This is a genomic window from Methanosarcina sp. 2.H.T.1A.6, from assembly GCF_000979455.1.
Classification (GTDB): Archaea; Halobacteriota; Methanosarcinia; order Methanosarcinales; family Methanosarcinaceae; genus Methanosarcina.
On record NZ_JJOY01000026.1, the window covers coordinates 1 to 57,671 of the forward strand.

The window sequence follows — 57,671 nt, forward strand, 5'->3', positions numbered from 1 at the left end:
GAAAACTAATAAAGAAAATTAATAAAGAAAACTAATAAAGAAAATTAATAAAGAAAACTAATAAAGAAAATTAATAAAGAAAACTAATAAAATAAACGGGAAACCTGGATTCTGTTTCCCGGCTGTTGTTAAACTGCTTTTTCAATTTGCAGGCCCTTCGCGCCAGAGCCTTATAAGTTTCATGAGTCTGTCGTCCGTGAGTTCTGCCCCTGAATATGGGATCGGAAGACTGTTCTTATAGATATGTATCGCTTCCTGAAGCTCTCCTGTGCTTATGTTTGTTCCTTCCTGAGAGGTCGAATTGTCCCAGGGGTTCCAGTCGCGGACTGTCCAGTTCCAGGTGCTTACAACCGTTTCGCTTCCTGTTACAGCGCGGGCGGCAACAGTATAAATTCCGGGGGAGGGAGCACTGTTGGAATAGGAACTGCTTTTAACACCGGATTCAGAATGCTTTACCACTCCGTTAAGGTACCAGTTTACAGTACTGTTATGGTTTGTGCTGATACTGAACTCTTGCTGATCTCCTTCATAGGTCGTGATATTTCCCCCCGGGTTTGCAGAGAGAATTGAGAGCTGGGTCACTGTTATGTAATTGCTCTTTGTCTCAGAGTCGAGTCCTTTCCTGTTGCTGACATTCAGAGATACAGTATAATTTCCGTATGAGGTATAGGTGTAGACCGGGTTACGGGCTGTTGAGTCCATAATTCCGTCCCCGTTAAAGTCCCATTCCCAGGAAAAGGCATTTTTCGAGAGGTCAGTGAACTGGACTGTGAGAGGAGAAACCCAGCTGGTGACATTTGAAGAGAATTCGGCTTCTGGGAGCGCGTCAACAGTTGTGAAAGCTTTTATGCAAAGGTTTGTTTCTGAAAATTTGGATATTGATATTAGGTCTTGCCAGCTGTTTCCATCCTGACTTATATAGCTTTCTCCGGGGTTTGCCTGTGCTTTACTGCTGTAACTGTCAAGAGGTATCTCAATTGCAAGAAGGTATGGATCGGAAGGATTGCTGAACTTTATAACCACTGAAAATTTTTCCCCGGAAGTCAGGCTTACTGGCGAATTCAGCAGGTGGGTATGATATCCAGGCATCGGGCATACACCGTTTTCTTTTACAACAAAATTCTTTTCCGAATTAACGGGGCCAGTTGTCGGGTTTTTATAAACGTATATCTCATAAGCCGTATCAAGATCCTTAGTATAGAATCCTATAGCCTCCAGTTTTTCGTCCCCTCCCGAAGAAAATACATTGCCCCCCCAGGCAGTTGAATAATCAGGATACCCCAGTGAGTTTATCCATCCGAGTGGGTCATACTGGTAAATGCAGTCAAAGTTGTCCTTTTCTGCAGCTGTAAACACTGCGTTTTCGTTGTATCCGAGCCTGGTGTCATAATAGGAAATATAGAAGTATCCTTCTTCCCCAAAGGTTTCTCCCCAGCTGTTCTTTATAATAAAAGCCCCGTCCCCGGGAGGGACCTGTTTGAACATATTCCTGTCAAAAGAATCGTTCCAGCCTACGATAGTTATTGCATGGTTGACTTTACTTGAATCTGTGTATAGATATGCATGGTTATTTTCCTGGTAATAGGCCGAGCTCCAGCACATTGTGGAGTACACGGCTCCGTAATCCATAAGTGCCTTTTTGATCCACTCATTGTCCAGAGGCTCCTTTCTATTGGGAAGTAAAAGCACTTCCTGGATATGTTTTTGCACGGGAAGTCCTGTAGGGGAGTAGATAGAAGTTTCACTAAAAGGATCTGCAGATTCGTTTATGGGTCCGCTCCATCGGGTAAGATACGCCATAGATATGAGTGCATTTCCGCCGTTAGCAGAAGTAAGGTCAAAACCGTCGGAATAATATTTTGTAACAAGGTTTTTCATGTTATTTTCGGAAAAGTCTCGAGTTTTTCCTTCTGTCACCAGGATGTAAGATTCAAGGGACGCAATGCTCGAAAAGGCCCAGCAGCTTCCGGTATTTCCCTGGTTCTTCACAGAGGTGACCTTTCCTTCCTCCCGCAGGTCATATGTTGCAGGAAGTTCCGGGCCTGATACTCTAAACAAAAGCTTTTCCACAGGCCTTGAGTGCCCTGAGATGTTTACCGGAGAGGGTATATATCCAGTACCTGAAATGTGGCCGTAATCAGAAGACGAGATGGGTTCAACCGGATCTGACCGCCCGGGCTCCAGAAACTCGGGGTTCAGAGGAGCCATTTCAATCGCAGGTTCTGAAATGGATTTATTGTTCAGGGGCAGATCTAAGTTTTCGACACTTCCGGCGGCAAAGTTCGGGATGCCGGATAAGCACGAAAATAAGATTGTAAATGTAAGCAGGAGGGAATTTATTTTCTTCAAGAATTCTCGGCCTCGGGTAGGATCAATTTTTGGTTAACTGACAAGATAGTACAGAGTAACTGGTACGCTGGGATTTTTCTGGATTCAAATCTCCGGACTATATACAAATCGTAAGCGGATCTTCAACGATCATCAGTGTAATTAATATTCATCAGTAAATCACTCTTTAATAAAATTCCAGGGGGTTAATTTATGAAATTTAGATATAAGTTCGTTCCTAACTTTGTATATTTATTACTTGACTACTCAAGTTATTTGCGTAGGTAATATCCCCTTAACATGAATGTGTATCTTAAAATTAGGTTCTAAAGGCTGGGTATTTTCTCTTTTGTTCAAAGTAAATAAGTTTGCAGACGTATAAATATTTATTGAAAGTGAAAATAAAACTTTTAAAAAAAACTGAAATTTGTTATTGTCATAGTTTTTATTCTTTAAAAAATATATTTTCTCTGTGTAGGGGTGGAAATAAGTTAATTTGTCGATATTGTTGCCGTCTTTCTTCTTATTATTTAACACTCAATACGGATCTGTTTCGAATCTGTTTCTAATGAGTGGGTCCCAATAGAAAGAAACATTAAGTTTGCTTTTCCATATCTTTACAGGGCATACTTACAGGGGGTAAAATCCTGCTTTCGGAAACACTTGCAGACCTTAAGAATACCAGCCAGAAAGACATTGATAAGGAAATCCTGAGAGCCGCAATGATCGCAGAACTGGATGCTGTCAACGTCTACGAACAGATGGCAAACCTGACAAAAAACGAGGAGATTAGAAAAGTTCTTTTAGACATCGCCAGGGAAGAAAAGATCCATGTAGCCATGTTTGAGACCGTACTGCTGCAAACTGACGAGGAGTTTTTGCAAGTCTATGTAGACTACGCTCTGGCGAAAAGGTGAATGGGAGTCTGAATTCCATCTGGGAATTCATTTTTATTTTTATTTTCTGTTTCCAGTTTTCCCACATTAATCCTTCCACGTATTTTTTCCCCAATGTTCTTTCCAGTATATTTTCCTGAATCAATTCTTCCCACATTAATCCTTTATACTCCTCAACACCATATTTTCTATTGATCTTCCATGCTTGAGGAATATGCGAAGAAGAGAGATTTTGAAAAGACCTCCGAACCTCCAGCTAATGGTTTAGAAAAAAGTTTCGATAAACCTGTTTTTGTGGTCCAGCGCCATGATGCAACCAACCTTCATTATGATTTTCGCCTGGAGATGGATGGGGTCTTGAAAAGCTGGGCAGTCCCTAAGGAGCCGCCTAAAAATGCCGGTACCAAAAGACTTGCTATCCAGACTGAAGACCATCCGCTCGAATACGCCAATTTTGAGGGAGAAATCCCTGAAGGAGAGTACGGAGCTGGCAAGGTTGAGATCTGGGATAAGGGTACTTTTGAGCTTCTGAAGCGTAACGAGAAAGAAATTGTTGTAATGCTTCATGGGGAAGAGCTAGAAGGGGATTATGTACTGATAAGGACAAAGTACGGAAAAGAGGACAAAGGATGGCTTTTTTTCAAGAAAAAAGCTGATTGAAGAGTTATTGGCAGCAGGATTTTTTGGTCAACTGAAAGGTAAACCGACAAAGTTATTGAAGGGTAACAGGAAAAAGTGTTAAAGAATAATTGGTAAAAGGTATTGAAGGAAAGAAAAATTGTAAAACTTTTTGAAGGGAAACTGGTAAAAGGGGTGAAGGTTTTTGTCGCCAGGTGCCCTGCTCAAAATTATGCTTCTAATTGTGCCTTTTGATACACAATGAGGGAGTGATTTTATGGGAACGGTTACGGAAGAGAGGGTGAAAGTAAGAATTATTGAGACTGCAGGAAGCAATTGCTGTGTTGCAGCCTGTGATGGGCAGAAGGTGCATGACAGGATTGCAGATGATTTCCGCAAAAACCGGAAGGTTGAGCTCTCTTTTGCAGAGACTGACGAACTTACGCCTGCCTTTCTGAATGCGGCTGTGGGGCAGCTTTACGGGACTTTTCCGGCTGACCTGATCGAAAAAGCCCTTTATTTTACGGATCTTGACCCTGAAGATGAGGCTATCCTCAAGAGGGTCATGGAAAGGGCAAAAAGCTATTTTGAACATGCATATTCCTGCAGAAAGGCGCTCAGGGATGTGATCGGAGGTGAAGATGCATAAGAGTGTCCACCGCGCAGTAGTTTATCCGTTAAGGCGCAGTGTGAAGCTTCGCCCTTTAAAAGCCCTGCCTGTAAAGCCCAGCCCGGCTCCTGTCCATTCCACAGTGACTTATGATTATCCTGCAGAACAGAGTTATTTCTTTGACACCAACATCTGGCTCTATATTTATGGCCCTATAGGCTGGCCTGACCAGAAGTCAGCCAGATATTCCAGAGTTTTAAAAGAAATCCGGGATTCAAACGGCACGATCTATATAAACTGCATGATAATCTCGGAATTTATCAATGCCTTCTCAAGAATCGAGTTCAAACAGCAGACCGATTATTCGAGGTTCAAGGAGTTTAGAAACTCGCTCAGCTTCCGTCCCATTGCCGAAGACATTGCTTCAAATGTCCGAAAAATCCTCCGAAATACCCTCGCCTGCGACCCTGACTTAAAAGTCATAGACCTGCCTGAAATCATGCACTTCTTTGAACAGGGAAAATACGACTTCAATGACCTCATCTTTGCAGAAATCTGCCGCACAAAGGGCATGGTTTTTGTAACCCATGACAAGGACTTCAGCGACATGGGAGTTGAGGTCCTGACCGCAAACGAGAAGCTGCTTCACAGGTGAGCAATTCTTCGATTTAGCTCATCAAGCGTCTTTGCCTGGTTAGAGATCCACTTCTATAATCTCGAGCCCTGGTGCTGGCTAAATATATTTTTCAAGCCATGGGCCTCCCTTTTTCAACGCCCGGCAGTAGCCTCCGATGACGAAGTAAACGGCTTTTCTCATGAAATCAAAAAAGAATATAAATCATTCATCAGATCCTTCAAGTTCCTTCAATAATGACTGCGGAATAAGGAATCATGTGGACTGTTAACAGATCGACTCTCTAATTTTAGTCAACGTTCCACCAAGATTTCTAATATATTTAATTATAATTATATTATCTGTCGCAAAGGTTTACACTTAATTTTTAGAACGAATCAAAAGCACACTGTCTTAGAAGATGTTGAAGAGATCCTCTCTTTTCGAAGTGTAATTCTTTGCGAGAATAATTACAGCTTACGGGGGATATGGTATATGAAAACTTATATGCTACTTATACTACTTGGCGTTTCGTTCATAATGTTAACGGGAACTGGCCTCGCACAGAATGAAACGTATGACGCGGAGGCTTTTCGACAGGCTTTAGAGCAGGACGGATTCACTGTACAGGACGGTGAGCTGGGATACTTTGATCTAATCAGATTATTAGAGGAAGGAGTATTGCCTTCTGCATATGGAAACAATCCCACAACTAAATATGTGGCATATTTTGTTCCAGCGGCATCTGGTCATGAAGTAGATGAACGGATTTCTAAATTAACAAGTACACTCGGGATGAGCGGGAATTCAACTCCATTCTGGAACCTTGGTCCTGATGAAGCTGTTGTTTTCGTGGGAAGAACACCGCCCGAATGCAGATACTTCAGCTTTGATCATTACGTAATGCACAGGACAGTTGGGAACGAGAGGATGTGGCTCTTTTCCAACATAGCAGATACGGTGAACAACCTGGTTATCAAAACCGAAGGGACTCCAAATGGGTCGGACGGGAATCCTTTCAATCAAACCACAATAATAATCATTACGGCTGACAGAGGTATTGATCAGCGCATCAGGGATGTTGCCCAGTCTGCAGGATATTCGGACGATATAATTAATACCCAGGTTCTTCCTTCAGTCATGTTGAACATGGGTCTGGAGAATACCTCCGATACATTTGCCGCATTTGTCCGCCCAGCCTTATTCAATGACACACAGGCAGGTGATGATTACATTAATAATACACCTGCAGCTGTTTTCCGGATTACTCCCAACAACACTACGGAACTGGATCCGTATGATTATCCGGAGTTAAGAGTCCGTGGAACCGGGCAAACAGAGTTTGACCTTATGGATGATCTCGAAGAGCTAAAGCTTGCGATTCTTGACAAATATAATGAGTCGAATGCAACAGAGCTTCCGACAAGTCAGGCAGTTCCTTTTGGGAGTGATGCCATTCAGAGAGGAATCAACGGCGTAGGTCCTAACAACGATGCAGCCTACCTGTGGACAGCAAACCAGACTGCCTCTTCACCAACACCTCCTTTCTTTAACACTTCTGAGTACTATCCTTTCCTGCGAGACCCGGCAATTACTCTGGGTAATGACACCAATGAGTTCATAATTGTCTATGGAGTTAACCACGTAGCCACAGGAAAGGCGACGTACTCGAACTTCGCAATATACGGAGCTGATGTGTGGAACGGTGTTAGAGCAATCACAGACGCAGATTTCAGCGGGTCTGCTGAGGAATATCTCCCTGACAATCCCAATGCGAAATACCTTTATGTCTATAAACTCGCAAGGAACTGCAGCGAAGGTGATCAATACTGCTATGAGGTTCCCTCCGGTGTGGGAGTTCACGGCATAGAGCCGGATCAACCTCTTTTTGTTGCCTGGAGGGCCTACATGGAAAACTCTACAAAAACCGGGCCAGCCTACTCAGAGATCGTGTACGACCGGGCTATAAAGTTCGACCCAATGAGTTAAGGTAAAATTAGACAAAGAGAATGGGACGTTAAGGTAAATTCAAGCTCTGGCTGATATGTGTTACCTGCAAACACATATCTTCATTTTTTAGATCTACAAAGCCGGAGCCGTACTTTATTTTTGTCTATTACGGTTTTGCCTCCCGAATAAAGAGAGGTGGGGCTGGAACGATAGTCTTTGTTGCTTACTGGGCGAGGGCTACCAGATCCACAAAACTCCTCCAATATCTTTTTGGTATTGGGGACGTTGCAAAATAAATTTTGTTATTTAGAATGGTTCTAATGAAAAATTTTCAAGTTCTAGCTTTTTTCAGGGTTACATTTGCTAAAATTCAGAATTTTCAGCTTCTTCGCATATTTTTCAGCTTCTTGCACACCTTTCAGCTTCTTCGTATTTTTTCAGCTTCTTTGCAGACTTCACGGGAAAGGCCGCTCTCCTGCGTCGAGCGGGAAGCTACCCGGGATCTTTGAAAGCAGTATAGTACAGCCGGCTGTTGGGAGTATAACATGAAAAATGAGTTTTAAAGTTTTGTTATACGTTTTGGGTATTTCTGTGATATTATTTTTACAAAGTGTGGTTAGTCAAAACAGGATGGAGTAAGGGATTATGCAGACTGTTAACAGATCAACTATCCAAGTTTAGTTAATGTCCTGACAAGGTTTCTAATATATTTAATGAAAAATTAACCTGGGGGTTATATATGAAAAAATATATAATGGCTATAATACTTGGCATTGCTTTTATACTGTTAACAGGAACCAGCCTCGCAGCGAATGAAACTGCACAGAATGAAACGTATGATGCGGGAGCTTTTCAACAGGCTCTGGAGCAGGACGGATTCACTGTACAGGAAGGAGAGCTGGGGTACTTTGATTTAATCAGGTTATTAGAGGCAGGAGTATTACCTTCTGCGTATGGAAATAATCCCAGCACAAAATACTTGGCGTATTTTGTTCCAACGGCTCCTGGTTATGGGGTAGAAGAACGGATTTCTAAATTAACAAGTACTCTTGGAATGAGCGGGAATCTAACTCCGTTCTGGAACCTTGGTCCTGATGAAGCTGTTGTTTTCGTGGGAAGAACCCCGCCTGAATGCAGGTACTTCAGCTATGATAATTACATAATGCACAGGACAATTGGGGATGAGAAGAGATGGATCTTTGCCAACATAGCAGACACAGTGAACAACCTGGTTATTAGAACCGAAGGGACTCAAAACGGGTCGGATGGGAATCCTTTCAACCAAACCACGATAATAATCATTACGGCTGACAAAAGCATTGATGAACGCATCCGGGCTGCTGCCCAATCTACAGGATATTCGGACGATATAATTAATACCCAGGTACTGCCCTCAGTCATGCTGAATATGGGCCTGGAGAACGACTCCGATACATTTGCCTCATTTATCCGTCCAGCCCTGTTCAATGACACGCAGGCTGGTGACGATTACATAAATAATACACCTGCTGCTGTTTTCAGGATTACTCCCAACGAAACTGTTGAACTTGACCCATATGATTATCCGGAGCTGAGAGTCCGTGGAACCGGACAAACAGAGTTTGACCTGATGGATGATCTCGAAGAGCTAAGGATTGCGATTCTTGACAAGTATAATGTGTCAAATGCCACAGAGCTTCCGACCAGTCAGATAGTTCCTGCAGGAAGTGATGCTATCCAGAGAGGAATTAACGCCATAGGTCCTGATAACGATGCAGTCTATCTCTGGACAGCAAACCAGAGTGTCTCTTCTCCTACACCTCCTTTCTTTGACACTTCGCAGTACTATCCATTCCTGAGAGACCCGGCAATTACTCTGGGCAACGATACAGATGAGTTCATAATTGTCTATGGGGTCAACCATGTAGCTACAGGAAAGGCAACGTACTCGAGTTTCACCGTATACGGAGCTGATGTATGGAATGGCGTTGGAGCAATCACAGACGCAGATTTCAGCGGGTCTGCTGAGGAATACCTCCCTGACAATCCCAATGCGAAATACCTGTATGTCTACAAGCTCGCCAGGAACTGCAGCGAAGGTGGTCAATACTGCTACGAGGTTCCCTATGGTAGGGGAGCTCATGGCTTAGAGCTGGATCAACCACTTTACATTGGATGGAGAGCCTACTTGGAGAAGTCTACAAAAACCGGGCCTTCCTATTCAGAGATAGTGTACGACAGGGCTATAAAATTCGATCCAAAGGATTCTGGAAACACGAGCTCCGGATATTAAGAACAGTTTAAGCTCTGGCTGATATGTGTTATCTATGAACACATATCTTCATTTTTTATTATCTATAACGCCAGAGCCGTATTTTATAATAGCTTTTTGTTGTTTAAAGCGAAAATGAATAATTTTCAGGTTTCAGCTTTTTTAGCTTCCTTTGATTAAATTCGAGGATTCCATCTTTTTTGTAGGCTTCACGGAAAAGTCGCTCTCCTGCGTCGAGCGTGGAGTTGCTCCGGATCCTAAATACAGTATTTACAACAGGCTGTTGGACTATAAGTGAAAAATAGCTTTAAAGTTTTGTTATACTTTTTTGTTATTTCTGTGGCATTATTTTTACAAAGGAGGGATAAGTCAAAACAGGATGGGAGTAAGGAATCATTTGAACAATCAACAGATCAACTATCCAAGTTTAATTAACATCCCACCAAGGTTTCTAATATAATAAATGAAAAATTAAGCTGGGGGTTATATATGAAAAAATATATAATGGCTATAATACTTGGCATTGCTTTTATACTGTTAACAGGAACAAGCCTCGCAGCGAATGAAACTGCACAGAATGAAACGTATGATGCGGGGGCTTTTCAACAGGCTTTAGAACAGAATGGATTTACCGTACAGGAAGGCGAAGTGGGTTACTTTGATTTTCTCAAGCTATTTAATGAAGGAGTACTGCCTTCTGCATACGGAAATAATCCCACCACAAAATATCTGATATATTTTGTTCCACCGGCTCCTGGTTATGAAGTAGATGAACAAATTAGGCAAATAACCAGTACGCTTGGAGTAAAAGAGAATACAACTCCGTTCTGGAACCTTGGTCCTGATGAAGCTGTTGTTTTCGTGGGAAGAACGGCGCCTGAATGCAGGTACTTCAGCTACGACAGTTTCATTATGCACAGGACAATTGAGGGCGAGAGGAGATGGCTCTTCGCTAACATAGCAGATACGATTAATAACCTTGTTATCAAAACCGAAGGAACTCCAAACGGGTCGTCCGGGAATCCTTTCAATCAAACTACAATAATAATCCTTACTGCTGACAAAGACATTGATCAACGCATCCGGGACGCTGCCCAGTCTGCAGGATATTCGGACAATATAATTAATACCCAGGTGATGGCCTCAGTCATGCTGAACATGGGCCTGGAGAATGATTCCGATACATTTGCCTTATTTTTCCGCCCAGCTCTATTTAATGATACGCAGGCTGGCGACGATTATATAACTAATCCACCAGCTACTGTTTTCCGGATTACTCCCAACAACACTACAGAGCTTGACCCGTTTGATTATCCGGAACTGAGGGTCCGTGGAACCGGACAAACAGAGTTTGACCTGATGGACGATCTCGAAGAGCTAAGGATTGCGATTCTTGATAAGTATAATGAGTCAAATGCCACAGAGCTTGCGACCAGTCAGGGAGTTCCTATAGGGAGTGATGCTATTCAGAGAGGAATCAATGGCGTAGGTCCTACCAACGATGCAGTTTATCTATGGTCAGCAAACCAGACAGCTTCTTCGCCGACACCTCCTTTCTTTGACACCTCGCAGTACTATCCATTCCTGAAAGATCCAGAAATTACTCTTGGAAACAATAGTAGTGAGTTCATAATCGTCTATGGGGTTAATCATGCAGCCACAGGAAAGGCGACGTACTCGAACTTCTGCATATACGGAGCAGATGCATGGAACGGCGTTAAAGCAATCACAGACGCAGATTTCAGCGGGTCTGCTGAGGAATATCTTCCTGACAATCCTAATGCTAAATACCTGTATGTCTACAAGCTAGCCAGGAACTGCAGCGAAGATGATCAATACTGCTACGAGGTTCCCTCCGGTGTGGGAGCTTATGGTATAGAACCTGATCAACCGCTTTTCATTGCCTGGAGACTCTATATGGAAAACACAACAAAAACCGGACCAGCCTACTCAGAGATCGTGTACGATAGGGCTATAAAGTTTGATCCGATGAGCTCTGGTAACATGAGCTCCTAATATTAAGCAAGTTCAAGCTCTGGCTGAATGTGTTACTTCAACACATTCATTATCTTTTTGGCTATAACACCAGAGCGTGTTTTATTATACTTTCTTGCTATTTAGAAAGGTTAAATTGAGTAATTTTCAGGTTTTAACTGGTTTTTAGTGCTCTCCTAATAAAATTCAGGAAATCCATCTTTTTTGCGGCTTTTACGGAAAGGCCGCTCTCCTGCGTCGAGCGTGGAGTTGCTTTGGGCACTAAAAGCAGTATTTGCAACAGGCTGTTGGACTATAAGTGAAAAATAGCTTTAAAGTTTTGTTATACTTTTTGGGTATTTCTGTGGATTACTTTTACGAAATAGGGATAAGTCAAAACAGGACGGAAGTTAAAACAGGATGGGATAAGGGATTATGCAGACTGTTAACAGATCAACTATCCAAGTTTAGTTAATGGCCTGACAAGGTTTCTAATATATTGAATGAAAAATTAACCTGGGGGTTATATATGAAAAAATATATAATGGCTATAATACTTGGCATTGCTTTTATACTGTTAACTGGAACTGGCCTCGCAGCGAATGAAACCTACGACGCGGGGGATTTTCAACAGGCTTTAGAAAAGGATGGATTCACCGTACAGGAAGGTGAATTGGGGTACTTTGATTTTCTCAGGCTATATGAGGAAGGAGTACTGCCTTCTGCATACGGAAACAATCCCACCACAAAATATCTGATATTTTATGTTCCACTGTCGCCTGGTTATGAAGTAGATGAACAAATTAAGCAAATAACCAGTACGCTTGGAGTAAAAGAGAATACAACTCCTTTCTGGAGCCTTCGTCCTGATGAAGCTGTTGTTTTCGTGGGAAGAACACCGCCTGAATGCAGGTACTTCAGCTACGAAAATTTTATGCTACACAGGACAATTGGGAACGAGAGGAGATGGATCTTTGCTACCTTAGCAGACACGGTAAACAACCTGGTTATTAAAACTGAAGGGACTCCAAATGGGTCGTCAGGGAATCCTTACAATCAAACCACGGTAATAATCATTACTGCTGATAGAGGCATTGATCAACGCATCCGGGCCGCTGCCCAATCAGCGGGGTATTCAGACGATATAATTAACACCCAGGTGCTGCCCTCGGTCATGCTGAACATGGGCGTGGAGAATAACTCCGATACATTTGCCTCATTTGTCCGCCCGGCTCTATATAATGACACCCAGGCTGGTGAGAATTACATAAATAATACATCTGCGACTGTTTTCAGGATTACTCCCAACGAAACTGTGGAACTTGACCCGTATGATTATCCGGAGTTAAGGGTCCGTGGAACCGGGAAAACAGAGTTTGACCTGATGGATGATCTCGAAGAGCTAAGGGTTGCGATTCTTGACAAGTATAATGAGTCAAATGCCACAGAGCTTCCGATCAGTCAGACAGTTACGACAGGGAGTGATGCTATCCAGAGAGGTATTAATGTCCTGGGTCCCGCTAACGACGCGTGCTATCTCTGGACAGCAAATCAGACTATCTCTTCGCCGACACCTCCTTTCTTTAACACCTCGCTGTACTATCCTTTCCTGAGAGACCCTGGAATTACTCTGGGCAACGATACCGATGAGTTCATAATTGTCTATGGGGTTAATCATGCAGCCACAGGAAAGGCGACGTACTCGAACTTCGTAATATACGGAGCTGCTGGGTGGAACGGTGTCAGAGCAATAACAGACGCAGATTTCAGTGGATCTGCTGAGGAATACCTCCCTGACAATCCTAATGCTAAATACCTGTATGTTTACAAGCTCGCCAGGAACTGCAGCGAAGACGATCAATACTGCTACGAAGTTCCTTATGGTCGGGGAGCTTATGGTATAGAACTGGATCAACCGCTTTTCATTGCCTGGAGGGCCTACATGGAAAACTCTACAAAAACCGGGCCAGCCTACTCAGAGATCGTGTACGACCGGGCTATAAAGTTCGACCCAATGAGTTGAGGTAAGAGGAACGGGATATTAAGGCAAATTCAAGCTCTGGCTGATATGTGTTACCTGCAAACACATATCTTCATTTTTAATATCTACAATGCCAGAGCTGTATTTTATAATACCTTTTTGTTGCTTAGAATGGTTGAAATGAAAAAATTTTAGGTTTCAGCTTTTTTCAGAGCTTCCTTTGATAAAATTCGAGGATTCCATCTTTTTTGCAGACTTCACGGAAAGGCCGCTCTCCTGCGTCGAGCGGGAGGTTGCCCAGGGTTCTAATTAGCAGTACTCAAAACCAGTTGCTGTTTGAAAAAAATAGATCTAAATTTGGTTTAACGGACGCAAAAAAGAGTTAAAGAAAATCAGGGAATAAAAACTCCCTGATTATTTAAGTTACTAAACAATAATTTAAAGCTTCAGGTGGCTCAGATCTGCGGCCTTCTGTCGATGATCCTCTTTGCCTTTCCTGTGGTCCTTTCGATGCTGCCTTTCTCAAGGAGTTCGACGTTTGTGCGGATGTTGAGGACGGATTTGAGTTCCCGCTGGACGTGGTCCTGGATAGCTTTGAGGTCTTTGAGGTCGCCGGTGAAGGCGTTTTCTTCGAGTTCGACTTCTACTGTGAGTTCATCGAGCATGTGTCTGTTCCGGTCAAGGATTAACTGGAAATGTTCGCTTACCTGAGGGATTCGGGAGATGACATCTTGGATCTGGGAGGGGAAGACGTTGATTCCGCGGACGATCATCATGTCGTCTACTCTGCCGAGCAGGCGGGAGATCCTGGTTGTTGTCCGGCCGCAGTCGCATTCGGACTCAAGAAGGCGGGTCATGTCACCTGTGCGGTATCTTATGTTGCAGAAGCCTTCTTTGTTGAGGGAGGTTAAGACCAGTTCGCCTTTTTCGCCTTCGGATACCTGTTCTCCGTTTTTATCCAGGACTTCGACGAGGAAGTTGTCGTTCCAGATGTGCAGGCCATTCTGTTCCTGGCACTCGAAGCCGACGCCGGGACCCATCATTTCTGAGAGGCCGTAACAGTCATAGGCTTTGAGGTTCAGGCGCTTTTCAAGCTGTTTTCTGGTGTTTTCCGACCAGGGCTCGCCTCCGAAAATGGCTGCTTTTAAGGAGAGTTTGTCTATGAGGCCGAGATCTTCTGCAGTTTCTGCGAGGTAGAAAGCATAGGAAGGGGTGCAGTGGACTGCGGTTACCCCAAAGTCGATCATCATCTCAAGCTGCCGGGCGGTGTTGCCTGTTGCTGCCGGCACGACCATGGCTCCCATCCTCTCTACGCCGTAGTGGAAGCCCATGCCTCCGGTAAAAAGGCCGTAGTTCATGGAGTTCTGGATCACATCGCCTTTTGTAAGCCCTATCATTGTAAGGCTCCGGGCGATCAGGTCCGACCATGTCTCAATATCCTTTGCAGTATATCCGACAACCGTGGGCTTCCCGCTGGTCCCTGAGGAGGCGTGAATGCGCACGATGTCCTCTTTCTTTGCAGCAAAAAGGCCGAATGGATAGTTGTCCCGAAGGTCTGTTTTGCGTGTGAAAGGCAGTTTCCGGACGTCCTCAAGGGTTTTGATATCCTCGGGAGCGACTCCAGCCTCTTTGAACTTCTGCCTGTAGAAAGGAACATTGTCATAGACCAGCTTTGCACTGTGCTGCAGGCGTTTCAGCTGTAGTCTCTTCATTTCTTCGGGATCCATTGTTTCATATTTCGGCTGCCAGTATTTCATTAAAAGGACCTTCTTTGGATTTGTAAAACCGTTTTCAGATTGTGAATATTGCTATGAACATAAACCCTATTCCGAACATAAACCCTATTCGTGCCATGTCTCTGCATGTCACAATATATTCCATAAATTCCTGTTTCGTAAATAAAGATCAGGAAAAAAACAATCAGTACTGTAATTCTTTCCCACATATAAATATTGTTGAAGCAAACAGGACTGAAGAAAATCCTTCGGTATATGAAAAAACAATAACAGATTGAAAAAAATAACAGATTATTTGATAATTAATTATCTGATAACTGACCATTTATTTTGATGAACTTTTTAGATATGTGTCTTAACTCTTCATCTATAACTTTTCATCTGTACCTCTTCATCTGTAACTCTTCATCTGCATTTTTTCATCTATTCTGCAAGTAAAATGCAATCGGAAAGCCGATTAATGTGGGGATCCAGAACGAAAAAATCCTGTAGCTGAGGACGGCCACAACTGCTATCGGACCCGGCACTCCCAGGCCTGTGTACAGGGCCGCCATTGTACTTTCCACAATCCCAATCCCACCGGGGAGGAGAAAAGCCAATCTCCCGAAAAGCAGGGGCAGTCCATATCCTACAAGCAGGACGCTCGGACCTATTGGGTTTCCGGCAGCTATGAAGAAAAAGTAAAGGGTCAGCATATCAAAGCTGGCGGTAAGTGCTGCTCCCATGGCAGGGCGCTTCCAGCCCCCGTTTTCGAGCAGGTCGAGGGCTGCAAACATACGGCAGACTGCGGTTTCAGTTGCCCTCGGGGTATAGGGCCTGTGCAGGACCCTGTAAAAAAAGGCAGCTTCCCTGACAGCTCCGGATGTGAACCAGTCCCTGTGGCTTTTTCCCCAGCTTATTGCTGCAATGCCTAGGCCCAGTCCACTAAGGATCAGGAGAAAGGCAAGGATCTGGGTGGAGGAAAGCTCGCGTACTGCCAGCAGCCGGAGTATTCCGGCAATTCCCAGGATCACTAAAATTGTGTTGTTAAAAAGGGTGGGCAGAGTGCCTGCAAGCCCCGAACCTTCGGCGCTGACGCCCTGTTTCCGTACCCAGCGGTATGTAGCTGCCCCATTTCCAAGCGGCCCTCCTGCAAGCAGCCCGATGCTTGCTGCAGCAAGGGTTATCAGTATGCCCCTGGGCACCGAGAGTTTCTGGTTTACGGTTGCTGCAATCGAATGCAGGAGATAACCGCTTCCCATATAGCTTATAGTCTGGGCAAGGGCAGCCAGCAGCACGGCCCACAGGGCCATTGTTTTAATGACCTTCAGGGACTCTTCAACCGAGGCAAGCTGGGGGAGGACCAGGTGAACTGCAAGCCCCAGAAAGAAGAGGGTGGGAAGGTAGCGACCTGCCCGCAACACAAGCGGCGGAGGAGATGCCAGGCTCCTGTGATTATGTTTTTCTGCTTTCATCGTCCACTCCGTCTCATCGTCTACTCCCCTTATCGTTTACCTCTTCTAATTTTTCATCCCTGATTCTTTCTATCCCTTGAGCTTCTACCCCTTGAGCTTCTACCCCTTGAGCTTCTGTCCCTTGAGCTTCTACCCCCTTTTATTTTTCCTTTATATATCTCATAAGGGTTACTTTTCTCTTTCTTCCTGAACTACCCAAATCCTCCCTGGGATTTTCTATTCGCGGATAAAGCGCTCCAAAAGCTATGGATTTCGGGAATATCACAGCCTTTAATTATTATTACGGAGAATTCTTTCCCATGACAGAGACTGTTTACCTTCTTTTCCCTATCGTCTATGCTGCCCTTAACGCAGCTTCATTTACCCTTTATGGGCTGGACAAATATAAAGCAAGAAAGGAAATGTGGCGAATCTCGGAAAAAACCCTGCTGGCTATTTCCCTTTTCGGGCCGATCGGCGCATGGCTCGGAATGATGCAGTTCAGACATAAAACCCAGAAGCCCATGTTCAGGTACTCTGTGCCGGCTTTTATTGTAATTCACCTTCTTCTGGTGCTCTGGATAAACCTGTAAGTCTATAGCAACCTGTAATGCTTTTTATTACTGGATTTTGTTAAAGTCTCCTGTTAAGAGCATAAATTGATTATAAAAGGTATAAGAGCCGTAAACATCATGGAATAGCTGAAACCGCATATAATAGCTGGATATACAGTGTCACATTAATTCTTTTTTTTGTAAAACGTTTTTTATAGTATTTTCTTCATAAGATAAGAGGCATCACAGTTTTCATTCCTTGTCCTGGATGGGGTACACTCTGGCGATTGGCTTTGAGAACTGCAGATAAATGGGGGACTGAAGAATTAAGATAACCTGGGAATTAAGATAACCTGGGAATTAAGATAACCTGGGAATTAAGATAACCTGGGAATTAAGATAACCTGGGAATTAAGATAACCTGGGAATTAAGATAACCTGGGAATTAAGATAACTTGGGAATTAAGATATCTGATACTATTTTGAATTTATTTGGGGGGTTTCAATGGCAGATAAAGACAGGATAAAAATTGCCATTGCAGGGGTTGGGAACTGTGCAAGTTCTCTTCTGCAGGGGATTGAGTATTACAGAAAAAAAGAGGATGCAGATGCAATCGGTCTGATGCATCAGGATCTTGGAGGCTACTTCCCATATGACATTGACGTGGCAGCAGCTTTTGATATTGACAGGAGGAAGGTTGGAAAGGATGTCTCAGAAGCAATATTTTCTCTTCCAAACTGCACAGCTGCTTTCTGTCCCTATGTGCCGAAGACAGGTGTTAAGGTAAGCCTGGGAAGGGTTCTGGACGGCTGTTCCGAACACCTTATCAATTATCCTGAGGAATGCCGGTTCCTGCCTGTGGAAGGAGAGGGTGCAACAAAAGAGGATGTCATAAGCGTCCTGCAAAATTCGGGAGCCGAGATCCTTGTAAATTACATGCCTGTGGGTTCCGAAGAAGCTGCCCGTTTTTATGCCGAATGCGCCCTTGAAGCCGGCTGTGCCTTTATCAACAATATGCCTGTTTTTATTGCGAGCAACCCTGAATGGGCAAAACGCTTTGAAGAAAAGAAGCTTCCAATCATTGGCGATGACATCAAGTCCCAGCTCGGAGCGACTATAGTTCACAGGACTCTTGCCGACCTTTTCAGGAAGCGGGGAGTAAAGCTGGAAAGGACATACCAGCTTAACACTGGTGGAAATACCGATTTCCTTAATATGCTAAACCGGGACCGGCTTGCATCCAAAAAAATCTCGAAAACCGAAGCCGTTCAGTCCGTGCTTGCCGAGAGGCTTGAAAACGGGAATATCCATGTTGGCCCGAGCGACTATGTTTCCTGGCAGAAAGACAACAAAGTCTGCTTCCTGCGTATGGAAGGAAAACTCTTCGGGGATGTGCCGATGAATATAGAACTCCGGCTTTCGGTAGAAGACTCTCCGAATTCTGCCGGTGTCGTAATTGACGCTATCAGATGCTGCAAACTGGCACTTGACAGGGGAAAAGGAGGGATTCTTTATCAGCCATCTGCATATTTCATGAAACATCCCCCAAAACAGTATCCGGATGATGAGGCATACCGTATGATTGAGGAGTTTATTGCAGGAAATCAATATTGAAAGAAACACTTAACGTAGAACACATAAAATAGAAATCCGTATTAAAGGAAATTGATACGGTAATAAAAGCAAAACAATTTCAAAATAAAAGTTAAAATAGTTAAGTAAGGACTTTCCCTGGAATCTTTAAATTATCCAGAGAAAGTTCGAAGCTTAAAAATCAGAGGATTTATCCTACTTTTTATCTGGATAACTTTTCCTCGGACTGTTTATTTGGACAGCTCTTCCTCGGACTGTTTATTTGGACAGCTCTTCCTCGGACTGTTTATTTGGACAGCTCTTCCTCTGGCTATTTATTTGGACAGCTCTTCCTCTGGCTATTTATTTGGACAGCTCTTCCTCTGGCTATTTATTTGGACAGCTCTTTCTCTACTTCTTCGGCCCCAGCTTCAAGTTCCTCCTTTTGCTGAGTATCGAACCGAAGTAAAAGCGCCTGAAACTCCCCAATGTGTGTTTTTTCTTCCTTTGCTATATCCAGCAGGACTGCTCTTATATCATCATTTTTGGCAAGGGCAGCCATCTGCTCGTAAAGGTTTACGGCATCAAGCTCGGCAATAATGCCAGCTCTGAGGATTTCTTTGTCGATCTCGTCTTCAGATACATTCTTAAGATCTATAGGAATTTTAGATAACAATTTATTCCCCCTGCTTACTGTGTATGATGTCTAATCATAAGTATTTTTACAAACATTGGAACTTTTTATGAAGGGATTATTAACTAGCTCCTCTGACGCGTTTGCAAGGTATTCGGATCAGCTGTAACTGATCCTGTAGATGGCATTATTTTTATCATCCGACACAAGCAAAGCTCCGTCAGGCATTACAAGGACATCCACAGGCCTTCCCCAGGCTGCAAGCCCCTGGAGCCAGCCTTCGGCAAAAGGCTCATAACTTACAGGGGTTCCGTTTTCCAGCCTGACCAGGGTAACCCTGTACCCGATGGGAATTTTCCTGTTCCAGGAGCCATGCTCGGCAATAAAGATCTGGTTCCTGTATTCTTCAGGGAACATCGTGCCTGTGTAAAAGGTCATCCCAAGGGAAGCCACATGAGGGCCCAGTTTTACCTCAGGCGGCGTGAACTCGGAGCAGTTCCTGAGTCCTCCAAATTCCGGATCAGGGATATCGCCTGCATGGCAATAGGGAAAGCCGAAATGCATCCCCGGTTCAGGCGCCCTGTTTAGTTCGTCCGGAGGTGAATCATCCCCAAGCCAGTCCCTGCCGTTGTCAGTAAACCATAATTCTTCGGTTTCAGGGTGCCAGGCAAAACCGACCGTATTCCTGATGCCTCTTGCAAAGATTTCGAGCTGGCTCCCGTCCGGCTCCATCCGCATGATCGTTCCGTAGCGCTCATATTTCCCTTCGCAGACATTACACGGCATCCCCACAGGCACGTACAGCTTTCCATCGGGACCGAATTTTATGTATTTCCAGCCGTGTAAGCGGTCGGAGGGAAAATCTCCGTTGACCACGACTGGCTCGGGCGGGGTTTCAAGCCTTGCTTCGATATCGTCATAGCGGACCACCCTGGAAACTTCGGCTACATACAGGGAACCGTTCATGAATGCCACCCCATTTGGCATATCCAGGCCCTCAGCAAGCACAATTACCTCATCGGCTTTATTGTCCCCATTTCGGTCAGGGATGGCATAGACTTTTCCAGTGTTAAGGCTTCCTACAAAAAGCGTCCCGTTTGGATTGAGGGCCATGGACCTTGCCCCTTCAACATTTTCGGCGTAATAATCAATGGAAAAACCGGGTCGAAGCTCGATGCAGGCCGGTCCTGTCCCGTTTTCCCCGCAGTTATCAATCGGTACGGTTCTCAGGACGGCATAGGCTGCAAAAATAAGGACAACAAAAACAAAAAATCCAAGTATTATCTTTGTCCCCTTCATTCCCCCTCCCTTTTACTTGAAATTCACTCTCATTTGAGAGTCATTGCAGTGTTAAGAAGTTCTTTTTCGGTTTCAGGGCTGGCGTATCCCTGCCCTTTCCAGCGGACAATACCTTCAGGGTCCAGTAAATAAACGTAGGCAAGGTTTGTATTTTCCATTCCAAGGGCTTCCTGGTAGCTGGAATAGTCCCCATAAAAGGTGACCACGTTATCATGTTTTTCCACAGGTATTCCTCCTCTCATTCCGGAATCAATCATCCAGGAGAAGACCTTCCAGCCTTTGTTTATCATCGGGACTTCGTAGACCGCAAAAAAGCTGTTTTTTCTGAACTCCTGCTCAAAAGGTTGAACCCAGGAATCGATCATGCTCTGTGAACTTCGCACAAAAGCAATAAAGATGAGTGCCACCTTTCCCTTCACTGCCCCCGGAAGGGTAACAACCCTACCTGCAAGTGATTTTGATGTGATTTCAGGGAACGGCTGTCCGATTATTTCTTTTCCGATTTTTGAACTGCTCTGCTCTGCTTTAATGAAATCCCCCCGGATTTAAGCTAAATAAAAATCGAAGATATTAAGATTATATATTTCTCGGCTTTATAGAAATGTTTTTTCAAGCCGCAGTTCAAGCCATAGTTCAAGCCATAGTTCAAGCCATAGTTCAAGCCGCAATTCAAGCCACAGTTCAGGCCGCAGGATTCGAATATTGAAGTTTATTGTAGTACAAGTTTTTAGGGAATTGGAACTTCAGTCAAAAATGAAAAAAATTCTAGTTTCTATTAATTCCCTATAAAGTATATGTGAAGTTTAAAACATGTTCAGCAGCAAGAAGGCTTCAGAATAATTCAGAACCGGTAAGCTATTCAACAGAATATGCTCTATTATAGAAAAATATATTATAGTAAGATATATTTAATATTTGCATCTCAGGTTAGGGTGTCCATTTTATACCATGGAGATGGAGTTTCAGCATCCTGTATGAAGGGTCTGTCACATTGGAGCCAGCAAGAATCGGCCGTCAGTGTCTCATTATTTAATTATGACAGCCCGTTTCATACTCACCTGACTTCACATTTTACGGTGATGATTTAATGAGGATAAATATTGCGCTGGCGTTGACATCAGTTGTCTTTATGATGACGTGGGTTACAGGTTTTGTATCCGTCATATTCCGCTCCATGTCTATTATAACACCGGATTTTATAGCATCCGATTTACTCTTCATCACCATCATCGAATTGTTGAGCATTATCTCTCTTTTTGGTTCCTTGCTTTTCTTACTGGAAACCAGAAAAACACTCGCTCGCTGGTATCTGACAATCCCTCTGTGCATTTCTCTATCTGCATTCGTTATAACAAATTTTCTGGTCTATTCTAATGGTAAATCATTTCTCGGTAACCCGGTAAGTGCAATAGAGACGCTCTGGATCATTATACTGGTGTTCCTGTCCCCCTGCTCTGCATTATTATTTTTATCCTCAAATGGACACTGTGGTTCGACAAACGTATATGTTGCAGTTTCATCTGCAACCAGTGTTTTTTCTATGTTTTTTCTTATTCTCGCACTCAGAGAGATTTCAAAATGGTCGAGCATTGAGGCGGTGTTATTGCCCCTGGCTTTTTACTGGACTATCTGTATGCCGGCTATAGGAGTGTGTTTTTTATCTAAAGCAACAATGTACGGGGCAGACAATGTACAGGAGGAACCGTCGGATTAATACTTTCACCCGACTTCCTCAAACCTTTTTTACATGTTTATTATATCTTATGTGATGCCTGCCCCCAATCCTGAAATGAAAACTTCCGAAAGGCGAATTACCTTCCATGTAGATATGGACAGCTTCTTTGCGTCTGTAGAGGTCAGGGAGAGGCCAGAACTTAAAGGGCTGCCCGTAGTTGTGGGTTCCGATCCTGAAGGAGGGTCAGGAAGGGGAGTTGTAAGCACCTGTTCATACGAGGCAAGAAAGTATGGAATCCACTCGGCAATGCCGATTTCACAGGCGTTCAGGCTATGTCCGGGTGCTGTATTTTTGCCTGTGAACATGAAACTCTATGCAGGGGTCTCGGCAGGAGTAATGGAGCTTTTGCGGGGGTTTGCAGAAAAGTTCCAGCAGGTCAGTGTTGATGAAGCCTATCTTATACCGGGGCCTGAGATCAGGAATTTTGAAGAGGCTGCCCTCTATGCTCTCAGGATAAAGGACGAGGTGCAGAGGCAGCAGGGGATCACCTGTTCTGTGGGGGTTGGGCCTAACAAGCTTATTTCAAAAATTGCTTCGGGTTTTCAAAAGCCCGACGGGCTTACAGTTGTCAGGCCTGAAGATGTTCGGAATTTTCTCTTTCCTCTGCCGGTTTCTAAGATTCCGGGAATTGGAGAAAAGACAACGGAAACCCTGAAAGAGATGGGAATAAGCAGGGTAGACGAGCTTGCAGACTGTGATGTCCAGTTGCTTTCGGAAAGGTTTGGAAAAATGGGGCTCAGGATGAAGCAGCTTGCAAACGGGCTCGACTTTGAAGAGGTCATTGAAAAGGAAGGCGTAAAGTCAATCAGCAGGCACGGAACCTTTGCAGAGGATACGAATGACCCTGTGAAAATCTCCGGGTCCCTGGATATTCTTATAGAGAGCGTGCACGGAGCTCTCCTGAAACACCATTTTCTTTTCAAAACCGTAACCCTTATAGTGCGCTTTGAGGATTTTTCCACTTATACGCGCTCAAGGACTCTCCCTATCTGGACTTCTGATATCTTCGTGATCAAAAGGACAGTCATTCAGCTTTTGTCGGAATTCATGGGCAGGCGGAAATTCAGGCTTGTAGGTGTGGGGGTCACAAAATTTAGAGAAAGAGATGAAAGGCAGACTCTGATTACGGATTTTCTATAAGAGTGTAATTTGGGCGGCACGACTGCATCTAGAAATTCTAAATATAAACAGGCAGTTTTTTTCAATATAATTCTTTGTTACTTTGCCGATAAGCTATTTGATAAACAAAGCAGATCGAAGCATGCTAAAAAAATTTATATAGTTTCTATCCTTCTTTATACTAAGATATTTCTTTTATGATGTGTGAGGGGGATTATTTGCAAGCTGAGATTTCAACATTTGAACATTTCTTGACTACTCAGAGCTATCAGGTGCCAATCGCAGGATTTGCACTTAATCTACTAATAGTTGGTATACTGGCCTTTATTTTAGGTCAGGTGTACATCCGTTACGGTACTACTCTTTCAAACAGGCGGCAGTTCTCAAAAAATTTTGTAATGATTGCCATGACAACTATGCTGATAATCAGTGTAGTAAAATCTTCTCTTGCTCTCTCTCTCGGCCTTGTTGGGGCACTATCTATAGTAAGGTTCAGGACTGCCGTCAAAGAACCTGAAGAACTGGCTTTTCTCTTTCTAAACATTGCTATCGGTTTGGGTCTGGGAGCAGACCAGCGGGCTATTACCGTTCTTGGTACCTTCATAGTCCTTTCAATTATCATAATAAGAGCAAAATTTGTAAGCAGTCCTAAGTTTGATCAGAATCTGCACCTGACAATCTCAAGCCATAACCCGGAAAAAATACAATTGAGTACCATTGTATCAATTTTGAATAAGCACTGTTCAGCCGTTAATTTGAAGCGGTTTGATGAAACCGGTGAGACTCTTGAATCTACTTTTCTGGTAAATTTTGAGGATTTTGAGCATATAGAATCGCTTAAAAATGAATTGAGTTCAATTTCCAAGTCGATTAAAATTACTTTTCTTGATCAACAGGGTATATATTAAACAGATAAATATTGAACCAATATAATCGGGATCTAGAGGCAGATTTTAATGCAGATTAAAAAGGAGGATGGTCAGAAAATCAGGATAACTTTCAAATTGCGTAAGTTATTATCCAGTAAAAAAGTTCATCTTTCAGTTATACTACTGGTATCATTACTGGTATTTCTTGTGGGGTGTCTTGGTGGCATGGTAATCTCAGGTTCTTTCGGAACGGTTGACAATCCATCACCCGTTGCTAAGGATCTAGCTAAAGATGCATTGTTAAAGATCGGCTTAAATCCCAGTAAAACACAGATTCTGCTGTCTGGTGCTCTCCAAGAAAATTACCGAATACCCGTTAATTACATAAACGGGCTTACATCGGACCCTGAAAAGATAACCATTGATATAAAAAACAATGATTTCCAGAAACTGGCATATAAAAGAGAGCTTGCGATCGCAAACGGTATTCTTGTGTCTTCTGACGAGGATTATGTTCCTGCAAAAATACATTACAAAAATCAGACTGTTAATGTAAATTTAAGACTTAAAGGTGATTGGTCGGATCATTGGGGTGGTGATAAGTGGTCATTCCGCATTAAAGTTAAGGGAAACGACACGCTTTTAGGAATGAGGCAATTCGTTATTCAGGATCCGAAAACAAGAAATTACCTCAACGAGTGGTTATTCCAGGAAGCAATGAAAAGGGAAGGAATTCTTTGCTTACGTTGTTATTTCGTTGATGTTACTATAAACGGAAAGCATAAAGGGATCTATTCACTGGAAGAGCATTTTGACAGCCTGCTTGTTGAGAATAATAATTATCCACAAGGGCCTATAGTCCGGTTTAATGAAGAACTTCTCTTCTCGGAAAGATTACTATATATGCAGGCTGGATTTTCGGAAGATCTGCTTGAATACTACACATCCAGCGATATCGATGTATATCAAAGTGGGAAAGTGCTGAGTGACCCTGAAACATTTAAACAGTATATAAAAGCAAAAGATTTGCTTGAAGCTTTCAGAGCCGGAGATTTGACTGTTGAGCAAACATTTGATATTGATAAACTTGCTACATATGTTGCACTTACAGATGTTTTTGGAGGCCAGCATGCAACTTACTGGCACAATTTCAGGTTTTACTATAATCCAGTAACTTCAAAACTAGAGCCTATCTGTTTTGACAGTAATTCCGGATTAAGAATTTATGAACTCGCATATACCGCTGATAAGCCGTTCCTGGATACCTTATTTGAGGATCCTGTCTTCTTTGAGAAATATATCAATGAACTTGAGAGAGTTTCCCAGGAATCCTATTTTGACTCCTTATTCTACGATGTAGATGACGAGCTTCAGGAAAATCTCGATATTCTTCATAAAGATCTTCCATATTATTCGTTTTCTAAGGCTGTATTTTACAATAACCAGCAATATATTCAAACTGTGCTTAATCCCTCTAAAGGTGAACAGGTTTATTTCTACAATTCTACAGGAAACAGGAGTATCACGCTTGAAGTGGGAAATATCCAGCCACTACCAATCACAATCTTGAATGTAAGTTTTCAGGGATCAGTGGTGTTTGAGCCAGCAGAAAAGGGGAAGACGCTGGAGAGAAAGATGTTATCCGATCCGGTAAAATACGAGAAAATCGAATTTATACTGCCTGAAAATTTCAACTGGTCTTCGCAATGTATTCCCGATTTGAAACTGAACTACAGGTTTCTGGGGCACAGCATTCTACGTAATGAATCCGTATATATGTGGCCTCATATCTCGGATGATTCTCCATTGGGCGACACTATAAGGAAAAGTCCGAATGCAAATAATTTTGGTTTCCTTTTGTTTGATAACGAAAGTAGAAATATCTATCTAATGCCCGGTAGCTGGGAGATAAAAGAAGACCTGGTCATTCCAGAAGGGTATGTGGTTACCTGTTCAGATTATTATGCCACAAAGATAAATCTATTAAACGGTTCTATGATACTTTCGTACTCTCCCCTTATTCTCTCTGGAAATGAAGATTTCCCGCTTGTAATAACATCTTCGGATTCAACAGGTCAGGGAATTGCCGTCCTGAATGCGGGTGAAGAATCTTACTTAGACTGGGTTGTTTTCAGTAATCTTTCCGCGCCCTCAGGACCAGGATGGCAATTGCAGGGGTCTATTACATTTTATGAATCGCCTGTTCTTATTGAAAACTGTTATTTCCTCAATAATACCGGAGGAAACTGTATTCTTGACATTATAAGGTCGGAATTTTCGATCGCAAATTCATTATTCCAGAATGCGAATTCGGATTCTTTCAGAGGACTTTTTGGAAAAGGAACAATTTTCGGTTCATCTTTTGTTAATTCAGGGAATACTGCTCTGGACTTCTCAGGTGCCGCGGTTGATATCTCCGAATGTCTTGTTAATGGTGCAGGGAATGCAGGTTTAAGCGCCGGAGAATTCAGTTACGTAAATGCTACAGCGATGGAATTAAAGAATTGCACTGTAGCCGTAGTCAGTAAGGACCTGTCCACAGTGAATCTAGATTATGCAGAAGTCTCTTCATGTACTGTTGGACTTCTTGTCTGCCAGGAGAAACAGGAATTCGGCCCTGGAAGGATAACGACATCTTCAGTTGAGCTGGACAATATAACCGTTCCATATATAATTGAAGTCGGCTCGAATTTATCAATTGATGGAAGTAAAGTGATCGGGTATCACAAAAAAGTTTATGAAGTGATCTATGGAAAATCAGGCGTTCCTGATTTTTCTTCTTTGGAGGGATTCAGATATGCTGAATGAGACTGTGCTTGACAAAATGCAGAGTCCAGATGAATCAAGATATGAAAAAAAAGTGGTAGTCTACGGGATGACTATGCATGAGATCGAATCGATTGTCAAATCACATCCTGCGATTTTTACTGAGATACATTCCCCAAGGTATATAAATAATATTTATCTCGACACTCTTGAAATGTCTAATTATTTTGATAATGTCAACGGGTTAAGTACAAGATTAAAAGTACGAATTCGCTGGTATGGGGATCTCTTTGGGTTTATTGAAAATCCTGTTCTGGAATTTAAAACTAAAAGAGGTCTTATCGGGAGAAAAATTTGTTTTCCTCTGAAATCGTTCTGTCTGGATAATAAGTCTTCTCTGGAAAGACAGCAGGAAATCTTCATGGAATCCGGCGTCCCTGAGATTTTCATTGAGTACCTTAAAACCTTAAGGTTTACTCTTCTGAATCGTTACTACAGAAAATATTTTGAATCTGCAGACCATAGATTCAGAATTACAATTGATTCGGGTATGGAATACTACAGGCTTGAATCCTCAAACAATTCTTTTAATGAAAAAAAAGTCGATTATCATAGCTGCATCCTTGAGCTCAAATATTTGAAAGAGAATGAGGATTTTTCCGAATCATTTTTTAATCATCTCCCTTTCAGATTAACTAAATGTTCCAAGTATGCATCAGGCATTGAAAACCTGTACTCCTGAATCTACGGATTTGTTTTAAGACACGCTTTAACCTTTACAGTGAGCTTTAATTCGCAGATTCTAATTTCCAGTTTAAGTTCGGGAGCGGTTTTAGATTTAACTGGAAAGAAATGTTATGCTTACATATTTTATAATAAAAAACCAGGTTATTTTTGATGCAAAGACAAGGTCAAACTGCACTGGCTCTTTTTCTTATAACTATCCTTACTGCAGTTATTATTTATGCAGTTCTTCCATACATAGACTATTTTTTTGGAGGCTTTATTCTTTCTGTAATCTTCAAGCCCCTCTACCACTTTTTCCTGAAAAGAGTCCGGCTTAACAGGCAAATTGCGGCAGTTCTGGTAATATTAATTTCGATCTTCCTTATACTGATTCCCCTTTATTTTCTCATGAGTCTGGTTATCAGTGAAATCCAGCAGATTTTACTTGACCGGGAATCTATTATTACTTCTATTCAGTCCGAAAGTCAGCTTTTTAACCATCTTTTTTCAATAATTGACATCCCTGACGATATCATCCAGACCAGCCTGGAGGAAAAAATAGTGGATCTGGTTTCGGAAGCCGTTAATTACCTGAGTATACTCATTCTGGGCTCGATTCAGAACATAAGCCAGCAGGTAATTGGTTTCCTGATAATGTATTTTCTGCTTTATTACCTTTTAACAGGGGAAGATTCGGATTTTATGCAAAAACTCTTTGTGGCAATCCCTTTCAATAAAAAGAATACAGTTACTCTCCTGGACGAGTTCAGGAACATTGTCCGGACAACCCTGATAGCCAGCGGTGCCATTGCCCTGATCGAAGGTGGAATTCTGACCGCCTCCTTTATTGTATTTGGAATCCAGGGAGCTTTTCTCTGGGGATCTATCGCAGCAATTCTGTCTTTCCTGCCCGTGGTCGGGACCCCTTTGATCTGGGTTCCTGCAATAATCATTCAGCTGCTCCAGCAGGACTATACTGCAGGCATAGGCATCCTTGTGACAGGAATTTTCATAACAATGGCAGACAACAGTTTCCTTCGGCCTGTAATCCAGAAAAAAGTAGGAGAAATTCATCCTTTCCAATCTTTGCTCGGGATTGTTATAGGAGTCTCCCTTTTCGGACTTGTAGGGATTATCATCGGTCCCCTTCTCCTGGCTTACTTTTACCTCACCGTAAAAATGTTTTCAGAAGAATACCTCTCGGATAAGGAGTGAGATGGATACTTTTATAGTCAACTCATCAATTATACTCATTCAACTTTAAAATTTAGAATTTTTTTGTCTCAAAAAACAAGCATTAAGTCTTGGGATTGGAAGATCTGGATGAGTTACCTGATACTTGTACGACACGGGGAATCCGGCTGGAATGTTGACGGCAGGTTTGGAGGCTGGGTTGACGTCCCTCTGACCGGCAGGGGGATAGAAGAAGCCCTGCTCTGTGCTGCCGAACTCGAGGAGATCGGGCTGGACCTTGCTTTTACTTCAAAGCTGGTCCGGGCGCAAGAAACCCTCTTTCTTATCCTTTCAAAGCAGAAGAAGATAGGGGTCTTTGTCCACGATGAAGCCGGGACAGGGAAAAGCAGGACCGAAAGTGGAGATGAAGCCGGGACGGAAAAAAAAGAAAATCGGTATTCATATCCTCCGGAAACCGAAAAGAACCTTATCCCTATCTATTCCAGCGAAGCCTTAAACGAGCGCTATTACGGGATATTGCAGGGAAAGAAAAAGGACAAAATGAAAGAAAAATACGGGGACGAACAGATCCTTCACTGGTGCCGGAGCTTTGACGAAGGGCCTCCTGAAGGAGAGAGTCTCAAAGATATCTATAGACGTGCAGTTCCCTATTTCGAAAAGGATATCATCCCAGCTCTTCAGGAAGGAAAAAATGTAATAGTCTGTGCCCACCAGAACAGCTTGAGGGCGCTGATTAAGCATATCGAAGGAATTTCCAATGAAGACATCCGCAAAGTCAGACTGGCCAATTCAAGGCCCTTAATCTACACACTTTCCGGAGGCAGGCTGGTCAGGGAAAATGCTGAAATGGACCTGGCGGTGAAAAGGAACATCTGAGCTCTCTTTGAGCTCTCGCTGAGTTCTTTTTTCGGTTCCATCCTGATTTGCCTGTAGCCGGAAAAGCATTTGAAGGCAGTTTTTCAGGTAGTTTATATGTAACCCAGGGGCAGGATGTAGAGCGGATCTTCATTTGCGGGCATTTTAAGGACTTTTTTTATCTCCTCATCGGCAAAAGCTCCTACTGCACAGGTCCCGATTCCCAGTTCAACTCCAAGCAGGTATACATTCTGGGCGGCATGCCCGGCTTCCATATGGGCGTATCTGAGGCCTCTTTTTCCGTATTTACTTGTTATGCGCGGGTAGACTGCAGAGATAACAAGCGAAACAGGAGCGTTTTTGATCATACTCTCGGAAAGGGCGGCTTCAGAGAGCTTTGTCCTCATATCGCCAGGGATTTCCTGGATAAGGGAATGTTCTTCTGCAATGTACCTGTAGATCCCGGCTTCAAGTCCGTTGCCCTCCCCTATGACAATATGGACTTCAAGCGGGTAAAGTGCGCCTGCAGAAGGTACTGTCCTTAACACCCCTTTTGAACTGATCCCCTGGGTTGCCCAGAGAAAACGAGATATTAGCGGCTCGGAAAGTTCTCTGTCGGCATATTCACGTAAGGACCTCCGTTTTGCAATAAGTTCCTCGATATGACTTTTGCCCGCAGCATCCGGTTCAGGCAGCTTGATCTTCATTGGCAGGTCGGTAAGACCCTGATTTCCCATATTTATTCCCCCACTTTTAATGCAAAGTTTTTAGTTCTCAATTTTTCAGTTCTTAATGTTTTATTTCGTTATCCTCTTCATTGTGTCTTCCGAAATCCTGTCCGGAGTCCAGGGAGGGTCCCAGACAAGCTCTACTTCGACTTCTTTTACCCCCTCGATTGCTTCGACCTTTCGTTTCACGTCCTCAGCAATAAAATCCCCCATGGGACATCCGGGCGTAGTCAGGGTCATCCTTATTTGTACCCGGTCTTCTTTTACCTCTATCCCATAAACAAGTCCGAGGTCAATAACGTTGATCGGAATTTCGGGGTCGTAGCAGCTCTTTAGAACCTCAATAACTTCTTCTTTTGTAACGGTGGTACCATCCCCCTCAAAGTGCAGATCTGCAGTAATTTTATGTTTCCCATTAAATAAAAAGGCGAATGGAATTAAATATATTTCCCAGAAACTTCAGAATGGGTCGTTTTCCGGTTTTAATATATGCTTTCAGCAATGAAACTGTTCAAAAGCGGGTTGTCCGGAAAAAGGGTATTTCAAAAGCAGGCTTGTTCATCCCAGAAACAGACTTGCTCAGAAAAAGGCTTGCTCAGAAAAAGGCTTGTTCAAAAAAGGAGTTCTCAAAATATCTTAACTGCACACCAGGGCCGGGTTTGTGGTGTGTAGATATAGTAGATGTGGTAGATGTGGTAGATGTGGTAGATGTGGTAGATGTGGTAGATGCGGTGGTAGATAATATGTTTGGGTGTTTATGGTACCCGGCCCTGCGAAGTGCAGTTTACGGTTCCAGACGTTGCGGTACTTTTTCAGTCTGTTTGGGTCTATTCGCATGAGTACTGATCTATGCCCCCCATCAGGGTTCACATAGTTAGGAACCAACGTGCTGGTGTGAGTTTTCTGTATCTACAGCTCACTAACTTATAATGTATTTCTCGTGGTTTTAACTCTCTCCAAACAGGATAATTTCGGAAGACTTATATATATGGAAAAATCTGAAGACTTCAGAATCGTTCATATGAAATAATTTTTAACTTAAATCTTTTTTGAGTTTCCCTTATATATCATTATCATATGGCTATATTCTCTTAAACATGGTAAAACCTCCGCAGAGGATAAACTTATATATTTGTTTTTCTGAAACTAAATTTATTATGCCTGTTGGTTTTCTGTTTGGAAAGGGAATAGGCTAATTTTTCTCTCTTTTGTCCTCTGGGCGAGCGAAGAAGATTAAAAATAGATATATAATTTTGTTGCTTAAAAAGGGAGGAATCCATTGTTTGTTTTGTTTGGTTGTTTGTTTTGTTTGTTTTGTTTCTTACTCCGCAAGCCTGGGGCGTGCGAGAGCGATCAGGACTTCCTGTCCCCTCCATGATCCTCTACTGAATCTGGTTTCGGCAAAAATCTCTGTCCCTCCCCTGGCAACAAAGGGCACGCTGTACAGGGATGTTTTTCCTTCAAGGATTTCAGAAAAGTTTTTTGCGGCTTCAAGGACCCGGTTCTGGGGATGGAAAGAGAGGATATTCTTTCCAAGGAGTTCTTTTTCCGTATAAGAGAGGTATTTGCGGAAAGCAGGATTGGAGTGGACAATGCAGCCTTCATGGTTCACTATGAAAATAAAGTCCTTTATACTTTTAAAGAGCCCCTGGAAGTCGCTGCTGGTTTGCTGGAGTTCTGCTTTTTCCTTTAGCCTGCATATCTCGTTTCCGAGTTCAAGGGCAATGGTTTCAAGCTGTCTTCTGGAAGTTTCGGGAATTTCGTCTGCCTTATGGGAACTGAGCTGTATGACTGCGGCAAAGCGACCACCTGAGTATACAGGAATAAAAGCAGCAGCTCGAAGCTTTTCTTCAGATGGAGTCTCAAGAGATGCCATATTTTTAATCTCAAAATAGTGCCTGTAAACAGGTTTTCCTATCCTGAGCAGGTTTGCCAACCCCTGAACTTTCCCAAAACCGGCCGCTGCTTTCACAAAAGCAGGGGACAATCCCCTGCAGGTCTTTAATTTCAGCTCGCCGCTGCCCTCGTCCATAAGATAGATACAGCCTGAATCCAGAGGCTCAACCTCAAGAGCCAGATCAAGGAGCTGCTTTAAGATTTCCTGAAGTTCATCTGTGGAAGCAAGGGCAATGCCGGTATTGCGGCGGAGACGCAGGAAGTCAGAACTTTGCCTTTTTTCAGTAACGTCAATAACTGTTCCGTACAGGTATTCGATATCCCCTTTTTCATCGGAATGGATAAACGTCTGTTCATCCACCCAGCGGACCTCTCCGGAAGCTGTGAGAATCCTGTATTCCTGAAAAAAGTCTTTTCTGCCTTCCTTATAATTCCTGAACAGGTTATCCCTTACCTTTTCAATATCAAGGGGATGGATAATGTCTTCATATGTAAGTTCTCCTGAGGTAAAAGACCCTGCCGGATACCCGAAAAGGATTACATTTTCAGTTATGAATTCCACAGGCCGTTTTTCCCGGGGGTTGCTCAGAAAAATAACTACAGGGCTGCTGCTTACAATTAATTCCAGGACTTTATTAACATTTAGTGAGTTTGAGAGGTCTCTTTTTATCTTCTTTTGCTCGCTGATATCTCTTGCAACTATAAGAACCGTGTTTTTGCCCTCGTAATCCATTACACGGGCTTCCACTTCTACCGGGATAGAGGTGCCATCTTTTTTCAGATAGGTAGTCTCAAAGGTAATTTTCCCTTCCTGGTATATTTTCTTAACCTGCCTGGAAAACTGGTTTCCATACCTGGTATCGATGTTTGCGGGAGCAAGCTTAAGGAGTTCTTCTCTACTGTACCCCAGGTTAGTACATGCCCCTTCGTTTATTTCCAGGAATTTTCCGTTCCTGTCTAGGATAATTATAATATTGCTGCTTGAGTTAAGCAAAGAGCTGAATTTCTGCTCCTCCTGCTCCAGCTTTTCTGCAAGTTCTCTGCAAGTGGTAATGTCCGAAACAATCCCGAAATAACGGCTTATCCTGCCGTTTTTCCCGTACTGGATGAGAGTCCTGTCCTCAATCCAGCGTACGTTCCCGTTTTTAGTGAGGACCCTGTATTCCAGGGTGTAATCCTTAATTCCCCTTTCAGAGTTGCTTATAACCCCGAAATTAAAAGCTTCAAGGTCTTCAGGGTGAACTATGTCAGCATATCGAATTTTTCCCGCCTTAAAATCAGCAGGTTCATATCCGAGCCCTGAAACGTTTGTAGAAGCAAACTCTACCGGAAAGCCAGCTTCAGCTTTTCTTATGAAAATGACCGGGGGAATACTTTCGAGGAATATTTTCAATTCTTCTTTAGATTCAAAAAAGTCGTGCACCTCCTTTTCAGGAAGCCCCTTACCTGGGAACTTACTATGAGGGCTTTTTTCCGTAATGCTGATCCCCTGTTAAAATTAATATGGGCTGATACCGGTATCTTTGATTTATTTATCAAACTGTTTATTATAATAAACGAGTCTATTAATAAAACTTTCTTTTTCATCACAGGAAAAGATGTATAAAGGCAATTTAGTTGAAGGGCAATGTAGTTGAACATCAGGAATATGGTTGAATCTATGGTCGAAATTGAGGCTTGAAAGGGTGTTTTGAATGTTAAATTATATATAAAAATCCTCTTAATTACTCTTATTGTGAAATAAACACAATAGGGGGATTGAAATATGGCTGATAAGACAGATAAAGTTGCGGAAAATGTTCCCGGACCTTATTATGTAGATTATGAATGTATCGCATGCAACTTATGTGTGGATACATCACCAGAGAACTTCAAAATGACTGACAATGACTCTAACGCTTATGTATATAAACAGCCGGATACTGATGAGGAAAAGGAAGCCTGTAAGGAGGCATTGGAAAGCTGCCCGGTTGAAGCAATAGGAAACGACGGCTAAAATGGCCTGTTCGATTTAAGCCGAATTACTTAATTTTTATCGGTATATCTATTTTTTATTTTGAGCAATTTCCCTATCTACTTACAGCTTTTCTCCAGCTTTTCTCCAGTTTTTCTCCAGTTTTTCTCCAGTTATTATCCACAGGTTTTTTACAGGTTTTTTACAGCTGTTATTATATCCATTATTCTATCAACCCGATTTCGGAATAGATTCTGGAGAGCCCCTGAAGGGTGGAATACCCTTTTCTTGTGATGATATAGTCCCCGCGTTCACTCCGCTGTAAAACCATGCCTGTATCAAGCAGTTTCTGCAGGTGGAAGAGCAGGTTTCCGCCGCGAAGCCCTGTGAGTTTCGAAAGCTCTGAGAAGGTCTTGCTTTCCCCTGAAAGTGCCTTTAGCATCAAAAGCCTCTGTTTATTTGCTACAGGCTCACAGACCTCAGAGACTATCCTGTCAGGTTCGATTGCACTTATATCGCCTTTTTCGTCTTTTTCTTCCCTGTCTTCATAGATCTGAAGGGAGCGCATAAGTTTTACCTGTTTATCAAAAAGATTGCTGGCTTCTGAAAAGCACCTGCTGCATTGAGGGGTTTTTGCTTCCTTCTTTAATTCTTCAAGCTTGTCCCTGTACATCCTGACAGTTCCCGCCTCGACTCTTCCTCTGCCAACAAGCCCTGCAGTTTCCTGTAAAAGGTCTTTAAACGCCGTTTCACAGAGTTCCCGCGTCTTACAGTTCCTGGTCATCTGGCTGTGCATCCTCTCGTTTGCGTCCTCGCAGAGGTAGTCTACCATGGGCTTCATGAAGTTCTTCCTCATCTCTCCCAGCATCCCTTCAATGTGCTGCTGGTTTGCCCTCTGCAAAAACCGTGAGAACTCATTCCGAAGAGAAGTTACCTCTTCCCTGATGGAATGCAGTTCCTCTTTGTAGTAGACGTCAGTATCTCCGCTCGCAGTTTCCATTCTTGTCAGCCTCTAAACCTATTGAAAAACCGGATGGTGTTAAATTAAAGGTAAATTATTTAAGGTTAGTCTAATTAGTGATCATTTATATTAACGACCCCTCATCTTTATTACCAGTGTTTTATTTTTATCTACCCTGCATTATTTTTAGTAATCGCAGATCATTTTTATCAAGGGTCATTTTTCTGTACTATCGGACCTTTGTACACAATTATGACGCTCAAGTATATAAATATATACAGCTTTTTAGAGTCCGGTGATAATGAATGGAATTACAGGACATTAACAATTTCGTACAGACTGCAAATGAAGAACAGCTCAAAGCCTTCGGCTTCCTTGGTCAGTGGATGATGGAAAACGGACCAAAGTACTGCACCTGTCCCTCAAAGTGCAACCAGAACTGTGAGCTTGCAAAAGCACTCGGTGGAGCTCTTCAGGCTGCCGGGCAGAGGCTTCAGGGACAGTAATTGAAAGAGTAAGCAGAATTCCTACCAGAGTTCTGCGGCCCCTTCATTTTCTCCTTTATGTTTTCTTCTTCGGCTTTGAGGCATTATAGGATTTGCTGCTGCTTTTTATGCCTTTCTGTACCATTTTACGCCATTTTTGAATAAATCTGCCATATAGACCCGCTACATAGACCCGGGGTTACAACACATTTATTGCCTGAATGACAGATTTTAATGTATAAATCAAATTATGAAACTATGAAACAAGGGGGAATTTAATATGGAACCAACAGCTTCAGATTGGATTAACTTCTGGGATGCAAACAGTTTTGCAGTGATTACCGACAATACAAAGCCAGCCATGAAATGGGCTGCTTCGGAACTCAAAAAGCAGGGCAAAAAAGTCTATGTAGTTGACCTCTCCGAAAAACCCGACCCCGGCTCCCTGAAAAGCGTTTCCGAACTTCCTACCGGCCTGGACCGTGCCATCATCGGCATAACAAAATCCGAACCCGGAGACCTGATCCCCGTCCTGAAAGAAAAAGGCGCAAAAAAAGCCTGGATACACTGGAAAACAGAAACCGAAAAAGCCCTCAGTGCCTGCAGAGATGAAGAACTCGAATACCTTGCAGGCCGCTGCCCCATGATGTATCTCGGAAGCGGGCTCAGCATACACGGACTGCACAGGACGATTGCGAAGATGACGGGGAATTATTGAAAAAAAGTATGGGTTTTATTCGCTATTCAAAACCTTTTTGTGTTCACTGTTTCAAACCCCGGTCCCTATCCCCGTTCGCGCAGTGAACGGCTTTTTCCAAAAGCAAATCCTGGAGGCAATATCTCCATACGGATCATATGAACGCCAGCGATTTAATTCTTAAAGCAAATTTCATTTTTCTTCCGTTTTAGCCTTGAGAACCTCAATACTCTGCTCAATCATTTTAAAATATGGATGAGCAGAACCTGGTTTACTCTCAAATATTTTAAGGGAGCATTTAAACAAGGGTAAAGCCTCGTTGCACCTTTCAGTATAATAGTAAAGAATCGCTAGATTGTTTAGTGTTATTGCAACATCTGGGTGTTGTGGCCCGAGCACCTTTTCACTAATTTCAAGTGCCCGCTGATAAAGTGGGAGTGCTTTTTCGTAAAGGCGGTTTCAAATGCTTTGATGAATTCTTTCCTGTCAACAAATGGTCTCTCTTTTTCCCCCATTAAAGGTTTAGGACAAATAATCACTCAATCCCTCCTAAACTCAGTTCCTGATCAACCTAATCTCCAATTTGTAACTGTGTTTGAATTTGTTCTATATTACCCTGCTGAAATATACTCTGCTGAATTCTTTCGATTCCAAAAATCGAAAAGTCCTTTCCAAAACTCGACCAAAAACTTTTTAAGTTTTCCCAGAGGGATATATTTAATAGCATTAAATAATTGCGTATAACGGGGGAATGGTTAATACGGAAAACGTTAACATTATCGGTGAGAGCGGTAAGTGTTTTGAATCGATCAATGAGTCAAAAACAGTTGAAAAAGTTGACTTAACTGAAGTATGGAAAAGATGTGCAGCTTATATACTTGACATCTTTGTCGTAAATCTGTTTGCTTTTCTGGTTCTTATAGCTAGCACGTTAACTATCGGTCCTCTGGCTGAGATATATGGTATAGCCTTTGCAAACCTGGCACTTTTCGCTTATTTTGTTTACTTTGAAAGTTCAGCAGGGCAGGCAACACCCGGAAAAAAGTGGATGAATCTTAAAGTGGTGGACCTTGAGGGGAGGAGGATTTCTTTCGTGAGGGCATTTTTCAGGTATTTTGCAAGAGGAATGCCGGCTCTTATCTTGGTAGTCGTAGATGTAGCCGCTAACGGAGTGGGAATAGTTAACGCGCACCTGGTCTGGTATTTCTTCATACCTTTCGTGACATATGTCCCTATCCTGTTTATGGACGAGGGGATGGGAGTCCACGATATTCTGGCCTGTACGGTTGTTGTAAAAGGCTCAGCCGGAAATAAGGAGTAATTCAAGGAATAATTCTATTGCTCTATCGTTTTCGATAGATCTTTCCTTTTTCCTTTTTCTTTCCTTTCCTTTCCTTTTTCCCTTTCCTTTTCCCTTCCCGTTCTATTTTTTCCGGCTCTTTTAAAAATTATTTCCGCCAGCTCCTCTCCATTTTTTCATACAGGCCCAGTAAATTATTTCGCGTGATCTTGAAGTAGGGGTGGTCGGGTCCGTATTCTTTTTCTATTATGTCAAGGGCTTTTTCGTAAAGGTCGATTGCGGTTTCGTATTCGCCCATACTTTCGTGCAGGCCTGCGAGGTTGTTCAGGGTCGTTCCAACATCTGGGTGGGTTGGGCCGAGTGTGTTTTCATAGATCTTGAGGGCTCGTGTGTAGAGGGGGAGGGCATTTTTGTGCTGGCCGAGGATCCTGTGCAGTTCGCCAAGATTATTTAAGGTCTTGGCAACCTCGGGATTGTCCGGACCAAGGACACGCTCACGGATTTCAAGGGCTCGTGTGTAAAGTTCAAGGGCTTTTTCATGGCGGCCTTTCTGGACATAGACGCCTGCAAGGTTGTTCAGGGTCGTGGCAAAGCCGGTGTGCTCGGTTTTTCCCAGGTTTTCCATGATTTCAAGAGAGCGTGTATAGAGAATCAGGGCTTTTTCATACCTTGTTGTCTGGAAATAAAGCAGGGCAAGGTTGTTTAAGGTCTGAGCTATCTGCGGGTGTTCTTTTCCGTATACCTTTTCCTGAAGTTTCAGAGCCTGCCCGTATCTGTCCTCGGCTTCCTCAAGTTTGCCCATTTCCGAAAAAAGGACGCCAAGATTGTTCAGGGTGCCGGCAGTATAAGCCAGGACTTTTTTATTATCGGGCTCCTTTTCCGCAAGTTTTTCAAGCAGCCCAAGGGCACGGGTGAAGAGTTCTTCCGCTTTTTCCGGCCTTTCCATTCCCTTATATGAAAAAGCCATCCTGTTAAGTGTCCTGACAGCTCCCGTATTCTCCGGACTCAGAAACTTTTCCTGAATTTCAAGAGCACGGTTATAATACAGAAGGGCTTCTTCCTGCCTGTCCATAACATAGTAGAGAATTCCAAGTTCACTGAGCGTATCGCCGGTCTCAGTTTGCTCCTGGCCTGAAGTTTTTTCACGGATGCTGAGTGCTCTTGAAAATAACTTAAGGGATTCTTCGTGCTTTCCCATGTAACGATAAATCCCTGCAAGCCCGTTCAACACAGCTGCAGTTCCGGGATCTTCCGGCCCCAGTTCCCTTTCCGCAGTATCAAGCAGCTCTTCATACATAGGTAAAAGTACTTGCCAGGTTGCAGACCTGTAGAAGGGCTCAGCCAGGGAGATAAACCACTCCACAAGTTCCTCAGGCCCCATTACCTCTTTTGCATATCTGAAAGCCTCCTGCAGTGCGATCTCATCGTCGGAGGTGACCAGTTCAGAGTCCAGGTTCTTTAGCTGCTTCTCGTAGCGCTCAAACAGAGCCCGTTTGTCAGCTCCCCGCTTTTTGTTTTTCTCATCATCCCTACTTGCGGCTGAAATTTCCTCTTTATCAGAGCCATTTGTCGAATTAATCGTCATTTAACCCTCCTGAACGAAAAAACAGGATAATAAAGATCCTAAATCTAAATATTTCAAAGTCTTCCTATATTACACTATCACACGCACAAAAGCAGCATCCATTATAATTCTCAAAGTTCAGTCCTGATAACTTCGAATTGAGTTGAAGTTTAAGTAAAAATTATATCTAATGTAGAAGACCAGGAGTTTACAATAAGAAGGAGTAACATGAAAACGAAAACTTTGAAAAACCTGTTGAGTTTATCTTTAATTTTGATGATATTGCCGTTAAGCGGGTGCATTGACAACAGTGGGAAGAATGTAACCTCTTCGGAAAATGAATCCCTGGTCGAAGGTGGGGATTTGCAGGTGCAGGCTCCAGAAGGCTCATATGTAGCCGGAAAGGCATCGGTCGAGAAAGTGATGATAATCATGACCCGTTCGATCCCTCCTCAGGTAAAGGTTGTGGCTTCCGGGATGCTTGGAGGAAGCTGCGAGAATATCGACAGTGAAAACATTACCGTTATAAGGGAAAGGAACCTGTTCCTTGTGGACCTGCCCACGCTTATCCAGAACGGTGTGCCCTGTACCCTTAACCTGGTCCCCTTTGAAGAATACGTTCCAATAGACATCGAAGGGCTTGAGCCCGGGGAGTACACGGTCTCGGTCAACGGGATAAACGCAAGCTTCGTGCTGGGGGACTATTCTACTCCTTCCAAAACCTACGGGACTATTCAGGGAAACATCCTTTTTGAGAGCCAGAAAGCACCTGTTGAGGACGCAACTGTCTACATCCGGCTTGACGACGTCAGCCTTGCAGACGCTCCTTCAACCGTGATTGCCGAGACCTCAATAAAGGACGTGTCCTTGGGGCGCGAGGGGAATGATTCTATACCATTCGCCCTGGGTTTCCCGGAACTTGCCGATAACAGGAGTTATTCCCTCCGTGTTCACGTAGACGTTGACGGAGACGGCAAAGTCTCAAAAGGGGATTACATTACAACGTGGCACAATGGGGTGCCTGCAGGCCAGGAAGAGGTTCAGTTGGATGTGACGGTAAGCCCGGTGTGATCCTAAAAAGGCAGCAAGTTTCAATAAGCTGCAAAATGCCCTAGTTTTAACTTTTCTCATTACTTTTTTATTTTTACTTTTATTTATTCAATTAGGTTTAACAAACTTAATATATTTTACATTTCGACCCATTTCAAAAATAAGGTGATTTTTGCAACAACTAACTAAATTTATTGAATCTGCCGTGGGTCATAATCACAGATCCATACAGTCCCATTTTGCAGGAAATGCAGGGGTATTCAGGTATGACCTGACTATAATCTGACACCTGAAGAAACGGGTGCAGTCTCGGACCATAATCCTGTGTATGCAGAGTTTTCGCCGGTTACGAAGGGAAATGACAGGAAAATATTAGAGGAATATTCTCCGGTTATTCTCCTGTTTTCTGGGAAACCTCATCTCTTTTTTAAGAAAAGTCATTCTATTTACCCACCTACAAGGCTTTTTCTTGACAACTAACAAAGTTTTTATATGTATTGAGTACAATTACTTTTTAACTTCTGAACTTAGTAAATTCCATTCTATTTGGGGAAAACGATTAAGATATTTAACTTACTGTCTGGTAAGTTTTTTGAATTGGGGAAAACGATAGGGTACTTGATGCAATTGTCTAACCGAGTCTGCCAAAAATACTCGTTGCTTTTAGCTCTGGCATCTTAAGGAATTTAATCCTTAATATGGATACACGAGTCTTTATATGAGCTGGTAGAAGCATCTACTGTATATATCAGTTCAGGATTTGGAACAATAGTCTATTTGCCAGAAGCATCTGTATTTTGCCAGGTCTCTTAATATATGCAGATTGAGGGGTCATGGAAATGAAAAGTATACTTGTAGTTGAGGATAGTCCTGCAATTATGGAACTTATCAGGTTCCTTCTTACTACTTTTGGCTATGAGAGTAGAGAAGCCCTAGATGGGTTTGAAACTCTCAAAATTGCTAAAGAACACAGGTTCGATCTCATACTTCTTGACATACAGTTGCCAGGATTTGACGGGCTTGAAGTCCTTAAAGAGATCAAAAAGATCCCTGAAATCCGGAGGACGCCTGTAATTGCCCTTACAGCTCATGCTATGCAGGGAGATGAGGACAAATTTTTAAAAGCAGGATGCAGCGGATATATAGCAAAGCCCATTGACATCGGTAGATTCAAATCAATATTAGATACATGCACAGGTGGATGCCAGGTATTGTAAGGGGTTTACACAGGTTCTGGTCCTTTAAGGGGGATGAGGGATGGAAAATATTTCAAAGTCGCCGTTCACAAAAAGGTCTAACGAACTCATGCTTATTCTGGTCCTGGGTTTTATATTTACATTGGCAGCTTCTAGCTATAATCTTTTTGAATCTTTCGTATTGTTTGTTGAAAATTATAATCGTGAAGGGCTGGGACTCCTGCTCATTCTTTCTATATATACCTCTTTTGGACTGGGAATATTTTCTCTCCGAAGATGGATGGAACTCGAAAGTACCCTCACACTTTACAGGGAAGCAGAAGACGGTCTCAGGGAAAAAGATGCGATGTACAGGGCTCTATTTGAGCAGTCCAATGACGCTGTTATTATTTCGGATGGAAAAAAGGTTCTGGACATCAATAAAAAAGGTTGTGAAACTTTCGGTTTCGGGCAGAGGCGTCCACACAATATTTCTCTATTGTCCTTCATTCCTTCTGAGTACCTTCCTGAACTTCAACAGGCACTTAAGGAAACCTTCAAGCAGGATTCTTCTCACTTTGAAATGAGACACCAGAAACCTGACGGGGAAATTATTGATTCCGAAGTTAGCCTGTCCCTTATCGACAGAAAAAACAATATTGTTCAGATTGTAGCTCAGGATATTACCAGCCTGAAAAATGCAGAAAGATGGGAGCATGAGAACTGGAAAAGGCTCAAAACCGTCCTTGACAATACACTTTGCGGTATCCTACTGATCGAAGCTTCCTCCAGAAAAATTGTGGGTGTAAACCAGGTTGCACTGAAAACTACGGGTTATTCTGAAAAGGAAATTATAGGAATGGTCTGCCATCAGTTAGTCTGCCAGGGCGAGGAAGAAGGATGTACTGACCTTTCTCTGGACCCGGCTGGAGACCTCTCGGAGGATTTTCTTTTCAAAGCCAGAGGAAAGCCCATACCAATCCTCAGAAATGTTGTGCCTGTCTCAATAGGAGGAAACGGTTATTTTGTTGAAAGTTTCATTGACCTCTCAGAACGTAAAAAGGCTGAAGAAAAATTTCTGCAGGCAAAGCTTGCAGCTACCGAAGAAAATAATATCCACGAGATTTGATTTTTGAGCCTGACGGGTCAGACTTTCCATAGATAATGAAAAGGATTGCAGTATCGTCTACGGGGCATTTGACCCCATCGTCGAGCCGGTTGAAAAGCCAGTGTTGATTCAGCTCTTGACCCTTTAAAAGAAAAGATGGGAACAGAGGCTCTGAAGGTTCTCTCCGTGTGGATGGACAGGAGCCGACAGCTAAACTTATGACCTCTATGATGGAAAATTATGGTTCATTTGACTGAAAAATATTTTGACAAAAGGGGAAATTTTTCTCCCCTTTCTCTTTTTGAATCTTAATTGGTTTTTACCAGACGACGTTGTTTTTCAGGGTCACCAGAATGTTGGTGAATTCATTGTTGAACTTACATTTTCGGAAGTCCGGGGAATCAAGGATGTTTTTCTTTACGGCCTGCATTGAAATAAGAAGGCTCATATCGGTGATGTATTCGAATCCTTCTTCGGGAGATATGATGTTTTCTGCAAGAATTTCCAGAAACCTGGGGTCCAGGTCGTTTGTTAAGTAGGTGTCCAGAATCAGGAGGTCCATAATCCGTTTGTAGAAGTCTATGAGTTTCTGGTAATAAGGCAAAGAGCAGACACTTGCCGTATGTTTCTGGCTGTTGAGATAAATAAGATAGCGGGAAATTGTGATTATCAGGGTTTCAACGGGTTCGCCCTTTGGGAATATTATAGGAAACCTCTTCAGAGTTTTAGGATAAATGTTGTTGCTGGTGCACTTTTTTTCGCGTTTCCAGATTTCCGGGAAGGCTCTTGATATGGAGGAATTAAGGATGGCTGTAACGTAATGGTACATGGAAGGGTCACCGAGGATTACTCCTATCCCACCCGCAAACACATGGTTTCCGGCTGCATCGTACGAGGCCTGCAAACGGTAATGGTCGGTAATGATGATTTTGGGCGTGTTGATGTATTGCAAGAATCTTTCATCTTCTAGGCGGTAACAGTCGGCGGAATCAAGCTTTTCTCCATCGGATCCTAATTTGGATTTGATTCCCAGAAGCCTTTCATATGCCAGCGGAAACTTTGTATTTAGCTCTTCTGGCTGGAAGATTCGGTATTCTTTCCTGACGCTGCAGCCCCTGATCTCATAGGGCAGCATGAACCTGTACTGTGTCGCACGGATGGCAAATTCGTTGGGAAGAGCATTATCCAGGTAAGGATACATTAATTCCTGTTCTATGTTCACATTTTTGTACAGGTGTCTGCATACGTATGGTGCATCGGGGCTGTTTTCCCGCGATAGGCTAACCCTGTGCAAGAAATCATTTGTTGAAGGTACGCCTTCGAAGATCTCTACTGAGATGTCTTCCAGTGTGCGCGGGATTTTGGCAAGCCTTTCTACAATATCGTCCTTGCTCCAGAACATGTTTTTTCCCCTTTTTTACCCGGAATTATCACTTCTATTATCATATATAAAAAAAGTTATTCAAGTGACACTGTTTATCAGAGATTAATTTTCATAAAATTTGACATTATAATTTAGATAAACCTTATTTTTGACCTTCTAAAGTTAACTTGTCAATTGTGAATATATATTCTTAATATAATAATCTTTTTCTAATGCCTGGTTTACGTTTACATAAATTTCACTCCTCTGCAGGGGGATTTCCAGGAGTAGAAGATAGCTCTGATCTTAGGTTCTGATCCCATTTGGAGGGGATGTTTGAAGTGCTGCACAGGGCTCTCCTCAGGTTGACAATTCATTCATGATGTCCAGCATCACTCTTGCATTTTTCAGCATATTGTGGTCGTTATTAAAGTAAACATAGGCTTTTTCCGGGCCTTCTTCAAGGATTTTTCCTGCGGTTTCCCTCATTTCCTTTCCTGAATAAGCATAGCAGTACCAGCCTTCTCGCCCATGCATCCGCAAATAAACAATTTTGCCGGGAAAGATCCGGTCCCGGAAGTCGGGGGAGTCTACAGATACGGGAGTTACTTTTTCCACAATTGCCTCACACAGCCACTCGTCTCCCAGCACGTCTCTGTTCCGGATTTCTAAAGCAAACCTCTTCCCCAGGCCTGTGGCTTTTGCAAAGTCCAGAACTTTTCCTATGTCCTTGAACTTTGGTGGTGTCTGGAAGAGGTAAAAATCAATCAGAGGATCAAGGGGTTCGAAACGTTCCCTGAAATTGTTCCATATTTCAAAGGCTCTTTCATTGAATTGATGTTTATGGGTAACCGACATGTGGGCCTTTACGCTCCACCGCAGCCCGGCTCCTTTTACTGACCAGTTCTTTATCGTATTGGGAGAAGGAAACCTGTAAAAACTTGCATTTAGCTCTACAGCATTCAGTTTGGAATTCCTTACGAACCAGTCCAGGCTTTTCTCCTCATTCCACTCGTAGTACCAGCCGCTTGTGCCTACAAATGCCTGCATATAACTCCCCTGCACAGGTATCGGGTCTGCTAACAGATGTATCTTTGGTCTATGTATCTTTGGTCTATGAAGCTCTGGTCTATAGTTTTGGTTTTTCCCTCAGGAGATTTGTGGTTTCGCTCCCGGTTTTAAGAACTTGAGCTTTTCCTTGATGCAGGCGCATTTTCGTCCCGATCTATAATAAGCACGAAGGGAAATCTGTTCTCCTGTGCATATCGAAAAAAGTCTGTAACAATTTATTTCCATCGCCTCTCTCTATGTAATCTTTTTTGATTACGGGCAATTTCTTGAATGCTTCGATATTTACATCAATTCGGGATATTTTATCATATTGGGATGTTTTCTCATATGGAATCACCATATCAATCCCACAAAAATATTTTTTTCAGAAACCAGGCTAATTCATCGGATGGCAGCAGCATGTAATCAAATTTGATTATGTCTTTTGCGGTTCATTTTATGTTCAAACTCTTCTTCAGACGCTTCTTCGGTCACACCTGTTGCCAGTTATAAATAGGCCTGCGGCGCTTGCTCCAGCCTTCAAAACCATTTTCCCTTATCTCTTTGAGGTTATGCATTACCGAAGCTTCACAGCGGAGTTTTAAGCACTCGAACTTCTCACATGTTTCAAAAGTCCCGCATTCCCAGCACCCCTCGTAGCCTTTTTCCTTACAGCACTGAATTATCTGGCAGGTCTCTTCACTGCACCCTCCTCCTGTTCGACAGCCTTCAGAGCAGGAGTAGCTTATAAGAGCTTCAAGCACTGTAAGAAACACATCATACTGCTGGAACTCCGAACCAAAAGGACTTTTTACGCTGGCGTAGCTTTGAAAGTCTATATTCTCAAGTGCCTCTTTCAGCTGCCCCGCAAGTTTACTGTGTTTATTCTGAAAGTGGATACAGTCGGCGCAGTAAAGCCCGCAATAAGCTGTGAGTTCTTTTTCTTCTCCTTCCCGCATACGGAAAAATCTGACGTTCTTTTATATAAAGGAGGTAGGTAAGGTTATCCAGCAGGGGAATTTGTTTTTCTCCCGAATTACGCTCCGGGATCACATGAAATCGGAGATTTCCCGGGAGTTGCGATGTAATCGCAACAGTACGCGTCCTTTTCGCTACGCTCAAGAGGACTGAATTACACATATTTCTGTCCAGTACAACTAATTAGCTGTTTAAAGTCGTTTTTGTCACGCTCGACACAGGAGAGCGGCTTTCAGACAAAAAATAAGACAAAAGACCCGAAAGAAAAGCTATAACGTAAAATTAAAGTAAAAAGTAGGGAGATGCAGTCAGAACCTGATAAAAATATACCTGAAAAATACTATTATTCACGTCTGCTTGTATTGATTTTTAATGGAAATTTCAACCTCTTGTTTCTTCCTTCTCTTATTATCAGGACTTACGCGGTTGAACTGAGAAATCATTAGCATTAAACCTCCTACTGTTTAAAAAACTAATTTTATCACACCGTCTGTTGAATTTGATTTTGTACCTCAAGTGCGTAAATCCTAATTATCTTTCTTCTTTTTTCTATTTTCTTTGCAGGGCCGCCAGACAAGCTGACGGATACGTCCGATATTTACCTGTGAATTGAAAAGCGGTTTCCGGGGTCAAGGGAAGTATTCTTCGGACCATGAAGGCATTTCACTATAATCTCGTTTTTTCTTAATACCAGTAGGAATTCGCCTGTTATTTGTTTTTGCAGGCAGACGAGACGGTTTCAGCCCTGTAAGGCGCAGAAGAGAAAAAAGATTTCATCTCAGGATATTCTGAATAATACCAACCGATTAAGCAGGAACCACCACAATGTTCAAATCATAGGTATTTTTTCAAATCCGTCTTAATAATATATTCATTAGGTAGTTTGCTATAATATATCTGTATAAAAAAGCATATATTTTTATTAAGTGCCTATGTTTATCTATTATTTTTAGCTGTAGTATTGATAGGCTTTTCAAGATGAAAAACGTCAAAAACACACAGTGTCATTTGGCAAAATTATTGAAAAATTTTTCGAAATAAATTCACATTGGTCCATGTATATGAATATTAATTTCCCTTCTCTCGGGAAATTATCTTTTTCTTAAAGTTGCATGCCCGGACTATACAAAAGGAACTGATATAAATGACATAATCCGCCGCAAAAAACCGTGAACTCCAGCTCGATCTTCCATTCAGTTCCTTATTGATACCAGATATTCCGTAGGATCTACAAGGTTTTCTGGCTTTTCTTCAGAAAACCAGTTCCCTCCAAGATAATCTCTATGGGAGGTAATGGGTTTATCCTTCCAGAGTTCAAAATGCAGCATACTGGAGTTTTTATTCTTTAATTTCCGGATATAGGATGGAGAGGATTCATCTATTTTCGCACAGTTGAGGACCATTCCCACATATCCTACCAGCTGTCCGGAGCCTACATTATCTCCTTTTTGTACGGCATACTCTGCAAGTTCCCCATACTTGCAAAACGTCCCGGATGTGTTTTTGATTATCACGTAATACGTGGGGTTCCAGTAAAGCAGAATTTCGGGGGAGGTCATAAGGCCGGTTTCCGTAACCATTCCTTCTTCGATTGAAAAGACCTCAGTGTTTTCGGGAGCATAAAGGTCAACTCCACAGTGGTATCGGTCTCCCCGGTCCTCCCAGAAAGAGCCGGCTTCCCCTTTCTGCGGGATTTTTACAGGGTCTATCTTTCCCGCAGTTATTTTTTCCGAAGCTATTTTTTCTGGAATTTTTGGATTCAGAGGCCATCTTTTCATGTGATTTCAGTGTATATCGGAAGTTAAAAAACTTTCTTTGATCTGTTTATCTGATCCTTTCGCTCTCAATGCACTGGATGGGGTCGACTTTTTCAAAAATAATGGCTACAAAATGAAAGAAATGTATCCTAACATGCATCTGTAAGAATATTCTAACAGTTGTAGGTGAAAACACATCTTTTCACTTTGTTTCGGCCTTTTTGATTTTTCTTCTAACTGCCAGTGGTCACTACAAAAACTCATCTTTTGTTCTCTATTTTTTTTTCAAGTTCATACAAGGGAAGGCTGGCCTGCGATAGGTGAGTATCTCGTGATCTGAGATAACCGGATTCAAAAACCTCCACGATTCGTGAAAAAACTCAAGAAGAGTATATTTTCAGTAAATGGAAAAGGTTTAATTATTTAGTTTTGAACGTTCTTTTTTTAATTTGATATTTTTATATAATATTGTACCAATCACTTTTCATTCCTTTATGCAAAAATCATGCCCGAAGGAAAGATTATTCGCTGAACTAATTTTTATGCATGGAAGCGGAGAGATCCTGTGGATTTGTAAAGGCAATTCGATAAATGAAGCAGGAAGCCCGTAACTTTTTAGATTTAGCGAACAGTTCACCGGTATATACTGGAATTATTGGGGGGAAATACATGAACCAAAAAGAGTGCAACCTATCGTTAGATGAGCTTCTGAAGTTTGATGGTGTAGCTGCAGCCGGGATTTTCAGCCCGGAAGGAAAGCTTGTGGAGTATAAATCCAAAACCGAGATGCCCAAAGAGATGGCTGAGACGACTGCCAAATTTTGCGGAACCGTAAACATGATGTTCGATGCTCTGGCCAGTGCCTACACACAGCTCTACAAGATGAGCTGGATACCTCAGCACAACTGGATGTACAGCGGTGGCGATTGGACCGTTATGATCTCGGGCACAAGGGGAATCTTCGTCGAGAGCTCAAAGGCAGATTTAAAACAGCTCCTCAAAGCCCTGGGGATGTGTTAATACTCTTTTAATAAACCCGGCTAACCATCATGGTTAGCCAATCATTTTAATCATGTGTGTACACGGAAATTAGTACTTACTAACTAAAAAAGTATCCTATGATTGTTCTTTTAGACCTTTAATGAAATAATTTCAATTGATCCATAAGGTCAGTCCCAGATCTATGAAAAGACGTACCGAGAAGGTATGTAACTTAAATAGAGTGACTTGACTAAGTAGTAACTTGACTAAGTAATGACTTAAATAATTAGAACTTAAGTACAGAACTACATTAAATTGTGGATCAGACCTTATGGTCACAAGCGCCCTTTTTAACACTTCATTTTGTTTCCTTCCATTTTATCTCATTTTATCTCGCTTTACTTCATTTTGGGTTTGATCATGTCTACAATCTTCGTGTTTTCTGTTTGTCTTATTCCAGCGAACTGCCCGCTATTACCAGGTTTCGGCTTTCAAAAACTTCAGGCTTTTCACCAGTTTTCTGTAAATGATTTTAAAAAAATTTTGAGTAATAGGTCTTTCAGAAATAAAGGACTGGGGATGCCCTTCCGTAGCATTTCAATCAATCGGCAATCTCTTCAATAAATGCAACAATATCCGATGCAACGCGAACCGGCTCTTCCCAATAGAAAGCGTGCCCGCCACCTGGATACACAACGAATTGTGAGCATGAGATCGCTTCTGTGAGGGCTTTCTGGTCGCTCAGGGGAAGGAATGCATCCCTGTCCCCCCAGATAATCAGGGTGGGTGCCCTGATCTTATTGAGCTCTTCGGAAGAATCATCTTCCATGAGACCTTTAAATGTCGCTTTCCATACGCGTGCAGGGACTTTCAGGTTCTCCTGCACCAGCATTTCTAAAAAATCCTGAGGCACTGGCTGAGCAAGCGTATCTTCTGCAAATTCGCGGACCATTCGCGGGTCAACAGGGTCTGTCATTTTTGATATTATAGAGTTCCACAGTTCCTGAGGGCCCGGTTTATCTTTAAGGGTGAAAGGAGAGCCAAGGAGCACAAGCCCGAGAGTGCGTTCGGGGTGGTCGATTGCAAAGCGCCGGGCGATAATACCGCCACTGGAACCTCCTATGATTACGGCTGCTTCAAGCTGAAGTATGTCCATAAAAACCAGAAGGTCAGCCGCAAAATCACGCGGTCTATAACCCACCTCAGGGCGGCTCGCATCTCCATGGCCCCTTTGTGTCAGAGCTATGGCATGTATATATCCGGGCAGATGAGGCAGTAAGCGCTCAAAGGCATGCCAGGAGTCTGCAATGGCGTGCAAAAACAGCACTGGGACGCCCGAGACATCCCCCTGCTCAACATATGGGAGTACTACCTTACCGGGAAGTTCAGCAGATTTAATAACAGGTGCCATGTTTAATGCCATCCAGCTAAACCTCAATTTCTAAACCTGAATTCTGCAGGCTGGTTTTATGCTTCTTCTGACATAGTTATATACAATTCTAGAAATAATAATTTACTGTCTAATAAAAAATATTATGTACTATGCGCCTAATTTAAATCTATGGGACAGATGGCAGAAGCTATTGTCTACATTTTATTCCTGATTTTCGCAGTATGGCTCATAAAAGCGTTTTTTAGCGTAATGCCTGAGCTGTTAAATATTCCATGAATTTTTTGACTTGGCTGCTAAATAGTCGATAAAAATAGTTGATATTTTGATGCTAGATTTTTCCAGTGCCATTGAAGATTGTTTCTCAGCCTTAATCTTCTTTGAATCGGATCCTGAATCCTGTTCCCACCCCTTTTTCGAGTTCGATACTCCCATTGATCTGTTCTACCAGGGCATTTACAAGTTGAAGTCCAAGGGAGGGGGTATTTCTGAAATCGATATTTTCCGGCATGCCAACTCCATCATCCGAAACGGTCAGCATAAACTGAGACGTCTCATCATTCTCTGGCCGGTGGAGTTTGATCCGGATTTCCCCGTTTCTTCCCATGGGAAAAGCATGTTTTAAGGAGTTGGAAACAAGTTCACTGACAATAATTCCCAGGGGGATTGCCGTGTCCATTTTGAGAGATGCGTTTTCGAGGTCCATCTTCAAGCGGATGTCTTCAGTCCCGATTTTATAGGATTGGAGAAGTTCGGTTGCCAGTTTTTGCAGGTAGGCTGTAAAATCAAGGGTTTCAGAGTCCCCGGTTTTGTAAAGTTCCTCGTGGATAAGGGACATCGATATGACCCTGTTCTGGCTGTCCTGAAAGGCTTCTTTAACTTTTTCATCGCTGAAGTGTTCAGCCTGGAGGCTTAGCAGGGATGATATCACCTGGAGGTTGTTTTTGATCCTGTGGTGGATCTCTTTTTTGCGGAGATTCTCGGTTTTTAAAAGGGCTTCCTCTGCCTTTTTTCGTTTGGTAATGTCAAGTAATACTCCTACAATCCCGATTACATTCCCGGCAACATCACTGTATGTGGCCTTATGGACAAGAAAATTCCTCACTTCACCGTCTTCGGCGCACTTTATCTTTATTTCATGAGGCAAACTTACTCCTTCGTTTACCAGTATCCCGTCATAATGTTTGGAGGAGTCTATCGTTTCCTCAGAAAACTCTTTTTTAAACTCATCTACGGAATGTCCTACTACTTTTTCTTTAGGGAGACCCAGGATATGCCTTGCAAACATCTCATTGCAGCCCTGGTATATGTAGTCCATGTTCCTGTAAAAAACGGGGGCTGGTATTGCATTAAGAACTGTTTCTAGAAAATTCACGTTATTCTGAAGGGCCTTTTCCATCTGCTTGCGTCCTGCAATTTCCCTGGAAAGCTGCTCATTTGCCTTTGTAAGTTCGGAGGTCCTTTCTTTTATTAATTCTTCAAGCTGTTCTCTGTGCTGCCTCAGTTCCTCTTCTGCACGCCTGCGTTTGATTACTTCTGCAATCAAAAATGATACTGAATTGAGAAAATGGGTGTCTTCTCCAGTAAACTTCCTTTTCTTAGCACTGTGAGCTCCCAGCACCCCAAAGGGGTTTTCCCTGTTTCCTATGACGACACTCATCCCGCTGACCACATCATATTCCTCCAGAATCGGAGGGGCACTGAAACGCTTTTCCTCCGTGAGGTTTTCCACAATAACAGGGCTTTTTGAAAACAGGGTGTATCCCGCCTGGGATTCCATTTTCCCATCGATGACAGCTTTTCCCACAAGTCCGGGTTTCCACCCTACTCCGGCCCTTAGCAGAAAATTTCCATCGGGTAAAAGTTCCAGGATTTTACAGTATTCGAGTTTCAGGGTACTGGCAACCAGCTTTACACTTTCGTCCATGAAGGTTTGAAGGCTTTCAGACGTAAGGGCTATCCTTCCTATCTTGTAAAGAACATCATGATGTTTTTCCTTGATACGGAGTTTTTCTTCCAGTTCTTTCTGACCGCTTATATCAAATCCGTAAACGTTTACGGATTCTTCAGACAAAGGGTTAAACGTGATCAGGTATACCTTTTTTCCCACTTTAACTTCCATTTTCTCCGGGCTATTCAGGGAAATTACCCTTTGCACAAAATCTCCGATATAGGAAGGCAGTTTTTCTCCAACTCCCACACGCCATTTTTGCAGCAGGGATTCACCTGGGCTGTTTGAGTAAAGAACTGTCCCATTTTTATCCAGACGAAGCACAGGATTCGGGTTTTTTGATGGAAATTGCTCCATTTTTTTCTCCTTTTCCCCTCGGATTTCCCTTCTAATATCCTTCAGCCCGAAAGCCGATACTTGCAAACCAGAAAATTCGTTACATCGAAATAAACTATAGTGTTAGTATACTTTAACTCTAATTTATTGTTTTCTCCGGGTATTTATCTATGCTTTTTCAGCGCACTGAGCACAAAAGTTATATAAGTTATCTGAGTAAATATTCATCGCGAGTAATTTATATTATCTGAAATATACTCGAATAGATCATTTATATCTATATAGATATCTATTACGTATATTTATTACATGGCATATCTATTTATAGGAACTCGATGACTATACTATGTCTAAGAGAAACCCGAAACTAGGCAAAAATAAAAATAAAATATAAATTAAAATAAAAACAGGTGATATAAAAATGGAACAACTCAGAAACTTAATTATCGAGAACGTGGCAATGTTCAATAAGGCATTTCCAGACAGGTTCTGCCATAGCCCGGATGTAATCTCAGCGATCTCATACGACTATCAGTTCACTTACGGACAGGTAGAAAACGAGATTGAGAAGATGGTTCATGAAGGAGTTCTTGACGCAGAACTTTCCGATTGGGATGGAATAAAACTCTTATAAGTACGGAATAAGGCGTTAAGAGGAATATTGCTTCTTTCCGATAAAGGGAAGAAATAAACTGAAAATCACAAAACACTGCACGACGACAAATTGGATTGAGTAAGAAGTATTTAACTGCAAAACAAATAATTTAAAACAAATACTTGCTAAGGATAAAGAAAATTATACAGATGAAATTTCAACTGAAATTTCGCCCGTAAATAACTTCTTTTCCCCAAAAACTCTTTTAGTTCCCGGCAAGTTCCAGAAGCGGACATTTCACAGAGTTTCTATTCTTCTGATAATATCTCTTGGCATGTTCCACCAGTAGGGCATGATACTCCTGATACACAGCAAGTTCTTCCGGAAGATTTTCTTCAAAAAGGGCCTTTATTTCATCATACTTTGCCTTTTCTTCTACCAGACCCAGGTTCGTTACTATTCTCCTTGTATATGCATCGACCACAAAAGAAGGCTGTTTGAAGGCGTAGAGCAGGATTGAATCGGCAGTTTCGGGCCCCACACCTTTTAAATAGAGGAGTTCTTCCCGGGTCGGGGTTCTGTCTTTCAGATTTGAAAACCATCCGGCAAGGATTTTGAGGCGTTCAGCTTTCTGGTTGTAGTAACCTGCTGGTTTGATGGCTTCTTTCAAGGACTCCGGGTCAAGGGAAATCATTTTTTCCGGGTCAAGGGCATTTAGCCGTTTGAGGTTAAGGAGAGCCTTTTCAACCTGCGGCCAGCCTGTGTTCTGGGTAAGCAGTGCCCCACATATGATCTCAAACTGCTGGTTTCCTGTCTGCGGATAGCTGTAGTCCCCAGGATGATATCCCTGAACCGAGCCTGTTTTTGTGGGGTTTGTCCCGCCTTCGTCATGAAGCTCGATAAGGGGCCACCAGCCCTGAGGGCCGCAGGAATCAAGGAGAGAGTCGTAAATTTTCAGGATAATCGGATTATTGATACTCATATTCTTAAAAATGGTTTTCTGATTTTTGTTCTCCATTTTTGGCACACCGGAATTAGAGATCAGGCTTAAATAATGCTACCCTTGAAGTGTCAGTTTTCATTTTTGTGTATTATAGGCATGGTAAAAGTAAAAATGCTGCCCTTCCCAACTTCGGATTCAACCCAAACTTTTCCGCCGTGCATCTCTACAAAGCGTTTAACAAGCGCAAGGCCAAGACCTGCTCCTTCCTGCTCTCTTGACTCGAATTTTTCAAGTTGCACGAAGGACTGGAAAATACTTTGATGGGCTGCTTCCGGAATTCCCGGTCCAAAGTCTGCAACACTGATAAGTACCTTGTCTTCCGAAAACCTGGAGGATATATTAATAGTGCTCTCTTTGGGTGCAAACTTTAAGGAATTGCCCACCAGGTTATATAATATCTGCTTTAACCTTGTCTTATCGGCTCTCAGGGTAGGTGTCTTCGGGCTGATCTGGCACATTATACGGATGTTCTTCTGAGCCGAACGTGGTATCAGCATTGTCTTTATTTCCTCGACCACTTCCTGCAGGGATAAGTTCTCAAGGTTAAGCTCTGTCATTCCGGCTTCAACCTTTGAGAGATCGAGGATATCATTAATTAACCTTAAGAGGTGTTTTCCACTCTTTGAAATATTATTCACGTGCTTTAGCTGCTTTTCATTTAATGGGCCGAAGACCTGGCTGAGCAGCAGGTCTGAAAAACCGATTACGGCATTTAACGGGGTCCTCAGTTCGTGGCTCACGGTGGCTAAAAACTCACTTTTGGAACGGTTTGCAGCTTCTGCATTCAGCTTTGCCTCATTTAAAGCCGCTTCGGTTTTTTTCCTTTGAGTGATATCCACAAATGATCCCATTATCCCGATTTCGCGGCCATTTTTATCAAGGAGCAGGTTTGCCGAAAGATGGACATGAAAAAAGGAGTTGTTTTTCTTCTTGGCAACCAGGTCCCCTTCCAACTTCTCTTCGGAAAACGTCCTCCAGAAAACTTCTGCTGTTTTGTCATCTTTTTCCCAGAGGCATTTGCTGTTTTTCCCCAGCAACTCTTTCTTATTCCCATAGCCCCACAATTTCATGAAAGAAGGGTTCACGTAAGTCAGGTTTCCGTTAAGGTCAGCAAAAGCTATGGCGCTTATGGAAGATTCTATAGCAGTGTTCTTGATTTGCAGGTCTTCTTCGGCTTGTTTAAGCTCTGTTATATCCAGCATCACCCCGATAATTCCCACAACCTCCCCCAATACATCCCTGTATGCTGCCTTATTGAAGAAAAAGTCTCGCGACTCCCCATTTTTACATATAACCTTGCTTTCATAATACTTTGTTCCGCCAGATCTCAGCAGCTTTAAGTCGCTTTTCCTGTGAAGAGAAACTACCTGTTTCGAGAAAGAGCCGGGAAGTTCGTTGATAGTACGCCCTATAATGCTTTCTTTAGGAATACCTACAACACTGCTGGAAAAGAGTTCATTGCAACCCTGATACTTTCCGTCCCTGCCTTTGTAAAAAACCGGAGCAGGGATTGTATCAAGCAGGATTTTCAAAAATTGGACCTTCTCCTCGAGGGCTTTTTCAGCCTGCTTGCGCTCGGTGATATCAAGGATGATACCCTGAAGATGGATCTCGCCTTTTCCGTCCCTCTGGATAAAAGTTCTTTCATCCACCCAGCGGACTTCTCCGGATTTGGTAAATATCCGGTATTCAGAGGTATAGACGTCACAGCCAGCCTCCACATTTCTGACAACATCATCCCCCACTTTCTCACGGTCTTCCGGATAGACAATGTCCGAGTAGAAAATCTTTTTTGAGGTTGAAGTCAAATCCTCTATTTCATACCCAAACCTTGTAATGTTTTCCGAGACAAATTCTATTGGCCAGCCTTCCTCGTATTTCCACAAAAAGACAATTACAGGGCTGTTGTTGATTATTCGTTCCATTTCTTCTTTTAACTTATTGGAGTGCTCAAGCTGCCTCGCATAGTTCAGAAGATCCTTTTCCACCTGCTTGCGCTCGGTGATATCTCGAGAAACGCTCAGTAAAGCCAGATGCCCTTCATATTCGATAATTCGGCTGTTTATTTCGAGAGGGATAACAGCCCCGTCCTGACGCATGTAATTTACTTCAAAAATAGCACTCCCTTTCAGGTATATCTCCTCAAGGTGCTCAAAAAAAATCCTCTTTGACCTTACAAGGACTTCCGGGGTAATCTGCAGCATTTCTCTCCGGCTGTACCCACTCTGCTCGCAGGCTACCTGATTGACCTCAAAGAAACGGCCTTCAATATCATGAAGAGCAATTCCGTCACTGATATTTTCAAAAATAATCCGGAGTTTGTTTTCAGATTCTCTCAGGGCTTCTTCTGCTTGCTTGCGTTCGGTTATGTCAAGCATCACTCCAACAATCCCCGTGGCTTTACCCGATATGTCCCTGTATACTGCCTTATTGAAGAGAAAATTCCGGAGCTCTCCGTTTGCACACAGGACCTCTTCCTCATAATACTGTGTCTTTCCGTTTTCAAGCAACTTAAGGTCCTTTTCCCTGTAAATGGAAGCCAGGTTTTTCGGGATTTCATGAACAAACTCATCCACGGTGCGGCCGATAATCTTCTCTACCGGAAGACCTAGAATCTTGCTGGCAAAGAGCCCATTACAGCCCTGGTACCTTTCGTCCCTGTCTTTGTAAAAAACAGGGGCAGGAATAGTATCAAGCAGAGTTTTCAAAAATTGGACCTGGTTTAGAAGAGCTTCTTCAGCCTTCTTGCACTTGGTCATGTCAAGGGCAACCATAAGTATGGCTTTCTTTTCCCCGTAATCGATAAGTTGCATTTTCAGTTCAACTTGAAGAGGAGTCCCGTCCTTGCGAGTAACGGTAAGATCAAGGGTTACATGTTTCTCCGTTAGTTCCTCGAAGCCTGTGGCTAACTGACAGGCAGATTCGGGAGCAACAATGTCATGAGGCTTCATTTTCAGCATTTCGTCCCTGGAATAACCCAGAATCTCGCATGTCATCTTGTTCAGATCCAGAAAACAGCCATTGGGTTCTATGATAGCGATGCATTCGCTGGCATTTTCGAATATCGCTTTCAGCTGTTCCTGGGATTCTTTCAGGGCAAGTACCGCTTTTTTTTTCTCGTCTATATTTTCAATATGGGAGACACTATATAGAGGCCTGTTTTCGTGAGTTCTGATCATGAAGGTTGAAACCCTGGTCCAGATAGGGGTTCCTTCTTTTCTTATGTAGCGTTTTTCGGTCTGATAGGCCCCTGCCGAATTATTTATAATTTCATTGAAATGACACAGGTCCAGGTCAAGATCTTCAGGGTGAGTAAGGGATTGAAAATTCAGTTCCAGAAGTTCGGCTTCGGAGTATCCCAGAATCCCACATAGTGTGGAATTTACCTTGATCCATTTGCCACCTATTCCTACAAGGGCTATACCTATCGGGAACTGCTCGAAGACCGGGCAATTGCATATTTCTGCTATTTTCAGAGTTTCATTGTTACTTTTGGGATGGTCCTGCTCCCTCACAAAAACACAGTATTTCAACTGTTCCTCAACCTTCAACTTTTTGCAGCTAAAAATAGCTTTCTTAATCGTGTTTCTATTTGTTACGATATTTGCTTTGAAGCTTTCATCCAGGCCATGTTT

The 57,671-nt window shown here is 42.7% G+C and carries 49 protein-coding genes (1 of these 49 running past the window's edge); 28 read left to right on the top strand and 21 right to left on the bottom strand.

Features of this window, described 5'->3' with window-relative positions:
- Nucleotides 1-141 precede the first annotated feature (141 nt).
- The gene (locus EO98_RS06880; protein WP_048139076.1) at nucleotides 142-2,349 is read right to left on the bottom strand and encodes a lectin like domain-containing protein; all 2,208 of its coding nucleotides are present in this window, start codon (nucleotides 2,347-2,349) and stop codon (nucleotides 142-144) included.
- Nucleotides 2,350-3,050: 701 nt separating this feature from the next.
- Here EO98_RS06880 and EO98_RS06885 point away from each other — a divergent pair.
- On the top strand, nucleotides 3,051-3,245 hold the full coding sequence (locus tag EO98_RS06885) for a ferritin family protein (protein WP_311135560.1): 195 nt from the start codon (nucleotides 3,051-3,053) through the stop codon (nucleotides 3,243-3,245).
- Here the strand turns inward: EO98_RS06885 and EO98_RS18330 are convergent.
- Nucleotides 3,224-3,379, bottom strand: coding sequence for a hypothetical protein (locus EO98_RS18330; protein ID WP_156161053.1), 156 nt, complete (start codon nucleotides 3,377-3,379; stop codon nucleotides 3,224-3,226). The genes EO98_RS06885 and EO98_RS18330 overlap by 22 nt on opposite strands.
- A 46-nt stretch (nucleotides 3,380-3,425) precedes the next feature.
- On the opposite strand from EO98_RS18330, the gene EO98_RS06890 reads away from it, so the two are divergent.
- The 7 genes from EO98_RS06890 to EO98_RS06920 all read left to right on the top strand — a co-directional run bounded on the left by EO98_RS06890 (nucleotide 3,426) and on the right by EO98_RS06920 (nucleotide 13,263).
- A complete protein-coding gene (locus EO98_RS06890; RefSeq protein WP_048139080.1) occupies nucleotides 3,426-3,884 on the top strand; it encodes a DNA polymerase ligase N-terminal domain-containing protein in 459 nt (152 codons plus the stop codon).
- A 235-nt stretch (nucleotides 3,885-4,119) separates the two neighbouring features.
- Nucleotides 4,120-4,491, top strand: a complete 372-nt coding sequence (locus EO98_RS06895) for an STAS-like domain-containing protein (RefSeq protein WP_048139083.1) — start codon at nucleotides 4,120-4,122, stop codon at nucleotides 4,489-4,491.
- Nucleotides 4,484-5,107: a PIN domain-containing protein gene (locus EO98_RS06900; RefSeq protein ID WP_048132395.1), complete on the top strand. Its 624-nt coding sequence runs from the start codon at nucleotides 4,484-4,486 to the stop codon at nucleotides 5,105-5,107. Before EO98_RS06895 ends, EO98_RS06900 begins: the two co-directional genes overlap by 8 nt.
- A gap of 453 nt (nucleotides 5,108-5,560) precedes the next feature.
- Nucleotides 5,561-7,054: a hypothetical protein gene (locus EO98_RS06905; protein WP_048139085.1), complete on the top strand. Its 1,494-nt coding sequence runs from the start codon at nucleotides 5,561-5,563 to the stop codon at nucleotides 7,052-7,054.
- Nucleotides 7,055-7,754: 700 nt separating this feature from the next.
- Nucleotides 7,755-9,287 carry a hypothetical protein gene (locus EO98_RS06910; RefSeq protein ID WP_048139087.1) on the top strand — a complete coding sequence of 511 codons (1,533 nt, stop codon included), beginning with the start codon at nucleotides 7,755-7,757 and terminating at the stop codon, nucleotides 9,285-9,287.
- A gap of 468 nt (nucleotides 9,288-9,755) precedes the next feature.
- Nucleotides 9,756-11,282, top strand: coding sequence for a hypothetical protein (locus tag EO98_RS06915; protein WP_048139089.1), 1,527 nt, complete (start codon nucleotides 9,756-9,758; stop codon nucleotides 11,280-11,282).
- A 487-nt stretch (nucleotides 11,283-11,769) separates the two neighbouring features.
- Nucleotides 11,770-13,263 (top strand): hypothetical protein, encoded by a 1,494-nt coding sequence (locus tag EO98_RS06920; protein WP_048139091.1) that lies wholly within the window; start codon nucleotides 11,770-11,772, stop codon nucleotides 13,261-13,263.
- A 413-nt stretch (nucleotides 13,264-13,676) separates the two neighbouring features.
- Here EO98_RS06920 and EO98_RS06925 read toward each other — a convergent pair whose 3' ends face one another.
- The gene (locus EO98_RS06925) at nucleotides 13,677-14,978 is read right to left on the bottom strand and encodes a phenylacetate--CoA ligase family protein (protein ID WP_048133675.1); all 1,302 of its coding nucleotides are present in this window, start codon (nucleotides 14,976-14,978) and stop codon (nucleotides 13,677-13,679) included.
- Between the two features lie 41 nt (nucleotides 14,979-15,019).
- Here EO98_RS06925 and EO98_RS06930 point away from each other — a divergent pair, with 41 nt between their 5' ends.
- Entirely contained in the window at nucleotides 15,020-15,235 is a 216-nt protein-coding gene (locus EO98_RS06930) for a hypothetical protein (RefSeq protein WP_156164102.1), read from the top strand.
- Between the two features lie 141 nt (nucleotides 15,236-15,376).
- Here EO98_RS06930 and EO98_RS06935 read toward each other — a convergent pair whose 3' ends face one another.
- Nucleotides 15,377-16,411 (bottom strand): TIGR00374 family protein, encoded by a 1,035-nt coding sequence (locus tag EO98_RS06935; protein WP_048139095.1) that lies wholly within the window; start codon nucleotides 16,409-16,411, stop codon nucleotides 15,377-15,379.
- A gap of 299 nt (nucleotides 16,412-16,710) precedes the next feature.
- Here EO98_RS06935 and EO98_RS06940 point away from each other — a divergent pair, with 299 nt between their 5' ends.
- Nucleotides 16,711-16,983, top strand: a complete 273-nt coding sequence (locus EO98_RS06940) for a DUF1294 domain-containing protein (protein WP_048139192.1) — start codon at nucleotides 16,711-16,713, stop codon at nucleotides 16,981-16,983.
- A 466-nt stretch (nucleotides 16,984-17,449) separates the two neighbouring features.
- Nucleotides 17,450-18,559, top strand: coding sequence for an inositol-3-phosphate synthase (locus EO98_RS06945; protein ID WP_048139097.1), 1,110 nt, complete (start codon nucleotides 17,450-17,452; stop codon nucleotides 18,557-18,559).
- Between the two features lie 349 nt (nucleotides 18,560-18,908).
- Here EO98_RS06945 and EO98_RS06950 read toward each other — a convergent pair whose 3' ends face one another.
- The 3 genes from EO98_RS06950 to EO98_RS06960 form a co-directional block, all read right to left on the bottom strand.
- Entirely contained in the window at nucleotides 18,909-19,193 is a 285-nt protein-coding gene (locus EO98_RS06950; RefSeq protein ID WP_048139099.1) for a ferritin family protein, read from the bottom strand.
- A 117-nt stretch (nucleotides 19,194-19,310) separates the two neighbouring features.
- Nucleotides 19,311-20,450, bottom strand: coding sequence for a sorbosone dehydrogenase family protein (locus EO98_RS06955; protein ID WP_048139101.1), 1,140 nt, complete (start codon nucleotides 20,448-20,450; stop codon nucleotides 19,311-19,313).
- 29 nt (nucleotides 20,451-20,479) lie between these two features.
- Nucleotides 20,480-20,995: a hypothetical protein gene (locus EO98_RS06960; RefSeq protein ID WP_311135551.1), complete on the bottom strand. Its 516-nt coding sequence runs from the start codon at nucleotides 20,993-20,995 to the stop codon at nucleotides 20,480-20,482.
- Between the two features lie 542 nt (nucleotides 20,996-21,537).
- Between EO98_RS06960 and EO98_RS17785 the strand changes: the two genes are divergently transcribed.
- The 7 genes from EO98_RS17785 (at nucleotide 21,538) to EO98_RS07005 (ending at nucleotide 29,735) form a co-directional block, all read left to right on the top strand.
- A complete protein-coding gene (locus tag EO98_RS17785; protein ID WP_082098510.1) occupies nucleotides 21,538-22,164 on the top strand; it encodes a hypothetical protein in 627 nt (208 codons plus the stop codon).
- Between the two features lie 33 nt (nucleotides 22,165-22,197).
- Nucleotides 22,198-23,325, top strand: a complete 1,128-nt coding sequence (gene dinB / locus EO98_RS06980) for a DNA polymerase IV (protein ID WP_235283525.1) — start codon at nucleotides 22,198-22,200, stop codon at nucleotides 23,323-23,325.
- A gap of 197 nt (nucleotides 23,326-23,522) precedes the next feature.
- On the top strand, nucleotides 23,523-24,212 hold the full coding sequence (locus tag EO98_RS06985) for a DUF4956 domain-containing protein (protein ID WP_162197889.1): 690 nt from the start codon (nucleotides 23,523-23,525) through the stop codon (nucleotides 24,210-24,212).
- A 48-nt stretch (nucleotides 24,213-24,260) separates the two neighbouring features.
- Nucleotides 24,261-26,981 carry a CotH kinase family protein gene (locus EO98_RS06990; RefSeq protein ID WP_082098511.1) on the top strand — a complete coding sequence of 907 codons (2,721 nt, stop codon included), beginning with the start codon at nucleotides 24,261-24,263 and terminating at the stop codon, nucleotides 26,979-26,981.
- Nucleotides 26,971-27,681, top strand: coding sequence for a VTC domain-containing protein (locus tag EO98_RS06995; RefSeq protein WP_048139111.1), 711 nt, complete (start codon nucleotides 26,971-26,973; stop codon nucleotides 27,679-27,681). The genes EO98_RS06990 and EO98_RS06995 overlap by 11 nt, the downstream gene beginning before the upstream one ends.
- A 155-nt stretch (nucleotides 27,682-27,836) precedes the next feature.
- On the top strand, nucleotides 27,837-28,880 hold the full coding sequence (locus tag EO98_RS07000) for an AI-2E family transporter (protein WP_048139113.1): 1,044 nt from the start codon (nucleotides 27,837-27,839) through the stop codon (nucleotides 28,878-28,880).
- A gap of 108 nt (nucleotides 28,881-28,988) precedes the next feature.
- Complete coding sequence (locus tag EO98_RS07005; RefSeq protein WP_048139115.1) at nucleotides 28,989-29,735, top strand: histidine phosphatase family protein; 747 nt, start codon at nucleotides 28,989-28,991, stop codon at nucleotides 29,733-29,735.
- 92 nt (nucleotides 29,736-29,827) lie between these two features.
- Here EO98_RS07005 and EO98_RS07010 read toward each other — a convergent pair whose 3' ends face one another.
- Nucleotides 29,828-30,451 (bottom strand): SagB/ThcOx family dehydrogenase, encoded by a 624-nt coding sequence (locus tag EO98_RS07010; RefSeq protein WP_200895542.1) that lies wholly within the window; start codon nucleotides 30,449-30,451, stop codon nucleotides 29,828-29,830.
- Nucleotides 30,452-30,511: 60 nt separating this feature from the next.
- Nucleotides 30,512-30,832, bottom strand: a complete 321-nt coding sequence (locus EO98_RS07015; protein WP_048139117.1) for an iron-sulfur cluster assembly protein — start codon at nucleotides 30,830-30,832, stop codon at nucleotides 30,512-30,514.
- 41 nt (nucleotides 30,833-30,873) lie between these two features.
- Here EO98_RS07015 and EO98_RS07020 point away from each other — a divergent pair, with 41 nt between their 5' ends.
- Nucleotides 30,874-31,281, top strand: a complete 408-nt coding sequence (locus EO98_RS07020; protein ID WP_156161054.1) for a hypothetical protein — start codon at nucleotides 30,874-30,876, stop codon at nucleotides 31,279-31,281.
- A gap of 482 nt (nucleotides 31,282-31,763) precedes the next feature.
- Here the strand turns inward: EO98_RS07020 and EO98_RS17455 are convergent, their stop codons facing one another.
- A complete protein-coding gene (locus EO98_RS17455; RefSeq protein WP_052734468.1) occupies nucleotides 31,764-33,761 on the bottom strand; it encodes a PAS domain S-box protein in 1,998 nt (665 codons plus the stop codon).
- A 342-nt stretch (nucleotides 33,762-34,103) separates the two neighbouring features.
- Between EO98_RS17455 and EO98_RS07035 the strand changes: the two genes are divergently transcribed.
- The gene (locus tag EO98_RS07035; protein ID WP_048139123.1) at nucleotides 34,104-34,334 is read left to right on the top strand and encodes a ferredoxin; all 231 of its coding nucleotides are present in this window, start codon (nucleotides 34,104-34,106) and stop codon (nucleotides 34,332-34,334) included.
- A gap of 181 nt (nucleotides 34,335-34,515) precedes the next feature.
- Here EO98_RS07035 and EO98_RS07040 read toward each other — a convergent pair whose 3' ends face one another.
- Nucleotides 34,516-35,292, bottom strand: coding sequence for a winged helix-turn-helix domain-containing protein (locus EO98_RS07040; protein ID WP_048139125.1), 777 nt, complete (start codon nucleotides 35,290-35,292; stop codon nucleotides 34,516-34,518).
- A 266-nt stretch (nucleotides 35,293-35,558) separates the two neighbouring features.
- On the opposite strand from EO98_RS07040, the gene EO98_RS07045 reads away from it, so the two are divergent.
- Together EO98_RS07045 and EO98_RS07050 are read left to right on the top strand one after the other, a co-directional pair.
- Complete coding sequence (locus EO98_RS07045; protein WP_048134524.1) at nucleotides 35,559-35,759, top strand: hypothetical protein; 201 nt, start codon at nucleotides 35,559-35,561, stop codon at nucleotides 35,757-35,759.
- A gap of 259 nt (nucleotides 35,760-36,018) precedes the next feature.
- The gene (locus tag EO98_RS07050; RefSeq protein ID WP_048139127.1) at nucleotides 36,019-36,456 is read left to right on the top strand and encodes a CoA-binding protein; all 438 of its coding nucleotides are present in this window, start codon (nucleotides 36,019-36,021) and stop codon (nucleotides 36,454-36,456) included.
- 171 nt (nucleotides 36,457-36,627) lie between these two features.
- Here EO98_RS07050 and EO98_RS19560 read toward each other — a convergent pair whose 3' ends face one another.
- Nucleotides 36,628-36,834 carry a tetratricopeptide repeat protein gene (locus EO98_RS19560; protein WP_052734469.1) on the bottom strand — a complete coding sequence of 69 codons (207 nt, stop codon included), beginning with the start codon at nucleotides 36,832-36,834 and terminating at the stop codon, nucleotides 36,628-36,630.
- 352 nt (nucleotides 36,835-37,186) lie between these two features.
- On the opposite strand from EO98_RS19560, the gene EO98_RS07060 reads away from it, so the two are divergent.
- Complete coding sequence (locus EO98_RS07060; protein ID WP_048139131.1) at nucleotides 37,187-37,756, top strand: RDD family protein; 570 nt, start codon at nucleotides 37,187-37,189, stop codon at nucleotides 37,754-37,756.
- A gap of 127 nt (nucleotides 37,757-37,883) precedes the next feature.
- Here EO98_RS07060 and EO98_RS07065 read toward each other — a convergent pair whose 3' ends face one another.
- Entirely contained in the window at nucleotides 37,884-39,320 is a 1,437-nt protein-coding gene (locus tag EO98_RS07065; protein ID WP_235283526.1) for a tetratricopeptide repeat protein, read from the bottom strand.
- A gap of 255 nt (nucleotides 39,321-39,575) precedes the next feature.
- Between EO98_RS07065 and EO98_RS07070 the strand changes: the two genes are divergently transcribed.
- From EO98_RS07070 to EO98_RS07080, 3 genes are all read left to right on the top strand, one after another.
- Nucleotides 39,576-40,370, top strand: a complete 795-nt coding sequence (locus EO98_RS07070) for a YbaY family lipoprotein (protein ID WP_162198126.1) — start codon at nucleotides 39,576-39,578, stop codon at nucleotides 40,368-40,370.
- An 818-nt stretch (nucleotides 40,371-41,188) separates the two neighbouring features.
- Nucleotides 41,189-41,566 (top strand): response regulator, encoded by a 378-nt coding sequence (locus tag EO98_RS07075; RefSeq protein WP_048139136.1) that lies wholly within the window; start codon nucleotides 41,189-41,191, stop codon nucleotides 41,564-41,566.
- A 40-nt stretch (nucleotides 41,567-41,606) separates the two neighbouring features.
- A complete protein-coding gene (locus tag EO98_RS07080; RefSeq protein WP_082098513.1) occupies nucleotides 41,607-42,653 on the top strand; it encodes a PAS domain-containing protein in 1,047 nt (348 codons plus the stop codon).
- A 298-nt stretch (nucleotides 42,654-42,951) separates the two neighbouring features.
- Here EO98_RS07080 and EO98_RS07085 read toward each other — a convergent pair whose 3' ends face one another.
- The 4 genes from EO98_RS07085 to EO98_RS07105 form a co-directional block, all read right to left on the bottom strand.
- Complete coding sequence (locus tag EO98_RS07085) at nucleotides 42,952-44,034, bottom strand: hypothetical protein (RefSeq protein ID WP_048139138.1); 1,083 nt, start codon at nucleotides 44,032-44,034, stop codon at nucleotides 42,952-42,954.
- Between the two features lie 321 nt (nucleotides 44,035-44,355).
- Nucleotides 44,356-45,045 carry a DUF72 domain-containing protein gene (locus EO98_RS07090; protein ID WP_048139139.1) on the bottom strand — a complete coding sequence of 230 codons (690 nt, stop codon included), beginning with the start codon at nucleotides 45,043-45,045 and terminating at the stop codon, nucleotides 44,356-44,358.
- Between the two features lie 491 nt (nucleotides 45,046-45,536).
- On the bottom strand, nucleotides 45,537-46,004 hold the full coding sequence (locus EO98_RS07100; protein WP_048139143.1) for a DUF3795 domain-containing protein: 468 nt from the start codon (nucleotides 46,002-46,004) through the stop codon (nucleotides 45,537-45,539).
- A 1,212-nt stretch (nucleotides 46,005-47,216) separates the two neighbouring features.
- Nucleotides 47,217-47,801, bottom strand: a complete 585-nt coding sequence (locus tag EO98_RS07105; protein ID WP_048139145.1) for a M23 family metallopeptidase — start codon at nucleotides 47,799-47,801, stop codon at nucleotides 47,217-47,219.
- Nucleotides 47,802-48,449: 648 nt separating this feature from the next.
- On the opposite strand from EO98_RS07105, the gene EO98_RS07110 reads away from it, so the two are divergent.
- Nucleotides 48,450-48,800 (top strand): DUF2173 family protein, encoded by a 351-nt coding sequence (locus EO98_RS07110; RefSeq protein WP_048139210.1) that lies wholly within the window; start codon nucleotides 48,450-48,452, stop codon nucleotides 48,798-48,800.
- A gap of 562 nt (nucleotides 48,801-49,362) precedes the next feature.
- On the opposite strand, the gene EO98_RS07115 is transcribed toward EO98_RS07110, so the two are convergent.
- Nucleotides 49,363-50,184 carry an alpha/beta fold hydrolase gene (locus EO98_RS07115; RefSeq protein ID WP_082098514.1) on the bottom strand — a complete coding sequence of 274 codons (822 nt, stop codon included), beginning with the start codon at nucleotides 50,182-50,184 and terminating at the stop codon, nucleotides 49,363-49,365.
- Nucleotides 50,185-50,521: 337 nt separating this feature from the next.
- Complete coding sequence (locus EO98_RS07120) at nucleotides 50,522-52,459, bottom strand: histidine kinase dimerization/phosphoacceptor domain -containing protein (protein WP_048139211.1); 1,938 nt, start codon at nucleotides 52,457-52,459, stop codon at nucleotides 50,522-50,524.
- A 400-nt stretch (nucleotides 52,460-52,859) separates the two neighbouring features.
- Here EO98_RS07120 and EO98_RS07125 point away from each other — a divergent pair, with 400 nt between their 5' ends.
- A complete protein-coding gene (locus EO98_RS07125) occupies nucleotides 52,860-53,072 on the top strand; it encodes a hypothetical protein (RefSeq protein ID WP_048133254.1) in 213 nt (70 codons plus the stop codon).
- 226 nt (nucleotides 53,073-53,298) lie between these two features.
- Here the strand turns inward: EO98_RS07125 and EO98_RS07130 are convergent, their stop codons facing one another.
- Together EO98_RS07130 and EO98_RS07135 are read right to left on the bottom strand one after the other, a co-directional pair.
- Nucleotides 53,299-54,051 (bottom strand): endonuclease III domain-containing protein, encoded by a 753-nt coding sequence (locus EO98_RS07130; protein ID WP_200895285.1) that lies wholly within the window; start codon nucleotides 54,049-54,051, stop codon nucleotides 53,299-53,301.
- A 53-nt stretch (nucleotides 54,052-54,104) separates the two neighbouring features.
- Nucleotides 54,105-57,671 carry the 3' portion of a PAS domain S-box protein gene (locus EO98_RS07135; RefSeq protein ID WP_048139149.1) on the bottom strand. The gene runs 219 nt beyond the window's last position, so only the last 3,567 of its 3,786 coding nucleotides appear in the window; its start codon lies beyond the right edge, outside the window; its stop codon occupies nucleotides 54,105-54,107.

Coding starts and splice junctions, on each gene's coding strand:
- EO98_RS06885 (WP_311135560.1), top strand. CDS start 3,051: ATGATCGCAGAACTGGATGCTGTCAACGTCTACGAACAGATGGCAAAC.
- EO98_RS06890 (WP_048139080.1), top strand. CDS start 3,426: ATGCTTGAGGAATATGCGAAGAAGAGAGATTTTGAAAAGACCTCCGAA.
- EO98_RS06895 (WP_048139083.1), top strand. CDS start 4,120: ATGGGAACGGTTACGGAAGAGAGGGTGAAAGTAAGAATTATTGAGACT.
- EO98_RS06900 (WP_048132395.1), top strand. CDS start 4,484: ATGCATAAGAGTGTCCACCGCGCAGTAGTTTATCCGTTAAGGCGCAGT.
- EO98_RS06905 (WP_048139085.1), top strand. CDS start 5,561: ATGAAAACTTATATGCTACTTATACTACTTGGCGTTTCGTTCATAATG.
- EO98_RS06910 (WP_048139087.1), top strand. CDS start 7,755: ATGAAAAAATATATAATGGCTATAATACTTGGCATTGCTTTTATACTG.
- EO98_RS06915 (WP_048139089.1), top strand. CDS start 9,756: ATGAAAAAATATATAATGGCTATAATACTTGGCATTGCTTTTATACTG.
- EO98_RS06920 (WP_048139091.1), top strand. CDS start 11,770: ATGAAAAAATATATAATGGCTATAATACTTGGCATTGCTTTTATACTG.
- EO98_RS06925 (WP_048133675.1), bottom strand. CDS start 14,978: ATGAAATACTGGCAGCCGAAATATGAAACAATGGATCCCGAAGAAATG.
- EO98_RS06935 (WP_048139095.1), bottom strand. CDS start 16,411: ATGAAAGCAGAAAAACATAATCACAGGAGCCTGGCATCTCCTCCGCCG.
- EO98_RS06940 (WP_048139192.1), top strand. CDS start 16,711: ATGACAGAGACTGTTTACCTTCTTTTCCCTATCGTCTATGCTGCCCTT.
- EO98_RS06945 (WP_048139097.1), top strand. CDS start 17,450: ATGGCAGATAAAGACAGGATAAAAATTGCCATTGCAGGGGTTGGGAAC.
- EO98_RS06955 (WP_048139101.1), bottom strand. CDS start 20,450: ATGAAGGGGACAAAGATAATACTTGGATTTTTTGTTTTTGTTGTCCTT.
- EO98_RS17785 (WP_082098510.1), top strand. CDS start 21,538: ATGAGGATAAATATTGCGCTGGCGTTGACATCAGTTGTCTTTATGATG.
- dinB (WP_235283525.1), top strand. CDS start 22,198: ATGTTTATTATATCTTATGTGATGCCTGCCCCCAATCCTGAAATGAAA.
- EO98_RS06990 (WP_082098511.1), top strand. CDS start 24,261: ATGCAGATTAAAAAGGAGGATGGTCAGAAAATCAGGATAACTTTCAAA.
- EO98_RS06995 (WP_048139111.1), top strand. CDS start 26,971: ATGCTGAATGAGACTGTGCTTGACAAAATGCAGAGTCCAGATGAATCA.
- EO98_RS07000 (WP_048139113.1), top strand. CDS start 27,837: ATGCAAAGACAAGGTCAAACTGCACTGGCTCTTTTTCTTATAACTATC.
- EO98_RS07005 (WP_048139115.1), top strand. CDS start 28,989: ATGAGTTACCTGATACTTGTACGACACGGGGAATCCGGCTGGAATGTT.
- EO98_RS07010 (WP_200895542.1), bottom strand. CDS start 30,451: ATGGGAAATCAGGGTCTTACCGACCTGCCAATGAAGATCAAGCTGCCT.
- EO98_RS07020 (WP_156161054.1), top strand. CDS start 30,874: ATGGAATTAAATATATTTCCCAGAAACTTCAGAATGGGTCGTTTTCCG.
- EO98_RS07035 (WP_048139123.1), top strand. CDS start 34,104: ATGGCTGATAAGACAGATAAAGTTGCGGAAAATGTTCCCGGACCTTAT.
- EO98_RS07040 (WP_048139125.1), bottom strand. CDS start 35,292: ATGGAAACTGCGAGCGGAGATACTGACGTCTACTACAAAGAGGAACTG.
- EO98_RS07045 (WP_048134524.1), top strand. CDS start 35,559: ATGGAATTACAGGACATTAACAATTTCGTACAGACTGCAAATGAAGAA.
- EO98_RS07050 (WP_048139127.1), top strand. CDS start 36,019: ATGGAACCAACAGCTTCAGATTGGATTAACTTCTGGGATGCAAACAGT.
- EO98_RS07060 (WP_048139131.1), top strand. CDS start 37,187: ATGGTTAATACGGAAAACGTTAACATTATCGGTGAGAGCGGTAAGTGT.
- EO98_RS07065 (WP_235283526.1), bottom strand. CDS start 39,320: ATGACGATTAATTCGACAAATGGCTCTGATAAAGAGGAAATTTCAGCC.
- EO98_RS07070 (WP_162198126.1), top strand. CDS start 39,576: ATGATATTGCCGTTAAGCGGGTGCATTGACAACAGTGGGAAGAATGTA.
- EO98_RS07075 (WP_048139136.1), top strand. CDS start 41,189: ATGAAAAGTATACTTGTAGTTGAGGATAGTCCTGCAATTATGGAACTT.
- EO98_RS07080 (WP_082098513.1), top strand. CDS start 41,607: ATGGAAAATATTTCAAAGTCGCCGTTCACAAAAAGGTCTAACGAACTC.
- EO98_RS07085 (WP_048139138.1), bottom strand. CDS start 44,034: ATGTTCTGGAGCAAGGACGATATTGTAGAAAGGCTTGCCAAAATCCCG.
- EO98_RS07090 (WP_048139139.1), bottom strand. CDS start 45,045: ATGCAGGCATTTGTAGGCACAAGCGGCTGGTACTACGAGTGGAATGAG.
- EO98_RS07100 (WP_048139143.1), bottom strand. CDS start 46,004: ATGCGGGAAGGAGAAGAAAAAGAACTCACAGCTTATTGCGGGCTTTAC.
- EO98_RS07105 (WP_048139145.1), bottom strand. CDS start 47,801: ATGAAAAGATGGCCTCTGAATCCAAAAATTCCAGAAAAAATAGCTTCG.
- EO98_RS07110 (WP_048139210.1), top strand. CDS start 48,450: ATGAACCAAAAAGAGTGCAACCTATCGTTAGATGAGCTTCTGAAGTTT.
- EO98_RS07115 (WP_082098514.1), bottom strand. CDS start 50,184: ATGGCATTAAACATGGCACCTGTTATTAAATCTGCTGAACTTCCCGGT.
- EO98_RS07120 (WP_048139211.1), bottom strand. CDS start 52,459: ATGGAGCAATTTCCATCAAAAAACCCGAATCCTGTGCTTCGTCTGGAT.
- EO98_RS07125 (WP_048133254.1), top strand. CDS start 52,860: ATGGAACAACTCAGAAACTTAATTATCGAGAACGTGGCAATGTTCAAT.
- EO98_RS07130 (WP_200895285.1), bottom strand. CDS start 54,051: ATGGAGAACAAAAATCAGAAAACCATTTTTAAGAATATGAGTATCAAT.